Consider the following 56,723-nt stretch of genomic DNA (forward strand, 5'->3'; position numbering starts at 1 on the left):
TGCTACGCTTTCGTGTCCGCCATCCCGGAGGGGACCGGAGAAACCACCTTGCCGAAAGCCCCGAAGAACTCACCGGCGAGCTTTTTGGCGGTGCTGTCGATCAGCCGCGCACCGAGTTGAGCCATCTTGCCACCGACATTCGCCTGCGCCTCGTAGTTCAGTATGGTCGCCTCGTCCTCTTCCACCAGCCAGACCCGCGCGCCCCCCTTCGCGAAGCCGGCAACACCGCCCTGCCCCTCACCTGTGATGCGATAGGCACTGGGAGGCTCCAGCTCGGACAGTGTGACAGCGCCAGCGAAGGTGGCCTTCATCGGCCCGATCTTCAACACGACCTTAGCCGAGAACTCGGTCGGCGAAGCCTGTGTCAATTCCTGACAACCGGGAATGCACTGACGCAGCACGTTGGGGTCGTTCAGCGCGCGCCACACGTGTTCCCGGGATGCCTCGATGCGTTGTGAGCCGGTTAAGTCCATGATTCACCTGATCGTTTCTGGCATGTGCATGCCGGCGGGGGCGTGGCTCCCCCCATTGTTTCATTGCAACCGCCCCGAACCTTATGAGGCGTAAATAATCGGCCTTCGCCGCCGCTGGATCGAGCCCAGCCGGCGCGGGACACAGCAACGCCCGTGCCAAGCGCCGCAGCACGGGTGTTGCGGCGGCATGTTCCCCGTTATCAGCTCCCGGACGCTGCCTGTATGCCCGCATCCGTGGCGCTTGTTGCATAAAATTCACGCACCCCTAAGTGCCAATCATTGTTGAGCAAAAACCCAACATTGATATGGTCACATAGCACACCATACCTGCCGCAGGGAAAGTGCCCCCAAGAAAGCGCGGCAGGACAGCCTTCCCCGAGGCCCCTCGACCTGTGGGGCAACGTCCGCAAACGGCTCCAGAACAGGGAGACTGACATGTCCAAACAGGGTTTTCTCCGGTCCGCGCAGCTCGCCTTGATGGCGAGCAGTCTTGCGACAGGCCTCCTCGCGACAGTGCCCGCCCGGGCGCAGGACGCCGAAACAATCAAGATCGGCGCGCCGCTCGCCCTCACAGGTGGCCTTGCCGATGAAGGCAAGAAGCAGGACATCGTGTGGAAGATGTGGGTCGAGAAGGTCAATGACGCCGGCGGCCTTCAGGTCGGCGACAAGAAAATGAAGGTCGAGCTGATTGAATATGACTATCAGTCAGAAGGTCAGCGCGCCGGACAGCTCGCAGAAAAGCTGATCAATGACGACAAGGTGCAGTTCTTGTTCGCGCCCTTCGGCTCTGGTCATACTAAGATCGTGGCCGGTGTCGGCGAGCGTTACCAGATTCCGACCATCGCCTGCGTCGCTTCCTCCGAATCCGTCTTCGACCAGAGCTTCAAGCACCTGTTCGGCACCTTGTCGCCGAATGGCGGCATGACGACCGCCATGGTGAAGTTCTTCAAGGAGAAGTTCCCGGAAACCAAGACCATGGCGGTTCTGGGCCGCGACGACGTGTTTCCGAAGTCGATGGCGGAAGGCATCGCCAAGGCCGCGGAAGCCGAGGGTCTGACCGTCGCCTACAAGGAACTCTATCCTGTCGGCACCATGGACCACGCCGCTGCGCTCTCCTCCATCAAGGCGACCAACCCGGACTGGATCTACGTCACCGGCTACACCCAGGACCTCATCCTGGCGCGCAAGCAGATGCAGGACCTCGGTGTCACTGCACCGATCGTCACCATGGTCACCGGCCCGTCCTACAAGGAATTCACCGAGGGTCTGGGCAAGCTTGCCGATGGCGTGACCTCATCGAGCTGGTGGCACCATGCCACGAGCTATGAAGGCCAGGGCGTGTGGCCGACGACCGCTGCCTTCTATGAGGCTTTCAAGGCCAAGACCGGCGGCGACCCCGACTATGTCCACGGCTCGTGCGCGGCTGCCGGCGAAGTGATTGCCGACGCGGTCAAGCGGACCGGCTCGCTGGACAAGGCCAAGGTACGCGACGCGATCGCCGCGACGGACATCCAGACCTTCTACGGGCCCATCAAGTTCGGCCCGAACGGCATGAACCTCGTGCGCGAGCTGCCGATCATCCAGGTCCAGGACGAGGACATCAAGGTCCTGGCCCCGGCCAACATCAAGAACGCCGACATGATCGCGATGCCCAAGTGATCGGGCATCGGGCTAATGGGCTTTGTGTGAGCAGACCAATGCAATGACGAACCAGACCGGATGCCGCTACCAGCGGCATCCGGTCCACCCTATCGGAGGACGTCGCCTTGCCGCTCTTTCCCTCACTGCCTGAAGATGCCTTGGTCAAGGACATCTACCCGCTCAACCCGCCGCTGTTCCGCGAATGGTGCAAGGTCGAGGAATCGATCATGCGCGGCCCATCCGTGTTCTCGCCGGGTGAGCGCGAACTGATGGGCGCGTATTGCTCCCAGCTTAATTCCTGCAGCTACTGCCACTCTTCCCACTGGGAGGCTGCCAAGCTTTTCGGAATAGACGAGGCCGTTTTCGACCCCTTGATGAAGGACATCGAAACCGCGCCGATCGATGACAAGCTCAAGCCGGTCTTCCGCTATCTGAACAAGCTGACGCTGACGCCCTACAAAATGGTGCAGTCGGATGCCGATGCGGTCCTGGCCGCGGGCTGGGACGAGCGGGCGCTTCAGGACATCATTCTGGTGTGCTGCTGCTACGCCTTCATGAACCGCCTCGTCGACGGTCACGGATTGCCTTCCGATCCCGAACTATTCGCCGCGCGTGGCCAGCGCCATTTCCGCGAGGGCTATGTCGCCCAGTATGCCGAGGAGACCTCATGACCGCGCCCCTCGCGAAGCCAATCGGCGTGTGACCCGATGGCCATCTATTTCCAGACCATTGCCAATGGCCTGATGCTCGGCGCGCTCTATGCCTGCCTGGCGGTCGGCTTCTCGCTCGTGTGGGGCGTGTTGAACGTGATCAACATGCTCCACGGATCGTTCATCATCCTCGGCGGGTACATCACCTACTTCGCGTGGCACTTCTACGGCATCCATCCGGTCGCGATGCTGCCGGTGGTTGCCGTACTCATGTTCACCCTCGGCTTCGTCCTGCAGCGTGTCGCGATCAACCGCGTCGTCAGCGCGCCCGTTTTGACCACGCTGACACTGACGTTCGGGCTGGACATGATCCTTTACAACGTGATGACCTACTGGTTCACGGCCACCCCGCGACGCATCACGCTGGATCTGGGCGCGGTGAACCTTGGCTCCGTCGTGCTTCCCGTCGACCGGCTGCTCGGCACCGCCCTCGCCCTGCTCCTGACCTTCCTGCTCTATGCGGTCATGCGCGGCTCCAACATCGGCCGCGCCATCGTCGCGGTGCGTATGGACCGTACCGCCGCTGAGCTGATGGGTATTCGCACGGACCGCATCTACGCGATCACCTTCGGCATCGGCGCGCTCATGGCCGGCGTCGCCGGTGTTGTGTTCGCGATGGTATTCCCGATCACCACGAATGTTACCGGAACCTGGCTCGGCAAGGCTTTCGTTGTCTGCGTCGTCGGAGGCCTCGGCTCGGTGCCGGGCGCTCTGGTCGGCGGGCTTGTTCTTGGCCTCGTTGAGAGCTTCGCCGGGTTCTGGTTCGGCCCGCAGCAGGCCATGACCGCCGGCTTCGTACTCATGCTCATCTTGCTGCTCACCCGTCCGACCGGATTGGTCGGCGTGAAGGGCTACGAATGAAACCGCTCACGCTCTACGGCTCCATCCTCGTCGGCCTTGCCGTGCTCGCGACGACACCGCTCTACGCCGACAACTATGTGCTGCGCACGGCGGCGATGGTCGCGATGTACGGGGCGCTCGCCACCTCGTGGAATTTCATCGGCGGCTTTACAGGCTATCCCTCCTTCTCGACGGCCGCGTTCTTTGGCCTTGGCGCCTATGTCGGGGCGCTGTGCCAGCGTCACGGCATCCCGATGGTGGTATCCTGGGGCATCGCAACGGTTGCGGTCGCCGTTTTTGCGGCGCTGCTCGGCGGCATCATCCTGCGCCTGCGTGGACACTACTTCGCCATCGGCTCCATCGCCGTGGTCGAGCTGTGCCGGCTGATCGTCTCTTCATGGTCGAGCCTCACCGGCGGCGGAGACGGCCTCAACGTTCCTCTGATCCACGCATCTCCGGAAGAACTGATGCGGTTCTTTCTGTACGTGATGCTGGGCATTCTCGCCGCCAGCCTTGTGGTCACGATCATTGTTGATCGCTCGCGTCTCGGCTTCGGCCTGCGCTGCATCCATCAGAACGAGGATGCGGCTGCCATGGTCGGAATCAACACCACGGCCTACAAGATCGCCGCTTACACGCTCTCCGCCGTGTTCTGCGCGACCGCCGGCGCGGCTTACGCCTCCTGGACCGGCTATATCGATCCGACCGATTCCTTCCAGATCGTGATGACGGTCAAGGTGACGGTCATGGCCATCCTGGGCGGGGCCGGGACCATCGCCGGGCCGGCGCTGGGAGCGGCGGCTTTCGTGCTGCTCGAGGAGGTGTTCTGGGCGAACTTTATCGACTGGAACCGCGCCATTCTCGGCGTCGTCATCGTGCTGCTGATCTTCTTCCTGCCCGGCGGCCTGCTCAGCCTGCGCACGCGCCTGCGCCGCGCGACGGGAGGTGCCGCATGAACGACCCCATTCTGCGACTGGAAGGCGTATCGAAGACCTTCGGCGGGCTCAATGCACTCACGGACGTGTCGTTCTCGCTCAATGAGGGCGAAGTGGTCGGCCTAATCGGCCCGAACGGCGCCGGCAAGACCACGCTGGTGAACGTGGTCACCGGCAATCTGCGCCGCAGCTCTGGTCGCATCATGTTCGAGGGCGAGGATGTCGGCACGCAGAAGCCTTACCAGGCAGCGCGGTGCGGGCTCGCGCGCACCTTCCAGATCGTCCAGCCTTTCCCCCAGATGACGGTGCTGGAGAATGTGACCGCCGGGTCGCTGTTCGGCGGCGGTGCAGGATCGCTCGGCGACGCCCGCGACAAGGCGCGGGAAAGCCTTGAATTCGTGGGGCTCGCCCCCTTGGCCGATCGGCCGGCAGCCAACCTCGCTCTGGCCGCGCGCAAACGGCTGGAGCTGGCCAAGAGCCTGGCCATGAACCCCAAGGTGCTCATGCTCGACGAGGTGAACGCCGGGCTGAACTCCTCCGAGATTGACGGTGCGCTCGACCTGATCCGCAAGATCGCCGATCGCGGGGTCACGGTTCTCATCATCGAACATCTGATGAAAGTGGTGCTCTCCCTGTCCAAGCGTCTCCTCGTGCTGCATCACGGCCAGCTCATCGCCGACGGACCGAGCGCGGAGATCGTCGCCGACGAGCGTGTCATCGAAGCCTATCTCGGCCAGAAGTTCGCGGCTCGCCTCAAGGAGATGCATCATGGCTGAACCGCTGCTGTCGCTTGAGGGCGTCACCGCCGGCTATGGCCAGATCCAGGTTCTGTGGGGCATGGACCTCGTCGTGTACCCCGGCGAAGTCGTTGCGCTGGTCGGCTCAAACGGCGCGGGTAAGAGTACCTTGCTGCGCACCATTTCGGGCCTGCTGCGGCCGAATTCCGGCTCCATCCGCTTCGACGGGGCGAACATCGGTGGCGAAAGGCCGGATATCGCCCTGAAGGCGGGTATCGCCCATGTGCCGGAAGGCCGCCGCCTGTTCCGAGGCCTCACCGTGCGCGACAATCTCATGCTGGGCGCCTATCTGCGGGCCGACAAGAGCGAGATCGCGCGGGACCTCGAATGGGTCTTCGAGCTGTTCCCGATCCTTCGTGAGCGTCAACGCCAGGATGCGACCACGCTTTCCGGCGGCGAGCAGCAGATGTGCGCAGTCGGGCGCGGAATCATGTCCCGCCCGCGGCTTTTGATGATCGACGAGCTCTCCCTCGGTCTTTCCCCGCGCATGGTGGAGCACCTCGGCGAAGCCTTGATCGCTCTCAACAAGGCAGGACAGACCATCCTCCTCGTGGAGCAAGACGTCATGACCGCCTTCGACCTCTCGCACCGCGCCTACATCATTGAAAACGGGCGTGTCGCGCGCGGAGGCATCTCGGCGGAACTGGCCAAGGATCCGACGGTCAGCGAAGCCTATCTGTCGATTTAAGGCGCGCGATATGAATAAGAATTTGCACAATTGGTACTATCATTAGTATCATCGAAAATCGCTGATGCGTCTTGCCTCGCTCGCTGCCCGGAAAGCTGCCGCATGAACCCGTTCGACATCCCCACCCACATCGCCGACGACAGCATCCACGCGCGAACCGTGGCGCATCTGCGCGAGCGTGGGATCGTCCTTCCGACCTTTGCCCAGCTTGCCGCGCCGGACACGATTCCGGGAGCCACTCGGCAGATGGCCGAAGCAGCGGACAAGGAAGCGCCCGATCCGCGCAACCTGTTCGGCGTGCACTGGTTCAACAATGCGATGACCGTGGCCGGCCGCAGCGTTCCCGCCTTCACCGAGCTGCCGCGCTCCGTCACCGGCATTGCCGCCCGCATCGTGGTGATGCAGGGCCGGCATTTCCCGATGATCCATGCGCACAAGGTGCTGGCGGCCTATGCGTGTCTGGCGCCGCGCCTGGTGACCGGCATGTTCGACCCCACCCACCATCGTGCGGTTTGGCCCTCGACCGGCAACTACTGCCGTGGCGGCGTTGCCATTTCGCGCATCCTCGGCTGCCGCGGCGTCGCGGTGCTGCCGGGCGGCATGAGCGCGGAACGCTTCAACTGGCTGGAGCAGTGGGTCACCGATCCGTCGGACATCGTCCGCACGCCGGGCACAGAGTCCAACGTGAAGGAAATCTATGACGCCTGCGCCGAGATGGCGAAGGACGAGACCAACTTCATTCTCAACCAGTTCTCCGAATTCCCGAACTACCTCGCTCATTACGCCATGACCGGCGCCGCCGCAGGCGCTCTGTTCGAGGCGCTGAGCGTGGGGAAACCGGACTTGCGCCTCGCCGCCTTCGTTGCGGGAACGGGTTCGGCGGGCACGCTGGGTGCAGGCGACCGGCTGAAGGAACAGTATGGCACCCGCATCGTCGCCATGGAGCCGGAGGAGTGCGCCACGCTGCTCTATAACGGCTTCGGTGAGCACAACATCCAGGGCATCGGTGACAAACATGTGCCGCTGATCCACAATGTCACCAATACCGACATCGTGGTGGGCGTGTCGGATGCGGCGACCGACGATCTGGCACTGCTTTTCGGTTCGGAAGTCGGGCGTGCCTATCTCGCCCAGAGACGCGGCATCGACGCCGCCACCATCGAGGGCCTTGCCCAGCTTGGCCTTTCCGGCATCGGCAATGTCCTGGCCGCGATCAAGACCGCCCGCCGTCTCGACCTCGATGAAAATGACGTCATCCTGACGGTCGCGACCGACGGCGCCGCGCTTTACGAGAGCGAGCGCGCCCAGCATCTCGGCCGCAAGGGAAATGTGTACGACCAGGTGGATGCGGGTGAGGCCTTCGGACAGCACCTGCTGGGCGCGGGCGCCGACCATGTGCTCGAACTCGATCACCGTGATCGCCAGCGCGTGTTCAATCTGGGCTATTACACGTGGGTTGAGCAGCAGGGCATCTCGGTCGAGGACTTCGACCGTCGTCGTCATCAGAGTTTCTGGCGCGGCCTGCACGAGAACCTAGCCATATTTGACGAACTTATCGTCCGCATGAACCGCGATGTCGGCATCGCCAAGGCGGCGTGAGGAGACTGGCGTGACCCCCTTAGCCTATTCCGACTTGCGTCAGCGCACCCGCGAGCGCGATCGCAGCCTGCGTGACAAGGTGACGTCGCTTGAAGAGGCGGCGAAGCTTGTCGGCAATGGCGACCACCTCGCCGTTGGAGGCTGCACGGCCTCACGCACGCCCTTCGCCATGATCTGGGCTCTGGTGCGGGCGCAGAAGCGCGACCTCACGGTCTCGCGCTCCATCATGTCCACCGAGGGAGACATATTTTACGCCTCCGGCCTGTCGACGCATCTCATCACCAGCTGGTTCAGCCAGGGCATCGTGTGGGGTGTCTCGAAGGTGATGCGGGCCTATACCGAGAGCAAACGCGCCCGGTTCGAGGAGTGGAGCCACATGGCGATGGGCCTGCGCTACCGCGCGGGCGCGATGGGCGTGCCATTCCTTCCGATGCGTTCGATGCTCGGCTCGGATGTACTCGGCCAGGTGAGCGGTGATGGAGCGGGACCGGCAGATCCGTCATTCGCGGCGGCCAAGACCATGGAGTGCCCGTTCACGGGCGAGACCCTGCTGGCGGTGCCCGCGCTCAATCCGGACGTCGCCATCATTCACGTCCAGCGCTGCGATGCCTATGGCAATGCTCAGCTCGATGGCCTGACCTTCATGGACATCGATATCGCGATGGCCGCCAATCGGGTCATCCTCACCACCGAGCGGGTGGTGTCCAACGAACAGATCCGCCGCCATCCGGACCAGACAAAGATCGGCTTCTTCACCGTCGACGCCGTCGTCGAAGTTCCCTTCGGCTGCGCCCCGCACGAGTGCTACGGACTCTATGAGCCGTTTTACAGCCACATGGACCTGTACGCCGAGATGACAGGGCGCGACGCCGAGGCGGGCGCGAAGGCCTATCTCGAGCGCTTCTATCACGAGCCCAAGGACTGGGCCGACTATCTCAGTCGTATCGGCATGGCGGAACTGCTGGACGCCCAGCGCCGCGGGAGTGGCATCTATGACGATTGAAGCCGCGCGCACCGGCCTCGCCGGCGCCCTCGCATCCCGGAGCTACACCGCCTCGGAGTTGCTCGGGGTGATGAGCGCACGCCTGCTCAAGGATGGGCAGACCGTCTTCGCCGGCGTTGGCATTCCCCTGCTCGCCGCCATTCTTGCACAGAAGACTCACGCACCTGGGCTAACCATCCTTTTTGAGGGCGGAGTCATCGGTCCGTTCGTGGAGGCGGGCAAGCTGCCGCCTTCCACCAATGAGCAGCGCTGCACGCGCCGCGCCAACATGCTGGTGTCGATCACCGAGGTGCTGCTGATGCTGCAGCGCGGCTATGTCGATGTCGGGTTCATGGGCGGCGCGCAGATCGACCGCTATGGCAATCTCAACTCTTCCTTCATTGGCGACCCGGCCAACCCAAAGATACGGCTGCCGGGGACGGGCGGTGGCAACGACATCGCCAGCCTCGCGGATATGATCGTCGCCATGAAGCATGAAAAACGCCGCTTCGTGGAGAAGGTCGACTTCATCACCAGCCCGGGTTTCATCAATGGTGGCAGGACGCGCGCCGAGGCCGGCCTGCCGGCGGGCGGCATGTTCCGCGTGGTGACGGACCTCGGCATTCTTGGGTTTGACGAGGAGAACCGCGAAATGATGGTGCTCGCCCTTCATCCCGGCGTGACCGCGGCGGACATCAAGGCCAATACCGGATTTGAACTGCCAGTGCCGGCGGACGTTCCCACCACCGAGGCACCCGCGATGGAAGAGCTCGCCATCCTGCGCGAGCTTGACCCGGAACAGCTCTACACGGCCTGAAGGCCACCTCTTAACGTGCAGCGGAGACGATCATGAGTGGCCCGGCCTACGGCGTGGCGATGCGCAACTTCACCCGGTTTCCCGAGATGCCGGACGCGGGAGCGCTGATCGATTACGGCGTGCGGATGGAGGAACTGGGATTCGAGTCGCTCTGGGTCTGGGACCATATCCTTCTGGGTACCGACCCGAACTTCCCCATCATCGACTCGCTGGCCCTGCTGACCGCCGTCGCGGCGCGCACGAAGAGCATCAAGATCGGCACCGGCGTACTGGTCCTGCCACTACGCAATCCGGTGACGCTCGCCAAGCAACTCTCCTCAATTGACCTGATTTCCAATGGTCGGCTGATGCTCGGCGCCGCGGTTGGCTGGTACAAGCGCGAGTTCGACGCCGTCGGCATTCCCTTTGAGCGTCGCGGCAAGATCATGGACCGCAACCTCGATATCCTGCGCCAGCTCTGGACGCAGGATTCAGTCACCGGCCAATGGGATGAGCTGAACCTGCGCAATGCGGTCATGTTCCCCAAGCCGGTGCAGAAGCCGCACCCGCCCATTCTCATCGGCGGGTATGTCGACGTGGTGCTCAAGCGCGTCGCCAAGCGCGGTGATGGCTGGCTGACCTATTTCTATACGCCGGAAGGCTACAACGAGGCTTGGGCGAAGATTTCTGCCTTCGCCGAAGAGGAAGGCCGCGATCCCGCCTCGCTCTACAGCCTCAACCAGTTGCCCATCTATGTTGGCCCGCGTGATGTCGGCATGCCGAAGATGACCGAATGGTTGAACGCGGAATGGGACCTCTCGAAGGGCTCGCTCTCTACCTTCGACAGCGCCATCGTCGGCACGCCAGCCGAATGCGCCGAGCAGATTGCCAGGCACGTCGAGACCGGTGTGAAAAAGATCGTCTTCGTGCCGTATCGGTACGAGAAGGAACAGGTCGATCTGCTGGCCCACGAAGTGCTGCCGCTACTGCGCAAGTGAGTGGCCGGCACGACCCGTTGCAGAGAACGCCGGCTGCAAGGCCGGCGTTTTTCGTCTGGGGGCATGCGGCGCCGCAATGAGCGAAGGAGCGCGGCGGTTAGTCGCCGCGGCCAGGCGCCGCTTGGCTGCAGCCAAAGTCTGTCGGGATGTCGCATACCCCTTGTTGGGGACAAAGCCCTGAAGCTGTCTTCCGTCGCCTCCCCCCGCGTTCATCCGCATCACCCGCGCGGAACGCATCACCACAACTGAGACCGGCGGCCGCGCCGGGACCGGCCGTTCAGCCTCGGGCGGCGCGACTGCCGATCTTAGCGAACTTCCCGGCCGCGGCTTCCACGCGGGGTTTCAACGCCTCAGCGGCGTAAGAGCGCTGCTTCTGCCGCGACGGTGCATCGCCATAGGCCGTCGTGCGCTGGCGCGCGAGGCGTCCGGCCGCGCGGATAGCCGCCTCCATCCGGTCTGGCGGGAACTCCTGACCATGAGAGCCCCCAGCGGCACGACTGATCGATTCATCCATCAGCGTGCCGCCGATATCGTTCGCCCCCGACTTCAGGGCGGCGACAAGGCCGCCCTCACCGAGCTTCACCCAGCTGGCCTGAATGTTGGGAATCAACGGGTTGAGTACCAGCCGCCCGACCGCGTGCATCAGCAGCGCCTCACGCCGGCTGGGGCCCTGCCGTGTGCCACCCTTCAAATAGAGCGGCGCCTCCATGTGCAGGAAGGGCAGAGGGACAAATTCGGTGATGCCACCGGTTTCCGCCTGAAGATGGCGCAGCCGCAAAAGATGGCGCGCCCAGTGCCGATAGTGCTCCACATGGCCGAACATGATGGTCGAGGTCGTCTTCAGTCCGACACGATGTGCCGCGGCGACGGTCTCCAGCCATTCGGCTGTGTTGAGCTTGTCCGGGCAGATCACAGCGCGAACCTCGTCGTCGAGGATCTCAGCTGCGGTTCCCGGCAGCGTGCCCAATCCCGCCTCTTTCAGCCGCAGCAGGAACTCCGGGACCGGAATGTCGAGCGTTGACGCCCCATGCCGCACTTCCAGCGCTGAGAACGCGTGAATGTGCATGTCCGGTACCGCCTGCTTCACGGCCCGGACGATGGCGAGGTAGGTTTCCCCCGAGAAATCCGGATGGATGCCGCCCTGCATGCAGACCTCGGTCGCCCCACGCTCCCAGGCTTCGCGCGCACGACGCTGGATCTCGGCGAGGTCGAGCTCATACGGCTTGCCGCGCAGATGTTCGTTCTGCTTGCCCTTTGAGAAGGCGCAGAAGCCGCAGCGGTAGGCGCAGACATTGGTGTAATTGATGTTGCGCGTGACGACATAGGACACGGTCTCGCCCACCATGCGCCGCCGCAACTCGTCCGCCGCCTCACCCACGCGCAAGGCCTCGTCCCCGCGCGCCTCGAACAGCCGCACGATCTCGGGTTCGGACAGTTCGTGCCCGTCGAATGCCCTGTCGAACAAGACGTCGAGATGCCGGCCCTCGCCTGCAATTGCGGGACTCACAGGCCATTCGATGACGGTCTCGTCGAAATCCTCGCCCTCACCGACCCGCCAGCCGCTCTCATGGGCGAACCCGCCGGCATCGGCGCGGTGTAGCGCATGAGGTCTGATGGCTTCGTCGAGCCAGCTTCCTGCCGCGTGGAGAAAGGCAGGATAGACAGCGAGCCTAGGCGCCAACACCTTGCCGGCCCTAGCCGTCGCATTGGCGAGCGCGGCAAGCGCGGGCCAGGGCGCTTCCGGGTTCACGTGGTCGGGGGTCACTGGAGAGACCCCGCCCCAGTCGTTAATGCCTGCGTCGATGAGGGCCTTGAGGCCCTCCGGCTGAAGATTGGGTGGGGCCTGCACCGAGACATCGGTACCGAGGATCAACCGCGCCACGGCCACGGTCCACAGATGATCTTCCAGAGTAGGCTCGGGAGCGCCAGCCATCCGGGTCCCGACCTTGGCACGGAAGTTCTGGATGATGACTTCCTGCACATGCCCGTGGCGCTCATGGCTGTCGCGGATGGCAAGCAGGGCGTCGATCCGTTCCTCGCGGGTCTCGCCAATGCCGATGAGCAGGCCGGTCGTGAAAGGCACGCGAGCCCGACCCGCCGCCTCCAGCGTCGCCAGACGCACCAACGGCTCTTTGTCCGGCGAGCCGAAATGCGGGCCTCCGCGCGCCGACAGCCGCGCCGACGTGGTCTCGATCATCATGCCCTGTGAGGCGGAGACGGAGCGCAGAACACGCAGCTCATCCTCGCTCATCACACCGGCATTGAGGTGAGGTAGCAAGCCCGTCTCTTTGAGAACCAAGCCAGCCATGGCAGCGAGATAGTCGAGCGTCGAAGTATAGCCCAGTGCCGCGAGTTCCTCGCGCACCACCTTGTACCGAAGCTCAGGCTTGTCTCCGAGGGTGAACAACGCCTCGTCACAGCCAACGCGCGCGCCCGCGCGCGCGATCTCCAGCACCTCCTCCGGTGTCAGGAAGGCCCGCTGCCCCTTACGGGGCGGATGGGCAAAGGTGCAGTAGCGGCACACATCGCGGCAGAGCTGGGTGAGCGGGATGAACACCTTGCGCGACACCGTAACGGTGCTACCAAAACCGGTGTCGCGTCGCCGCGCCGCCGCATCCATCAGTGTGGGCAGATCGACCCAGTCCGCCAGCGCCCGTGCCTCGGCCGAGGCAAGTCTCGCCCCGGCAGCCGCCGCCTCCAGCCGTTGCCGCATTGGCTTCAGCCCTTCATCATCTCAGGTATCGTCACCAACTCAACACCCGCCTTGCGCAGCGCCTCGCAGCAAGACTGCGCCACCGCAATCGCGGTGGGCTCGTCGCCATGGATACACAGCGAATCGAATTTGGTCGGCATTTTCTTGCCGTTGACGGAGATGATCTCACCATCCAGCACCATGCGGACCGTACGTTCGGCGGCGAGCTTGGGATCCTTGATGACCGCACGCGGATCGGTGCGGGTGAGCAGATTGCCCTCGTCATCATAAAGCCGATCGATGAACGCTTCGCGCGCCAGCGGCAGGCCAAGGTCGGTCGCCGCCTTCTCCATCTGGGACTGCGACAGGGCGAGATAATAGAGGGAAGGGTCCACGGTCTTGATCGCGCGACCGATGGCCATCGCGTAGTCACGGTCGATGGCGCACATATTGTTCAGCGCGCCGTGTGGCTTCACATGGGTCACCTTGATGCCCGCATAGGCCGCCATGCCGGCGAGCGCGCCGAGCTGATAGGCGACGAGGTATTCGAGATCGTTGGCGTTCATGCGGATCTGCCGGCGCCCGAAGCCCCATACATCGTTAAAACCTGGATGGGCGCCGATCGAGACGCCGCGTTCCTTGGCCTTCAGGCAGACCTCGCGCATGACCGTCGCGTCGCCGCCATGCTGGCCGCAGGCGACGTTCACGCTCTGAACGATGCTCAGGATCGCGTCGTCATTGCCGATGTTGTAGTGCCCATAGCCCTCTCCCATATCGGCATTGATGTTGATGCGCACCGCCACGAGCCCTCTCCTTATTGCTGTACGTTCGCGATATTAACATCTTAAATAATAATGGATTTCAAGATCAAACGTACTAACATTAGTACGATTGCCGCAACGGCCGGTAGCGGCCCGCGCGCGCGCCGACGCAGGCGGAGGAGCCATGACCGGATCGACAGAGCCGACGGACAGGCGCATTGGCGCGCTCGCGCGCTTTCTGCCCGTGGGTGACACGGCATTCGCGGTGGAATTCGGTGACCGTATTGCACCCGAAATCAATGCCCTGGTCCACCGCGCCGCCGCCGTACTGGCCGAGGCCGCGCCCGAAGGCATGGTCGAGACGGTGCCGAGTTTCCGCTCCCTGCTGGTGAACTATGACCCACGCGCAACGTCGGCCGCCACGCTTCAGCGCGTTCTCGGCGACCTCGATCTCGGCGAAACCGTGCAGGGCGAACTTCAACGCATATGGCGGATACCCGTGCTTTATGGTGGTGAAGCGGGGCCGGACCTCGACGCGGTAGCATCGGCCACCGGTCTTTCGAGCGATGAGGTGATCACCCGCCACTCAGGCGAGGTCTACCGGGTTTACGTACAGGGGTTCCTGCCCGGCTTCGCCTATCTGGGAGACATCGTTCCCGAACTCGATCTGCCGCGCCTCACGACGCCCCGCGTCCGGGTACCGCCGGGGTCGGTCGCCATTGCGCAGCGCATGACCGGTATCTATCCGGTAGCCTCGCCGGGCGGCTGGCGGCTTCTCGGCAATACGCCGGTTCGGCTGTTCGATCCTACGCAGTCGCCACCGACATTGTTCGCGCCGGGCGATGGCGTGCGGTTCGTGCCGGTCGATGCGCAGAGCCACGCTGCCATCCAGCGGAAGGTGGCAGAAGGCGCCTATGTGCCTGACCAGGAGGGGGCGGCATGACGGTCCGCCTGCGCTTCACCCAGCCCGGCCCTCAAACCAGCGTGCAGGATCTCGGCCGCACGGGCTTCCAGGCCTATGGCGTGCCGGTCTGCGGTGCGTTGGACCCGGTTGCGCTGCGCCTCGCAAACGCGCTTGTCGGCAATGCTGAAACCCTCGCCGCGCTCGAATGCCGGCTCGCAGGCCCCCATTTCACCGTGGAAGGCGGCACCGCGCGGCTCGCGGTTGCCGGCGCCGACGTGACGATCGATGTGACGTTTGAGGGTGAGACGCGGCGCTTTCCTGCCTGGAGAGCGATCGACGTGCCCGCCGATGCGAGCGTCCGCGTTGGCGCCCTTTCCAGGAGCGGCTGCGCCGTGCTCGCCGTGGCGGGTGGCATCGAAGTGCCCGTCGTCCTCGGCTCACGCGCCACCGATCTCAAGGGCGGCTTCGGCGGATATCAAGGGCGCCCTGTGGGCAGCGGTGACGTCCTGCCGGTCGGCCCGACTTCGCCCCATGGTCGCTGCCTCGAACTACCCTCCCCGCCAGAGCTGTCCGCCTCCGGGCCGTTACGCGTCGTCCTCGGACCTCAGTCGGAAGCGTTCACGGAAGAGGGAATCGCAACGTTCCTCGGTTCGACCTACCGTGTCTCGCGCGATGCGGATCGCATGGGCATGCGGCTCGATGGCCCCCCGCTCGCCTTCCGCGTCAGCGCCGACATCGTGTCCGACGGTATCGCCAACGGGTCGATCCAGGTGCCGGGCTCGGGACTGCCCATCGTTCTGCTCGCCGATCACCAGACCATCGGTGGCTATGCGAAGGTCGCGACCGTCATCTCCTCGGACCTGCCTGCCGCTGGACGCCTTCTGCCAGGGGCGGAACTGCGGTTCACCTCCGTGTCGGTGGAGGAAGCGGAGGTAGCGCGCCGTACTCTGGAGGATGACATCTCTCGGCTGATAGCCTCATTCGTCCCGGTGCGGGAAGCCGCGCATGTCGACGAGGCTGCCCTGCTGACCGAGAATCTGATCTCGGGCGTTGTATCCGCTTGGGAAAGCGAATAACCGCGCCGAGCGCGGGATAGGATTGCGTGATACTGAAGATAGAACGTTCTGACTGATTCCGACGCCATGGCCGAGGCGACAGCCACAACCACGGCACCTGGGAAACCGATATTGCCGATGCTCAAGGATTCCGTGGCCGCACTGGCCAGTCCCGACTACCGCCGCAGCCCGGTGCCCCGCTATCTGCAGATCGCGGGCGTTATCCGGCGCCGTATCGAAGACGGCGTGTGGAAGCCCAATGAGAAGATCTCGACGCTTCAGGAGCTGGAGGCGGAGTTCCGCGTCGCCCGCGTCACGGTTCGGCAGGCGGTGGAAGTGCTCCAGAGCGAGGGTCTGGTTCGGCGTATCCAGGGCAAGGGCACCTTCGTGTCCGGCTCGGTCGAGGAGAAGCGCTGGCTGAAGCTGGATCTGAAGTGGCACTCGCTGGCCGGCACCATTGGTGCCAATGTCCCGCGCTTCCTACCCGTGACGACCACTCCGCCGCCCCCGCCCATCCGCGCCGAGGATGGGACCGCGGCCCCGCATTATCGCTATCTCGAAAGCGTTCAATCCCGCCGCGGCCAGCCCTACTCCTTCGCCAAGGTCTATTTCGACGAACGGCTCTACGCGCTGGCTCCCGCCCGCTTCGATCGGGAGCCAACCATCAGCGTGGTGGCCACGCTCGAAGGGCTCAAGGTGCGGCGCGCGCGGCAGAGCTTCATCGTTGGAACGGTGGAGCCACGGGTCGCCAACCTGCTCGCCACCGGCATCGGCTTCCCGACCGTAGAAGCCCACCTTGCGGTGACGGATGAGAACGACGTCGTCATCTATATTGCCGACATCATCTACCGCGGCGATTGCGTGCAGCTCGACGTCGACCTGCTGCGCTGAAGGCGCAAACCTCAGTCGTCTCAGTCTTTTGCCGTGTGTTCCGCGGACCGCGATTCATCCACTTGAACGTGGACTCCTGCGAACCCCGGGGCGCTGCTGCCGGCCGCGCCTGACGGGCGCACGCAGACGAGACAGCACTTTAGGAGCGTCCATATTTCCTTTTTGAGACATGCGGATAGGCTGAATCGCTAGCGATTTGATTCAGGCCTCTCCGACAGGAACCGGACAATCTGATTCAAGCGGGAAGGCCCTATCAGCCCACTTCATGTGGTGCATAAGCCGAAGGGTCCACCAGTGCCGGGCGACCCGGCAGGTCGAGCGAAGAAACGCGCGGAGTGCCCTGGGCGATCACCCGCCCGCGACGCACCACAAAAAGCCGGGTGGCCTTCAGGCGGATCGCCTCGATCGGATCCGCCGCCTGGAGCACCACGAGATCCGCGTTGCAGCCTGGCGCCAGCCCATAGCCATCAAGTCCCATGATGCGGGCCGGGTTTGTCGTCACCGCCTCGAAGCACCACGTCATTGCCTCGCGTGAGGTCATCTGCCCCACGTGCAACGCCATGTGCGCCACTTCCAGCATGTCCGCCGAACCCAGCGAGTACCAGGGGTCCATCACGCAGTCATGGCCGAAAGCCACATTGACGCCAGCTTCACGCAGCTCCGGCACACGAGTCTGCCCCCGCCGCTTGGGGTAGGTGTCATGCCGCCCCTGAAGGGTGATGTTGATGAGCGGATTGGCAATGGCGTGGACGCCGGCCTCCACCATCAAGGGAATGAGCTTGGAGACATAGTAGTTGTCCATGGAGTGCATGGAGGTGAGATGCGAGCCGGCGACACGTCCGTGAAGGCCAAGCCGCTGGGTCTCGTAGCTCAGGGCCTCGATATGACGGGACATCGGATCGTCGGTCTCGTCGCAATGGATGTCGACGCGCAGGCCGCGCTCGGCCCCGATCTCGCAGAGCGCCTTGAGCGAGGCTGCACCATCCGCCATGGTGCGTTCGAAATGAGGGATGCCGCCGACGACATCGACGCCCATGTCGAGTGCGCGATTCAGGTTTCCGATCGCGTTCGGCGATCGGTAGTAGCCATCCTGCGGGAAGGCGACGAGCTGAAGGTCGATATAGTCCTTCACCTGGTCCTTGACGTCGAGAAGCGCCTCGACGGCGAGCAGCCGCTCGTCGCAGATATCGACGTGCGAACGGATCGCCAGCAGGCCCTGGCTTACGGCGAGATCACAGTAGCGCAGCGCTCTCTCGATCACGGCATCATGTGTCAGCTGGGGCTTGAGTTCGCCCCACAGCGCGATGCCCTCCAGCAGCGTGCCGGACCTGTTCATCCGCGGCAGGCCAAGCGAGAGCGTGGCATCCATATGGAAGTGGACATCGATGAAAGGCGGCGCCACCAGTTGGCCGGCGGCGTCGATCACCCGCCCCGCTTCCGCCTCGATCCCGGGCTCGACCGCGACGATGCGTCCGGCCTCGCAGGCGATGTCGACACCGGAACGGCCATTGGGGAGGCGGGCATTGCGTATCAGGAGATCGAGGCTCATCGCTGACCTTTGAAATAGGGCTTCATGAGAGCGCGCGGATAGTCGGCACGACGAGCCACCAGAACTAGCGCGGCAATTGAGAAAATATACGGCAGCATCAGGAAGATCTGGCTTGGCACCGCTCCCCCGGTAATGGTCTGGAGGCGAAGCTGGTAGGCGTCCAGCGCCCCGAACAGCAGGGCACCGACCAGCGCCTTGCCCGGTCTCCAGGAGGCGAAGACGGTGAGAGCGATACACACCCAGCCGCGACCGTTGATCATGCCGAAATAGAAGGCGTTGAACGCGGAGAGCGTCAGGAAGGCACCCCCGAGCGCCATGAGCGCCGAGCCGGCCATTACCGCCCCGATCCGCAGGCCGGCCACGGACAGCCCCTGCGCTTCCACGGCCTCTGGATTGTCACCCACCGCCCGCAACGCGAGCCCAAGCGGAGTCCGGCCGAGGATGAACGCCAGCCCGCCGACGCAGGCGAAGGCCAGCACGGTGAAGGCGGTCTGCTGCCCGAGAATCGGCCCGATGAAGGGGAGATCGCCTAGAATTGGCAGGTCCAGCGGCGCAAAGGGCTCGATGCGTGGCGGCGTGCCGACATTGGGAAACGCCACGCGGTAGCCGAAATAGGCCGCCGAGGTCGCCAGCAGCGTGATCCCGATCCCGGTGACATGCTGCGAAAGGCCCAGCGGCACCGTCAACAGACCGTGCAGCAGGCCGAACCCCGCTCCCACCAGCGCCGCGACCAGCACGCCGCCCCAAAGTGGCAGGCCGAGATAGACGGCGAGCCAGCCGGACATGGCGCCAGCGACGAAGATGCCTTCGATGCCGAGATTGAGCACGCCCGCCCGCTCGCAGAGCAGCGCGCCGAGCACGCCGAAGATGAGCGGCGTGGCGATGCGGATGGTCGCCGCCCAGAAATTGGCCTGGAGGAGAATGTCCAGCGCGTCGAGCATCAGGCGGCCTCCCTGCGGACCATGACAAGGCGGAAGCGCGTCAGCAATCCCCCGATCAGCACGCTCAGAAGCGAGAAAGATACAACAAGATCAGCAAGATAGTTGGAGACACCGATCGTCCGGCTCATGCTATCCGCGCCGACGAAGACGCCCGCGATGAAGATGGCGGAGGGTATGACGCCCAGTGGCGACAGGTTGGCAAGTGTTGCCACGACGATGCCGGCATAGCCGAAACCGGGTGACAGGTCGGAGGTCAGGTAGCCCTTCAGACCGGCCACTTCGCTGGCGCCCGCAAGGCCCGCCAGCCCGCCGGAAAGCAGGCCGACCAGCACCATCGAACGGCCGACGGGAAGGCCGGCATACCGCGCGGCGCGGGCATTTTCGCCGACCGCCCTTATGCGGAAACCCCAGACGGTACGGGACATCAGCACGTGCAGGAGCAGCGCGGCGGCGATGGCGATGATCAACCCCCAATGCAGTCGCAGGCCGGTGATGAGCTTTGGAAGCGTCGCTTCGTCAAGCACGGGTGCCGATTGCGGCCAGCCGAGGGCCATCTCGTCCTTCATCGGACCTTCGAGCATCATCTGGACGATGAGGAGGACGATGAAGTTCATGAGGAGCGTGACGACGACTTCATCGGCACCGAAACGGGATTTGAAGAACACGGCTACCAGCAGCAGCGCAGCCCCGGCCAGCGCCGCGGCGAGCAGCACCAGTGGGAGGAGCACATAGGAGGGCGCCTCGATCAGTCCGGCACCGAGCGCCACCGTCGCGAGCGCCCCGGCATAGAGCTGCCCCTCGGCGCCGATGTTCCAGAGCTTGGCCCGAAAGGCGACGGCCGCAGCAAGGCCCGTGAAGATGAGTGGCGTGGCGCGGGTCAGCGTTTCCGCCAGCGCGAAACCATCGCCCGCCGCGCCCTTTGCCATCAGCAGGAAGGCGTCGAGGATCGGCGCACCGGACAGCGCCAGCGGCACGGCCGTCAGCAGCAGCGCCGCCAGCCCCGAGCCGATGGACACGGCGACGGTGAGCCATAGCGGCGTGCGCTCGCGCGGAACAAAGCGGATCATCGGCGGCGGGCTCCCTTCCGGGGCGGCGTGAATGCGAGGGGGGTGCTTGGCGAAACGATACCGGCGCATCGACGCGCTCCGGGCACCGGTTGACGGCCGGCCTGCGCCAAAGGTGGGTGAGACCTCCCGAGCGTCACGCCGCGGCCCCTCCGGCTTGACCCGCCATCATCAACCCGACGGTGCGCACATCGAGGCCCTCGGCCTCCATGGCCGCGGACAGGTGGCCGGCATGCACCACCGCAATGCGATCCGACAGCGCGAAAAGTTCGTCGAGGTCTTCCGAGATCAGCAGCACCGCCGCCCCGCGTTCGCGCGCCGCGATGAGGCGGCGGTGAACGTCGGTCGTGGCGCCGATATCGAGACCGCGCGTGGGCTGATGGGCGAGGATGAGCCGCGGCTCGCGTTCCAGCACCCGCGCCAGAACCACCTTCTGCATGTTCCCGCCCGAAAGCGCGCGGATGGCGGCGTCCGGCCCCGGACAGCGCACGTCATAGGCACGGATGGCCTCGGCCGTGCGTGCGCGGATGGCGGCGCGGCGGAGGAAGCCGAAGGACTGGTTTTCAGGCTCGGAGATGGTCTCGATCACGAAATTCTCCGCGACACTGAGGGCGCCGACGGTGCCGTCGCGATGTCGGTCCTCGGGAATGCGCCCCACACCGGAGGCGACCCGCCCGGCGGGATCCGCCCCGGCAGCACGTGAACCGGCCAGCATCATCTCCCCGGACCGAACGCCGACAAGGCCGGCGACAAGGGCGGCAAGAGCCCCCTGCCCGTTTCCGGAAACGCCGGCAATGCCGAGAATCTCGCCGGCCCGCACGTCAAGGTCCGCGCCCTCCAGACGATCGCGCTGGCCGGGCTTGCCCACGCTCACACCGCGCAGGCTGAGCACCGCCTCGCCTGGCCTCGCGGGCGGACGCTCGCGCGAGGGAATGGCGCGGCCCACCATCAGTTCGGCAAGTGTCGAGCGATCCGCTCCGGCAGTCGGGCGGTCGGCCACCTTGGCGCCGCCACGCAGCACCACCACGCGCTCGCACAAGGCCAGCACCTCGTGCAGCTTGTGGCTGATGAAGATGACGGCCAGCCCGCCCTGCGCCAGCTTGCGCACGGTGGCGGCCAGCCCATCGGCCTCCTGCGGGGTGAGAACGGCGGTTGGCTCGTCCAGGATCAGCACCCGCACGTCGCGGTAGAGGGCCTTCAATATCTCGATGCGCTGCTGTTCCCCGACCGAGAGTCGCGCCACCGGCACGTCCAGATCCGCACTGAGCCCGCTTTCCGCGATCAGCCGGTCCACCTTGGCCCGCGCTTCGCGGCGCTTCAGTTTCGCGCTCCAGAGCGACTGGGTGCCCAGCACGATATTCTCGAAACCGGTGAGGTTCTCGGCCAGCGCGAAGTGCTGGTGAACCATGCCGATGCCCGCCGCCAGCGCCGCTTCCGCTGAGCCGCCGGGCAACGGGGTGAGCTGACCATCCGGCCCGGCGATGTTCACCGTTCCCTCATCGGCGATGTAGTGGCCGAAGAGGATGCTCATCAACGTGGTCTTGCCGGCGCCGTTCTCGCCAAGGAGTGCCACGATCTCCCCCGCGCGCACGTCAAGGTCGATACGGTCATTGGCCGTCAGCGGACCGAAGCGCTTGGTGATGCCGTTGAGCGACAGGACGAGGGGACGCGTATCTGGGCGCATGACGAGCCTTTGGTGGAGCTTCCCGAACAGGGAAGACATCGGGCACGAAGCCGGTTGTCGGGCGAACCGTCGCGAAGCGTCCACTCGCCGCTTCCAACCAACGCCAACCCTTGAGGCATTGCCCCGCCACCCAACCCGGCGATTGCCGCACTGGGTGGCGGGAGAGAGGGCCGCAGCCCTGCGAATGCGCTCCCGCAAGCGGGTCGCTCACAGGAGCGATCCGCTCACATCGTCGATTTGGGCTCGGCGTCGTTCACGTTGACCCGGAACAGGCCGTCCTTGATCTCCTTCTCCTTGACGAGAACGACATCGATCACCTCGGGCGGGACCAGCTTGGGATCCAGCGGGGCGAGGCTGGCGCCGCCATGGGCCATGTAGCTGAACGGACCGTAGTCCTCGGCGGTGAAGGTGCCGTCCGTGACCGCCTTGATGGCACGGTCGATGGTGGGCTCCATATGCCAAAGCGCGGAGGCGATCACCGTGCCGGGATAATCGGCGGACGTGTCGATGACGTTGCCGATCGCCTTGATGCCGCGCTCCTTGGCGGCGTCCGACACGCCGAAGCGCTCCGCGTAGAGGACGTCCGCGCCCTTGTCGATCTGCGCGAAGGCGGCCTCCTTGGCCTTTGGCGGGTCGTACCAGCTGTTGATGAAGGTCACGAGGAACTTCACGTCCGGGTTCACCGCCACGGCGCCTTCCATGAAGGCCTGCATCAGCCGGTTCACCTCGGGAATGGCGTAGCCGCCGACCAGGCCGATGACGTTCGACTTGGTCATCTTGCCCGCCACCATGCCGGTGAGGAAGGACGGCTCATGAATGAAATTGTCGAACGCCGAGAAGTTCGGCTTGGTCGGCCCGAAGGACGATCCCATCAGATAGGCGACAGCGGGATAGTCCGCCGCCACCTTGCGCGCCGGGCGTTCCACCGCGAAGACCTCGCCGACCACGAGGTCGGCGCCTTCCTGTGAGTACTGCCGCATGACGCGCTCATAGTCGGTATTGGCGACGTTCTCGGAGAATTTGTAGGTGATGTCGCCACGCGCCTCGGCGGCCTTCAGCGCCTTGTGGATGCGCGATACCCACTGCTGCTCCACCGGCACGGTGAAGATCGCGGCGACCTTGATCGGCTTTTCCTTCGCGGCGAACGCCTCGCCGCCGAAGGTGGTGAGGGCGAGCGCGCCGGCGCCGAGCGCCAACAGCTGCCGCCGATCAAGCTTGCCTGATGAGAAAAGAGGCAGGCCTTCGGACTTGTCGACCATCTTTAGCATCTCCCGAACATGTGGCGGTGGCTTGCGTGGACGCGGACCGCGTGAACCCTATCGCATGCGAGCGTCGTGCCAATTTCGAACTGTTCAGTCCGAAAAGTCACGACCCTTTTTCTCCCGCTCCCAAACCGCGCGAAGATAGCTCTGGATAAAGTCCGGCATCGCCGGGCTGAGGCCTTCCGGACCGTGCACGATGACGGTGCCGTCGATCTCCGGGCGCGGCTGCCGGGCGATGAAGGCGTGGATGCGCGCAGCCAGCGCCACCGCGCTCTCGTGCGCAACGAAGGGACGCAGCAGCGCGATCCGCACCGGGTCGCACACCGCCAGCCACCCTGCCGCGGGGGCGACATCGGACACCGTCAGCCCGGTTTCCTCGGCAAGCTCGCGCAGCATGCTGGCTTCCATATCGACCTGCCCGTCCGCCGTGACATCGGCGGGCTCCGGCGTGCCGGTGGCGAAATAGACGCGGCCGGCATTGAGGGTCCAGGGCGCCTGGCGCACCAGCACGAAGCCGCCATCGCAACCGCGCAGCGCGGCGGCGCCGAAGGCGTTGCGCAGGCCCGGCGCGGTGCTCTCGCCATACAGCACCCAGAGCAGGGTGGCGAAGTCCGTCTCGACGAAGCGGCCGGAAAGGGCGCGGCTCCCGATGGTGGCGTCCGCCAGCATCAGGATGCGACCGTTCCACAGCGAGGGACGGTCGCGCCGCATGCGCGCGAACTGGGCCTCGATCGCCGCCCGGTGACGCCGGGAATATTCCGGAGGCACGGGATCGAAGGCGAGGTCGAGCCGGTCGAGCTCGACGATCTCGCTCATCAGGCGCGGCGCCGACGCGGGCGCTCAGACATGGATGGTGCCTTCGGAGACGATGATCGCACCGCCGCCAATGGTGACCGCGATAAGCTCGCCCTGCTCGACCTCCATGCCGAGCCGCACCAGGCTGGGGCGCCCCATCTCGACTCCCTGAAGGATGTCGAAGGCGTGGAAGCCATCCTCGGGCGCCTCACCGGTCATCAGGACCGCCGCAAGCGAGGCGGCGGCGGAACCGGTCGCGGGGTCCTCGTCGATGCCCATATTCGCCGCGAACATACGCGCGCGCAGATCGCCTTCGCCATCCTCGTCGCGGCAGAACACATAGACCGAATCCGCCTCACCGCCGAAGGTGCCGATGAGGCGCGCCGCGCTCGGGCTGATGCGCGCCAGCGCCGAACGCGAGGCCAGCGGAATGCAGACGAACGGCACTCCCGCCGACGCCACCACGGGCTGGTAGTTGTCGAACCCGATATCGGAGGTGTCGAGGCCCAGCGCCTGGGCGCAGGCTTCCCGGCTCATGGGCTCGGCATCCGTGATCTCGGGGATGCGGGGCACGGTGAACGTGGCCGCCCCCGACCGCTCGCCACGCAGATTGACGTGGCAGGGGATGGCGCCGACGTTCTCTTCCAGAACGAAATCGGTGCTGTTCTCCACCTTGTCCAGCAGGGCAAGCAGCACGGCCGCACCGACCGTGGGGTGGCCGGCGAAGGGCAGCTCGTGATTGACGGTGAAGATGCGCAACCGGGCGCGGCTGTCATCGTCCTCCGCCTTCATGACGAACACCGTCTCGGAGAGATTGAACTCGCGGGCGATGGCCTGCATCTGGTTGCCGTCGAGCCCGTCGGCGTCGAGCACGACGGCGAGCGGGTTGCCCGAAAGGGTCCGGTCCGTGAAAACGTCGAGGGTGACGAAACGGCGTGCCATGGCGCTCACAACTTCTCCGGCGTGAAGACGCGCGAGGGCGTCACGAATTCGTCCTGAGCCGCCACGGTCAGGATCTCCCGCGAGCCGGCCGCAGCGGTGCGGGCAAGCAATCCATAGGCCGACGAGGCGGCCTTGGAGAGCGCCTCGGCGGCGGAATGCGTTGACTTCCAGTGCACGAAGAACAGTGCCGCGATGGCATCGCCCGCGCCGTTGACCGAGATGTCGAGCTTGGGCGTGCGCACGCGGAACGTGCCGTCGGGGCCGGACGCCATCAGGTCGATCGAATCCGCGGGCGTTTCCTCGGTGTGGAGGCTGGTGACCAGGATGACGCGGGGGCCGGTGGCGTGCACCGCCGCGCAGGCGGCCTGGGCGTCCGCGAGCGTTGTGGTGGTGCGCCCGGAGAGAAAGTCGAGCTCGAACTGGTTCGGCGTGATGAGGTCCGCCGCCGGCACCGCCCGCTCGCGCATGAACTCGGGAATGCCGGGACGCACGAACACGCCGCGCCCGACATCGCCGATCACCGGATCGCAGCAATAATGCGCGGCGGCGTTGGCGGCCTTGACCCGGCCCACCGTGTCGAGGATCGCGTCGCCGATCTCGGCCGCCCCCATATAGCCGGACAGCACGCCGTCGCAGCGCGGCAGGACATTACGATCTTCCATGCCGCCGACCAGTTCGCGGATCAGATCGGCGCCGAACACCTCACCACGCCAGGCGCCATAGCCGGTGTGATTGGAGAACTGCACGGTGTGGATGCCCCACACCTCATGGCCGAGCCGCTGCATTGGAAACATGGCGGACGCATTGCCGACATGTCCATAAGCCACCCAGCTCTGTATCGACAGGATATTCATTTGCACGCGCCCCGACCGGTTGGAACGATCCGCGCTTATCGCGCGCGACGCAAGGGCTCAAACGAAAATCGGTGAGCAAATCCATAACGTTGCTGCATGGATGTCGCACCAGCGCCTTCACCCTGCATCGGCATCGGCGTGTTTCATCGCCTCTTGCCCGCCGCTTCACCCCATGCGAGAGGCAGGGACATGAACGAGATGCTCTCCGCCGTCGCCCTCGCCCATGCCATTCACGCCGGGCGCCTCAGCCCCGCCGACGTCGCCGAACGCTGCGCGCAGACCATTCGCGCATGCGAGCCGGACATTCGCGCCTTCGCGACGCTCGACCTCGACACCATGCTGGCTCGCGCGCAGGAGCCCGGCCTCGGCCAAACGCCGCTCGCCGGCCTGCCGGTCGGCATCAAGGACGTGCTCGACACCGCCGGTCTGCCGACCGAGCGGGGCTCTCCGATCTATGCCGGCTATCGACCGGCGGCCGATGCGACGGTGGTGCGCATGGCGCTGCGGGCCGGGGCGGTGATCCCCGGCAAGATGACGACGACCGAATTCGCCTTCATGAAGCCCACACAGACGCGCAATCCGCGCCGCCTCTCGCACACGCCCGGCGGCTCCTCGGCCGGTTCGGCGGCGGCCGTGGCGGCGGGCATGCTGCCGCTGGCGCTGGGCACCCAGACCGCCGGCTCGGTGATCCGCCCGGCCTCGTTCTGCGGCGTCACCGGTTACAAGCCGTCGTTCAAGCTCATTCCGGTGCCCGGCCTCAAGGTCTTCGCCTGGTCGCTGGACACGATCGGCCTGTTCGGCGCCCACGTTGCCGATGTCGCCTTCGGCGCCGCGGCGATGACCGGGCGCGACCTGATCCCGGAGGAGAGCGATGAGCTCCCCCATTTCGCGCTGGTGAAGACCGCTCGCGCGGACCAGGCCTCGGCCGACGCTCACGCCGCGCTGGAGGCGGCCGGGCAGGCTGCCGTGAAGGCCGGGGCGCGGGTGAGCGTGATCGAGCTGCCGCCGGAAGTGGAGGCATTGGACGAGGCGCAGGGTGTGATCCAGTCCTATGAAGCGGCGCTGGCGTTCGCCGATGAGTGGGACCGGCACCGGGACGGGCTTTCCGACCGGCTGGCCAGCTACCTCGCCGACGGAATGACCATCGCGCCCGAGGTCTACGACGCGGCCCGGCGCACCGCCCGGCGCGGACGTTACGCGCTCGCCGACCTGTTCGCCGGACATGACGCGCTCCTGACCTTCTCAGCCCCCGGCGAAGCGCCGGAAGGACACGCCACCACCGGGTCCCCGGTGTTCAACAAGCTCTGGACGTTGAGCGGCGCGCCCTGCGTGAACGTGGCCGGCCTGACCGGCGCAACCGGAATGCCGATCGGGGTGCAGGTGGTCGGGCGTTTCGGGCGGGACAAGGCCATGCTCGGCGCGGCCCGCTTCCTCGAACGGGCGATTACCGATGCCTGAAGATGTTATGTAATCGAATACCAAGATTACATAAAGGAATACCAGTTTTCGTAACCCCCTTGACCGCGCGTCAATACGCGCGGATTGTCAACTTCAGATTGCGCATTTTCCTCTGAGAAAATCCAGTCCTGTGGGGGTATCTGACATGCGTATTAAGTCTCTTCTTCTGGGCGGCGCGGCGAGCGTCGCGCTCGCGTTGCCGGCCTTTGCTGCCGATATGAGCTATCCTGTGAAGGCTCCCGTCGTGGCGGTGGTTCCCGCCTTCACCTGGACCGGCTTCTACCTCGGCGCCAATGTTGGGTATGGCTGGGGTGATGGATCCACGTCCTGGGACAACTATCTCGGCCATTACTATTCCGGCTACGACGGATACAGCTACAATGGCGGGGTCGACCCCGAGGGCTGGTTCGGCGGCTTCCAGCTTGGCTACAATTACCAGTTTGAGAACAATTTCGTCCTCGGCGTCGAAGCCGATTTCGATTTTGGCTCGCTTGAAGACAAGCTGAACTACTATGCCTACCAGGCCACTCCCGGCGGGCCGGCCGAGGCATACGGCACGGTCAACACCAAGATCGAGGCGTTCGGAACCGTGCGCGCCCGGCTCGGCTACGCCTATGACCGGCTGCTGCCTTATGTCACCGGCGGTCTGGCTTGGGGCAATGTGAAGGCCTCCGGAAATCTGAACAGCTATCTCAACGGCGTGTATCAGCCCGGACTGTCCGGCTCTGCCTCGACCAGCGAAACCCTCTGGGGCTGGACCGTCGGCGCGGGCGTGGAATACGCGTTCACCGACAACTGGACGGCGAAGATCGAATATCTCTACGCCGACCTCGGCGACATCAACTGGGATGGCGCCTCCAACACGAACATCGACGCCAAGCTCCAGACCGTGAAGCTCGGCATCAACTACAAGTTCTGAGCCCGCCTTTCACAAGGGGTGTGCTGACACGAAAAGGGCGGGGAACGGGCGATTGGCCTGTTTCCCGCTTTTTTCGTTTCGGTGTCCTTCGTCTCGGTATCCGTCGCAGCACCGGCGTCGCGGCGCCTTCCCGCCTTTGCAGGCTCACTCCACGCCGACCAGATTGGCCACAGCGCTCCAGATCGCGTCCTTGGCGCCGACGGCGGGCGGCGGGGCGATGATGATCGCGGGCTTGGGGTTCTTCTCGCCATCGGGCATCAGCCAGGCAAACCAGATCTCGCCATCGGTGTAATACGCATCGCCACCGCCATTGCGCCCGAACAGGGTCGGGCCGAGGCCGGTGACCTGATAGACGGTGCGCACGGCATCCGCCGCCTTCAGATCATCGATCAGCAGGTCGCGCACCGCGTCGACATCCGGGCCGATGTGATGGGTGACGGCCGCGGTGTAATGGCTGAGGCCGACACCCCGATCATAGGTGGCCGAGCCGAGCCAGACCGGCTCGCGCTCCGCACCAACGTCCAGCACTTTCCAGAACCGCACATGGTCGCGTCGGTCGGCGCTTTTCCCGACCTCCTTCTCGAAGGCGAGGTCCTGCATGCGGCCGTCATAGAACAGCGGGCTGACCGGCGCCTGCGGATCGGCGCGACCGAGCACGACGGACCCGACAATGGCCACGCTGGATTTGAGCGTCACCGGATCGGCGGGACGCCAGCCCGCCGCCACCATGGCGCGGATGACATCCTCCTTTGTCCCCACCAGACCGACGTCGATGGGATCGCCGGGAATGCCCTGCTTCGTCTGTGTCACCATCGGCATGTGCCGGATGCCCGGCTGACGCTCGTGATGGGTCCACAGCCGCGGCAGTATGATGTAGGCAGCAGCGGCCCAGACGAGAAACGCGGCGAGAACCCAGTGCCAGACCCGCCGCGTCTTGGTGTGCCCGCTTGCCACCTGCTTTGCTCCGAAGGCGCTATTCCGCCGCGACGGCTTTGTAGCTCAGCGGGTCGTAGTTGAGAACCGGCGCCAGCCAGCGCTCGGCTTCTTCCACGCTCATCCCCTTGCGCGCGGCATAGTCCTCGACCTGGTCGCGCTCGATGCGCCCGACACCGAAATAGGACGCCTCCGGGTGGGCGAAATAGAGCCCCGACACCGCCGCCCCCGGCCACATGGCGAAGCTCTCCGTCAGCTCCACGCCGATGCGCGGCGTCACGTCCAGCAGTTTGAACAGCGTCGCCTTCTCGGTGTGGTCGGGCTGGGCGGGGTATCCCGGCGCCGGGCGGATGCCGCGATAGTCCTCGTGGATCAGCTCGGCATTGCCCAGCGCCTCGTCCGGCGCATAGGCCCAGAATTCCCGGCGCACGCGCTCATGCATGCGCTCGGCGAAAGCTTCCGCCAGGCGGTCCGCCAGCGCCTTGAGGAGAATGGCCGAATAGTCGTCATGGGCGGCCTTGAAGGCCTCCGAACGCTCGTGCTCGCCAAAGCCCGTCGAGACGCAGAAGCCGCCGAGATAGTCCGGCAGGCCGGTCGACTTCGGGGTGACGAAATCGGACAGCGCCAGATTGGTGCGGCCCTCGCGCTTCGCCATCTGCTGGCGCAGCGTGTGCAGCGTGGCAATTTCCCCGGCGCGGGTATCGTCCCCGTAGAGCACGATGTCGTCGCCGACCGCGTTGGCCGGCCAGAACCCGACCACGGCACGGGCGGTGAGCCACTTTTCGGCAACGATCCTGTCCAGCATCTTGCGGGCATCGTCGTAAAGCGCGCGCGCCGCGGGGCCGACCTTCTCGTCGTCCAGAATCGCCGGGAAATGGCCGGTGAGCTCCCAGGACTGGAAGAACGGCGTCCAGTCGATATACGGCACCAGCTCGCCGAGATCGTAGCTCTCGAACACGCGCGTGCCGAGGAAGGTGGGCACCGGGGCGCGGTAGCTGTCGAAATCGAGCGCCAGGCGGTTGGCGCGCGCATCCTCCAGCCGCACCCGGACCTTGCCACGATCGGACCGGGCGTGGGCATCGGCGAGCTTGGCGTATTCGGCGCGCACATCGGCCACGTAGTCGGCGCGGGTGTTGTCGTTGAGCAGGTTGGAGACCACGCCCACCGCCCGGCTGGCATCGGTGACATAGACCGCCTGCCCGCGCACATATTGCGGGGCGATCTTCACCGCCGTGTGGACGCGCGAGGTCGTCGCGCCGCCGATCAGCAGCGGCACGTTAAAGCCCTCGCGCTCCATCTCGGAGGCGACATGCACCATCTCGTCCAGCGAGGGGGTGATGAGACCCGACAGGCCGATGACGTCGACGTTCTCCGCCTTGGCGATCTCCAGGATCTTCGCGGTCGGCACCATCACGCCGAGGTCGATGACCTCGTAATTGTTGCATTGGAGAACGACGCCGACGATGTTCTTGCCGATGTCGTGCACATCGCCCTTCACTGTCGCCATCAGGATCTTGCCGGCGGAGGAATCCTCCGAGCTGCCGGTGTCGAGCTTCTCCTGCTCCATGAAGGGCATGAGATAGGCGACCGCCTGCTTCATCACGCGCGCGGATTTCACCACCTGCGGCAGGAACATCTTGCCGGCGCCGAACAGGTCACCGACCACGTTCATGCCGGCCATCAGCGGTCCCTCGATGACGTGCAGCGGCCGGGCGACCGACTGGCGCGCCTCCTCCGTGTCGACCTCGACGAACTCGGTGATGCCGTTGATCAGCGCGTGGGCGATGCGCTTTTCCACCGGCCAGGTGCGCCAGGTGAGATCGGCCTCCCGCCGCTCGCGGCCGCCCCCCTTGAAGCGCTCGGCAAGGGCCAGCAGGCGCTCGGTGGCGTCATCGCGGCGGTTCAGCACCACGTCCTCGCACGCCTCGCGCAGCTCGGGCTCGATCTCGCTATAGGGCGCGAGTTGGCCGGCATTGACGATGCCCATATCCATGCCGGCGGCGATGGCGTGATACAGGAACACCGCGTGCATGGCCTCGCGCACCATCTCGTTGCCACGGAACGAGAAGGAGAGATTGGAGACGCCGCCGGAGATGTGGGCGTAAGGCAGCTGCTGGCAGATGGCGCGGGTCGCCTCGATGAAGGCGACGCCGTAACCCGCATGCTCCTCGATGCCGGTCGCCACCGCGAAGATGTTCGGATCGAAGATGATGTCCTCGGGCGGGAAACCGACCTCGTCGACGAGGATGCGGTAGGCCCGCCCGCAGATCTCCACCTTGCGCTCATAGGTGTCGGCCTGGCCCTTTTCGTCAAAGGCCATGACAACCACTGCCGCGCCATAGGCGCGCACCAGACGGGCGTGATGACGGAAGGCGTCCTCGCCCTCCTTCATCGAGATCGAATTGACGATGCCCTTGCCCTGGATGCACTTCAGCCCGGCTTCGATGACGCTCCACTTCGAGCTGTCGACCATCACGGGCACGCGGGCGATATCCGGCTCCGCGGCGAGCAGGTTGAGGAAGGTGACCATCGCCTTCTCGGAATCGAGCAGGCCCTCGTCCATGTTGACGTCGATGACCTGCGCGCCGTTCTCCACCTGGTCGCGCGCCACGGCGAGCGCGGCGGCGTAGTCACCATTGGTGATGAGCTTGCGGAAGCGCGCCGAGCCGGTGACGTTGGTGCGCTCGCCGACATTCACGAAGGGAATGATCGGCGTCAGCTCGAACGGCTCAAGACCGGACAGGCGCAGGCGCGGCTCGATCTCGGGGACCACACGGGGCGCATGCGGAGCCACGGCCTGCGCGATCGCCCGGATATGGTCCGGTGTCGTGCCGCAACAGCCGCCGACAATATTGACCAGCCCCGAGGCCGCGAAGTCACCGACGAGGCGCGCCATCGCCTCCGGGCTCTCATCATAGAGGCCGAACTCATTCGGCAGGCCGGCATTGGGATAGGCGCAAACGAGCGTGTCGGCGATCCGCGACAGCTCGTCGATATGGGCGCGCATCTCCTTGGCGCCGAGCGCGCAATTGAGGCCGATGGAAAACGGCGCGGCGTGGCGCAGCGAGTTCCAGAACGCCTCCGGCGTCTGGCCCGAGAGCGTGCGGCCGGACAGATCGGTGATGGTGCCGGAAATCATCACCGGCACGCGGATGCCGCGCGCCTCGAACAACCGCTCGATGGCGAAAACCGCCGCCTTGGCGTTCAGCGTGTCGAAGATTGTCTCGATCAGCAGCAGATCGGCGCCACCGTCGATCAACGCGGCGGCCTGCTCTCCATAAGCGGTTGCCAGCTCGTCGAAACTCGTGGCGCGGAAGCCGGGATCGTTGACGTCCGGCGAGATCGAGGCGGTGCGGTTCGTGGGCCCGATGGCGCCGGCGACGAAGCGGCGTCGGCCGTCCTTGGCCTCGGCAAGCGTCGCGGCCTCCTTGGCGAGGCGCGCACCCTCGAAATTGATCTCATAGACCAGGCTCTCCATGCCGTAATCGGCCATGGCGATGGTGGTGCCGGAGAAGGTGTTGGTCTCGACCAGATCCGCACCTGCCAGGAAATAGGCGAGGTGAATGTCGCGCACCGCGTCCGGTTTGGTGAGGTTGAGCAGGTCGTTATTGCCCTTGAGGTCCCGACCCCAGTCGGCGAAGCGCTCGCCGCGATACCCTGCCTCATCCAGCTTGAGCTGCTGGATCATCGTGCCCATCGCGCCGTCGAGCACGAGGATGCGCTGCGAGGCGGCATGCCGGAGGGCGTTGAGGGTCTCGGTCGGCTGGACGGTCATGGGGGCACTCATCTTGTCAGGCGCGAGGATCGCTGCATTACGGCAGATGGACACGAAGCAATTGTGATCAGTGGCCCTTTTCGAGCCGTTGGCAGCGTTTCCCGAGGGCTTGGGGAACCACTCGGCCCCGGCCGCCACGAAGCGGCCGAGGTCGGATTAGCCGTGCATCAACCGCATCGGCGTGTCGATCCTGCGATCGAGGCGCCTGGCGTTCGCTTCGATGCCATCTCTCACCGCCGCGCGGATCGCCCGCACCGGCGCCAGGATGAAGGTGTCCGGCTCGCTCATCGCGGAAATCTCCAAGGGATCCTACTATATAGGCACGCGAGTAGTTTTACCTACGCCGCCGCCTGTCCGCTCCCCTGCCCGGCTCCCGCGTCCCTCGGCGGGCGCAGGCCCAGCAGGTGGCAGATGGCGTAGACAAGGTCGGCGCGGTTGAGCGTGTAGAAATGGAACTCGGTGACGCCGCGATCAAGCAGGTCGAACACCTGTTCGGCCGCCACGGCCGCGGCGATGAGCTTGCGGGTCTCGGGATCGTTGTCCAGCCCCTCGAAGCGCCCCGCCAGCCAGGACGGCATGTAGGTGCCGGTCTTGGTGGCGAAGTTCACCGCCTGCTTGAAGTTCGTCACCGGCAGGATGCCGGGCACGACCGGCACATCGATGCCGCGCGCGCGGACCTTGTCGAGATAGCTGAAATACAGGTCGTTATCGAAGAAGCACTGGGTGATGGCCCGCGTGGCGCCCGCATCGACCTTTGCCGCGAGAATGTCGAGATCGGTCTCAAAGGATGGGCTTTCGGGGTGCTTTTCCGGATAAGCCGATACGGAGACTTCGAAATTCGCGATACGCCGCACGCCGGCGACGAGATCCGCCGAGGTGGTGTAGCCCTCCGGATGCGGCTCATAGGCCTGCCCGACACCGCCGGGCGGATCCCCCCGCAGGGCCACGACATGGCGCACGCCCGCTTCCCAGTAGCCGCGCACGACCTCGTCGACCTCGTCCTTCGAGGCGGAGACGCAGGTGAGATGGGCGGCCGGGGCCAGACGCGTCTCACTGACGATGCGCTCCACCGTGGCGTGGGTGCGCTCGCGGGTGGAGCCGCCCGCGCCATAGGTCACGGAGACGAATTTCGGTGCCAGCGGCGCGAGGCGGGTGATGGAATTCCACAGCGTGGACTCCATCTCCGGCGACTTCGGCGGAAAGAACTCGAACGAAACCGAAATCGGCCGACCGCCGGCGCGGCGGCTGCGGCGCTCGATATCCGACGACATCAGGCGACCTCCCTATTGTGTTGGTTGGTGGCCAGCGCGGCGCGTGCATCGCGGGCGAGCCAAAGAGAAACGGTAAGTTTTCCATCAGCTTGCGGGGCAAGCGAGCGGTGCGACTGGAGAACAAGACCCGCCTGCGCGAGCCAGTTCTCCATGATTTCCGGCGCGAAGCCGAGACGGCGATGGGCGTGCTGGTCGCGCAGGAATTCAAGCTCGTGGGGATCGAAATCCACCACCAGCAGGCACCCGCCCGGCCGCAGCACCCGCGCCGCCTCCTTCAGCGCCCGCGGGGCGTCCTCAAGAAAGTGCAGCACCTGATGAACGACGACGACGTCGAAGGAATCGCGCGGCAGGGCGAGGTTGTAGATATCCCCCTGGCGCACCGTGGCGTTGCGCACGCCGGCGCGCTCCAGATTGGCGCGGGCGACGCTCAGCATGTCCGCCGACAGATCGATGCCGACCCCGCGCTCAATGACCGGCGCGAACAGCTCCAGAACCCGGCCCGTGCCGGTTCCCAGATCCAGAAGCGACGATATTTCAACGCCTTGAAGAGATTCTTGAATCGCGCGCTCGACCTCCTCCTCGGGGGCGTGCAGGCGGCGAATCGCGTCCCACTCATGGGCATGAGCGCGGAAATAGGCCTGTGCGTGGGCGGCGCGGGCGGTGCGCACCGCCTCCAGCCGCTCATGATCGCGCAGCAGGATGTCGTCATCCGGCGCCATCAACCCCAGCAGGGCCTCGGCGAGCGGGGCGCCCGGCGCATCGACCGCGCGGCGGTAGAACACCCAGCTCGCCTCACGGAACCGCTCGACCAGCCCGGCCTCGGCCAAGAGCTTGAGATGACGCGAGATTCGGGGCTGCGACTGGCCCAGGATTTCGGTAAGCTCGGACACGGTCAGCTCGCCTTCGCCCAGCAGGGCGAGCAGGCGCAGGCGCGTGTCCTCGCCGGCCGCCTTGAGGCCGTCGAGCAGGCGCGCGAAACTGAGTGAGGTGGGCGACATCCGGCTTCCCGTTTAGATATAAAGATATCTTTATGTCTATTTTCGCCGCCACGCAAGGCGTGTTGTCCCCCGTGGTCGATGAGGCGCGTGGGGCGGACGATGAGGACGACGAGGACGAGAATGGACGATCAGAGCGACACGACCAAGGAGCCGGACCCCGATTCGGACTCCGACGGCGGCGCGGTGGCGCCTTCCGACTTCGGCATTCGCCCCGGCGAACGCGTCCATCCCCTGCCGGCCGTCACCGATGCCGGACTGCATTTCATCGGCCGGCTGCGCACCCCGTGGACCGAGCGCGCGGGCTGCCCGAAGAACGGGCGCGAGAGCGAGGCGGTGTGCACGGTGGAACTCGACCCCGCCTTTGTGCCCGCGCTCGACGGACTGGAGGGGACCACGCATCTGTGGCTGCTGTACTGGATGGACCGCGCCCCGCGCGAGCTTCTGGTTCAGGTGCCCCGCCAGTACGGCAAGGGGCGCGGCACTTTCGCCCTGCGCAGCCCGGCACGGCCCAACCCCATCGCCATGAGCGCGGTGCGGCTGCTCGGCATCGAAGGGAACCTTCTGACGGTCATCGGACTTGATTGCCTCGATGGCACGCCGCTTCTCGATATCAAACCCTACTTCGCCTCGACGGACTGCCATCCGGAGGCAGTGGTGGGATGGCACCGCGAACGTCGTGAATATTTCGTTAAGTGAACTGTGGCATACATGCATCGGGTATGCACTGGGTGCATATCGCACCCGTTGGATACCCGATCCGGTCGTAGTCTGGTCTTGAACCTGCCTTGATCCTGCGTCATCTCCTCATGGAAACGCTCAACGCTAACAGTTCCTGCTGCAAGTAAGGCATGATGATGGTCGTTCGCCCTGGTCTCGTCTCCGCTGTCGCGCTTACCGTGCTTTCGTCGGTCAGCGTCGCCAGCGCCCAATATTACCCGACGGAGCAGGCGCAGCCGGGCTATGACGCCTCCGGCGCCGCCGCTCCGCCTGAAAACGTGCAGGTGCCGGCCGCCATCGATCCCTATGGCGCCGCGGCCACCGGCCAGCCCGCGCAGCAGGGCTATGCCGAGCCGTCCTATGGCCAGTCGCCCACGACGGTCGCCAACGCACCTGTCGCCAACGCGCCTTATTCCAATCCGGCGAGCCAGCCGGCCGGCTATCCGCCCGGCGCCTATTCCGGCCAGCCGCCGGCGGGGATGCTCTCGCCTTATGGCTCGACGCTTTCCGTGCGCACCGATGCGCCGGCGCAGGCCACCTACGTGCCGCCCGCCACCACCGGCAGCGTGCCGCGCGCGGACCTGAACAACAGCTACGGCACCAACGGGTCCAGCGTCGCGATGCTGCCTCCCGAGGACCAGCCCGAGGAAGGCCCGGCGAAGGAGCTGCCCGCTTACCTGAAGCGGCAGGTGGTGGACTACGTGACCACCCAGCCCCCCGGCACCATCGTCATCGATACGCCGAACACGTTCCTTTACTACGTGCTGCCCGGCGGCAAGGCCGAGCGCTACGGCATCGGCGTCGGCCGCGAGGGCTTCACCTGGTCGGGCACCGAGAAGGTCAGCCGCAAGGCGGAATGGGCCGACTGGCGCCCGCCGGCGGAAATGATCGAGCGCCAGCCCTACCTGCCGCGCTTCATGGCCGGCGGACCGGGCAACCCGCTCGGCGCGCGCACCATGTATCTGGGCTCCACGGTCTACCGCATCCACGGCACCAACCAGCCATCGACCATCGGCCAGTTCATGTCCTCGGGCTGCATCCGCATGCTCAATGAGGATGTGGAAGACCTGTATGATCGCGTGAAGGTCGGCACCAAGGTCGTCGTCATGCCGGGCAATCCGCCGGAGAAGCCCGCCGAAGAGGCCGAGGCGACCCCCGCGAGCACCACGGTGAGCGCGGCCCCGGGCTTCGCCGTCCAGTGAGCCTTCAGCGCGTCCACGGCCTCTGAGGCGGGACGCGCAGCGCGACATCCGTGCCGGCGGCGATCTCGCCGGCACGCTCCACCCAGGCGACCAGTCCGCGCCGCCCCGCGGCCGCTTTGACGAATGCCGTGTCAAAGTCAGTGCCGCCAGAGACCGCCCTCGCCACCGCCGCACCGGCCTGACGACAGGGCGCATTCTCCCCTTCCACGACCAGTGCCGCCCCGCCCGGAAAATGCAGCCGCGTTCCCGGTGGCAGCTGCGTGAGACGTGGCACGCCCTCGATCACAAGATTGGCGCCGATCCATTCCGGACGGAGCACGGCAATCTGAAGCCGCCGCGCGATCTCGGCCAGCTCATCGGGCGCGACCAGCGAGAGCTGGCGGCAATTGCGGATCTGCACGCCCCGCGGGTACCACGGCACGCGCGAATCGGCCGGCCGCGCGTAACCGGCGTGGCGATCGCCGCTCACCCCTTCCAGCGTAACCGCCAGGGCGGGCACCTCACGGGTCATGAAGCTCTCGCCATCGGCAATGAGCGTGCGCGCCAGACGGGCGGAAAAGCGCTGCGCGGGCACGGGTACCGGCGCGCCGAACAGGTCGAGTGTGGCGGACATGGGCGGCTTTCCTCAAATGATCCTTTACCCTTAGGGCAAATCCGAGTGCGCGCGCATGATGGCGGCGCTAAGATACCGCGTCTCCATCAGCCCCACCCGGAACCCCCTGAGTGGGTAGAGCGTTGTGCTCTACCGGCGTGGCGCCAGTCAGATCGAGGTCGACACCGATGTCCACTCCCAGTGATTCCCTGTCCCAGACCCCGGGCGGCGCCTTTGCCGGCCACCTGAAGGAAGTGCGTGCCAAATGGGGGTGGTTCGTCGCCCTCGGCATCATCATGATGCTCGCCGGATTCATCGCGCTCGGCAGCGCCTACACGCTCGCCTTCGGAACGCTGTTCTCGGTTTATTATATCGGCGCGATGATGGTGGTGGGCGGCATCGCCCAGATTTTCCACGCCTTCGCGGTGAAGGGCTGGGGCGGCTTCTTCTTCTGGCTGCTCGACGGCATTCTCTATCTCGCCGCCGGCGTGATCGCTTTCCTCCACCCGATGATGGCCGCGGCCATACTGACGCTGCTGCTCGGCATCTCGCTGATCGTGGGCGGCATCTTCCGCCTCATCGCCTCGTTCCAGATGCGCCCGGCCACCGGCTGGGGCTGGCTGCTGTTCTCGGCCATCATCGCGATCATTCTCGGCATCGAGATCACCGTGCAATGGCCGATCAATTCCATGTGGATTCTCGGCCTTTTCCTCGGCGTGGATCTTCTTTTCAACGGATTCACCGTGCTGATGCTGGGGTTGGGCCTGAAGAAATGAGCGAGATTCCGTGAGGCAGGGCATCGGCAGACTTTCGATCCCTCTTGAGAAGCCGGCCGAAGCCTCCCCGGGAGCGCTGAGGCCGGCAGGCTCGACAGGCGATGCCCCCTCGCCCGCCGGGGCGAGCGGACGGGACCTGCGCCTCGATCTGTTCCGCGGCCTGGCGCTGTGGTTCATCTTCCTCAACCACATCCCCAACAATGTGGTGAACTGGATCACCAACCGGAATTTCGGCTTCTCCGACGCCACCGAGATCTTCGTCTTCATCTCCGGCTACACCGCCGCCATGGTCTATGGCCGCGAACTGGACCGTTCCGGGGTCATGGTGACCTCGGCGCGGATCCTGCGGCGGGCGTGGCAGCTCTACGTCGCCTTCATCTTCCTGTTCGTGATCTACCTTGCCGAGATTTCCTACGTCGTGGGCAGCGTGTCCAACCCGCTCTACGCCGAGGAGATGGGCGCGCTGCAGTTCCTGGCCGAGCCCAATGTCGCGCTGGTCGAGGCGCTGCTGCTGAAGTTCCGCCCCGCGAACATGGACGTGCTGCCGCTCTACATCGTGCTGCTGGGCTCCTTCCCCCCGATCCTGTGGGCGCTGAAGCGCAAGGCGGACCTGACGCTCTTCGCCTCGTTCCTGCTCTGGCTGGCGACGACGCACTGGGGCTTCAACCTGCCGGCCTATCCCGACGACCGGATGTGGTTCTTCAACCCCTTCGCCTGGCAGTTCCTGTTCACCTTCGGCGGCTGGTGCGGGCTGGGCGGCAGCGACCGGCTGGGCTTCCTGGTGCAGTCGCGCGCTGTCGTGGCGGCGGCGGTCGCCTATCTGCTGGTGTCGCTGCTGGTGGTGGTGAGCTGGTGGTGGCACCCGCTCGAAGGGCTGGTGCCGGAGGCGGTGGGGGCGATCATCTACCCGATCAGCAAGACCGACCTGTCGCCGCTGCGCCTGCTGCATTTCCTGGCGCTGGCGGTGGTGGTGGTGCGGCTGATCCCGGTGGACCTGCCGGCGCTGCGCTCGGCCTGGCTGCGGCCGATGATCATGTGCGGGCAGCATTCGCTGGAGGTGTTCTGCTTCGGCGTGTTCCTGTCCTTCGCTGCCCATTTCGTGCTCAATGAGCTCACCGGGACACTGCCGATGCAATTCGCGCTGAGCGGGCTCGGGATCGTCCTAATGATATCTCTCTCCGCGCTGCTGTCGTGGTATGGTCGGGTCGAGCGCGAGATTGCCGCGCGTAAATATCGCTGATCGACGCGGTTCGCTGTGAAACGCTGGATACTGGGTGCTGTTCTCGCCTCGACCTGGGCCCTGACGGGCGGCTCGCTCGCGCAGGCCGCCAAGGAGCCGGTGTGCGCCGCGCCCTCGGCGCTGACCCAGGCGCGCTACGCGCTGCCGCGCCTCGCCAAATCGCTCCGTACCAAGACGCCGACCACCATCCTCGTGCTCAACAGCGCGAAGGGAAGCAAGCCGGGTTCGGGCAAGGACGCGATCGCGCGCAGCTTTCCCAGCTTCATCGAGGAAACGCTGCGCGAGCGCTATCCCGATGGCGGGATCGTGCTCACCACGCGCAGCCAGCCGCGCGCCACCGCGCAGGCGATACTCGCCGTCCTGCCCAAGCTGCTGGCCCAGACCCGCCCCGCGCTGATGATCTGGCAGACCGGCACCTATGACGCCATTCTCGGCGCGGACACCTCCGCCTTCTCCGATGCGGTGGACGCTGGCGTCGATCTCGCCCATGCGGCGGGAACCGACGTGCTGGTGGTCAGCCCGCAATATTCCCCGCGCACCGCCTTCGCCTTCGACGTCGCGCCCTACACAAGCGCCCTGCACTGGGCGGCGCGCGCGGCCCAGGTGCCGTTCTTCGACCGCTACGACATGATGCGCTTCTGGGACCAGGAAGGCATCTTCGACTTCGACGCCACGCCCCCCTCACCTTCGCTGTTCGAGGATGTCCATCGCTGCATCGGCCGGCTCATGGTCGGCATGATCGTGGATGGCGTCGAAATGCGAACGCTCGGTTCACGCTGAGGCTCCCCGGACACTCCATGCGCCCTCCTCGACGCTTCGCAATGAACACCGTGGGGCTCTGCGCCCTGCTCGCCCTTCTGCTGCTCGCGAGCCCGCCCGCGCGCGCCGCCGACGACATGCCCATCGCCTGCCCGCAGACCAAGGCGACGCAGTCGAAGCTGATCCGTCCGCTCGCCCGCACCGCCGCCCGGCTGCGCGCGGGCCAGCCGGTGGTGATCGTCGCCATCGGCTCGTCCTCCACCGCTGGCGCGGGCGCCTCCAAGGCGGAAGCGAACTACCCGAACCGGCTGCAGGCCCTGCTGCGCGCGCGCTTTCCCCACGCCGACATCACCGTGGTCAATCGCGGCGTCAACGGGCAGGACGCGCCGGAGATGCTGAAGCGCTTCGACACCGACGTCGCGGCGCTGAAGCCGACGCTGGTGCTGTGGCAGGCGGGGGTGAACGCGCTGTTCCGCGAGAACGGGCTGGCGCGGGCGGGAGACCTGCTCCATGAGGCGATCGCGCGGGTGCGCGCCATCGACGCCGACATCGTGCTGATTGACCCGCAATACGCCCCGCGCGTGCTGGGCGATGCCGACAGCGGACCGATGGTGAAGCTGATGGACGACATCGCCCGCGAGGACGGGGTGGACGTCTATCACCGCTTCGCGCTCATGCGGGACTGGCACGAGAGCGCGGGGCTGCCGTTCGAATCGTTCCTGTGGAAGGACAAGTTCCACATGAACGACTGGAGCTACGACTGCTTCTCGCGCGATCTGGGCCGCGCGGTGACGGCCAATATCGATTCCCAGCAGCGCTCCGCGGATGTGTCGCCCGGCGTTTCGATGCCGGTCACGCTATCCCAGCCCGCCGCGCCGGACCGGCTGCTCGGGGCCATGGTCCAGCCCTGAGATTCAACGCCGGGGGCGTCCGACGCGCCTCACCCGGCCTTACGCGATCACCAGCGCCAGCGCGAAGCCGTCATAGCCCTTCTCGCCCACGGTCTGCAGGGCGGTGGCGTCGACGCGGGGCTCGCGGGCGAGCCATTCATAGGTCGCGCGCACGCCCTTCACCCGCGGGTCGGCGTTCGCCCCATCGATGACCGCGCCCTCGCGCACCACATTGTCGGCGACGATGACCGTGCCGACGCGTGACAGGCGCAGCGCCGCTTCCAGATAGGCCACATTGCTGGGCTTGTCGGCGTCGATGAAGACGAAGTCGAACGGGTCGGCGCCTTCCGCCTCCAGCGCCGCGAGGCTGTCGCGCGCGGGACCGACGCGCAGGTCGACGCGGTCGGAGAAGCCCGCCGCCGCGATGTTCGCCCGCGCCACTTCGGCGTGGTGCGGCTCGTATTCCAGCGTGACGAGGCGGCCATCCGCCGGCAGCGCCTTCGCCAGCCAGAGCGTGGAATAGCCGCCGAGCGTGCCGACCTCCAGAATGTGCCGCGCGCCCATCATGCGGGCGAGCAGCATCAAAAGCTTGCCCTGATTGGGCGCGACATGGACTGCCGGCAGGCCGGCGGCCTCGCTGGCCGCCAGCGCGCCATCGAGCGCGGGATCGGGCGGCACCAGATGTCCGCCGACATAGGCGTCGACCGCCTCCCACAGGGCGGGACCGAACGATGTCATGCTTCTTCCTCGGCTATTCGTCGCCCTTGCCGGAAAACGCCCCGCCAAAGCGCTTGATGACGGCTTCGCGCGCGGCGATGACGCGGCGCTGATAGTCTTCCGCCATCGGCTCGGTCAGCACGCTCTCCAGCCCCGCCAGCAGGGCCCAGAGCGCGGGAACCTCGGATTCGTCCTCGACGAATTCGACCAGGGTCTCGCCGTCGGCGTCATCGACGTGGCGAGAGAGGAACTCAAACAGAACGACCGCCACCGACCGGTCGATCACGAGGGTGATTTCGTCGTTTGCCACCGCAGCCATGTGCGTTCCCCGTCAACGTGCCATTTCTCCATCCTATCGAACCATGTCGGTTTGAACACAAGCGTGCTGATGATCTTCCCCACCGCGCCCACGGGGGGTTGCTTTCGCGCGGGCGGCGTGTTGTCGCTCACCAGCAAGCAAGGGAGACGTGACATGCCGGCTGCGGATGAACTGAAGACCGTGCGGGATTTCGTGCGCTATGCGGTCAGCCGCTTCAACGCCGCCGATCTCGCCTTCGGCCATGGAACCTCCACCGCGCTCGACGAAGCCGCCTTCATCGTGCTGGATTGCCTGCACCTGCCGGTGGACGACCTGACCCCCTGGCTCGACGCGCGGCTGACCAGCGAGGAGCGCACGCGGCTCGCCGACATCATCGAGCGCCGCTGCGACAGCCGGGAGCCGGCGGCCTATCTGCTGGGGCGCACCTATATTCACGGCATCATGTTCAAGAGCGACCGGCGCGCCATCGTGCCGCGTTCCTTCATCGGCGAACTGATGGCGGGCGATCTGTTCAGCGGCGCCGGCTTCTCGCTGATCGAGGATCCTGATTCGGTGGGCCGGGCGCTCGACCTGTGCACCGGCTCGGGGTGCCTCGCCATTCTGGCCGCCATGGTGTTTCCCGGCGCGCAGGTGGATGCCGTCGACATCTCGCCCGAGGCGCTGTCGCTGGCGGCGGAGAATGTGGCCCTGCACGACATGGGCGAGCGGGTGAGCCTGATCGAGGGCGACCTGTTCGACAAGCTGACCGGGCGGCTCTACGACCTCATCATCACCAACCCGCCCTATGTCGATGCCGCCACCATGGCCGACCTGCCGGCCGAATACCGCCACGAGCCGACGCTGGCCTTCGCCGGCGGCCCGGACGGGCTCGACATCGTGCGCCGCATCCTCGCCGAGGCGCCTTCGCACCTGACCGCGCGCGGCGGCATCGTCTGCGAGATCGGGACCGGCAAGGAAATCCTGGAGGCCGAATATCCCCATCTGCCCTTCCTCTGGCTCGACACCGAGGAGAGCGAGGGCGAGGTGTTCTGGCTCTCGGCGCGCGATCTGGGCGTGGGCAAGGATCTGCGGATCATCAGCCGCATGCCGCGCTGAGCTGCGCCGATGGACGGGGATAAACCGGTCCCCGTCGAAATGACGCCACGGACGGCTGATGACCTCGCCCGGCCCGCAACCTGCGCGAGATTCCCGATGCGTCACGTTTCTGCTGCCCGTATCACCGCCCTTTCGGCATTGGCCCTGATGGCCTGCTCCCCGCTCTCCACCTCGGCCGGGGCGGGCACGCTGTGCACGGCCCTGGCCGACGCTTCGACCGGCAAGGTGCTGATGCAGGAGGGGCCGGATTGCGCCGGGCGGGTGACGCCGGCCTCGACCTTCAAGATCGCCATCGCGCTGATGGGCTATGATTCCGGCATCCTCACCGATGCGCACCATCCCAGCTGGCCGTTCAAGCCCGGCTATGCCGACTGGCGTGAACAGTGGAAGCAGAACACCGACCCGACCTACTGGCTGAAGGAATCGGTGGTCTGGTACTCGCAGGAGATCACCACCAAGCTCGGCATGGAGCGCTTCCGCCGCTATGTGACCGGCTTCGGCTACGGCAATGAGGACGTGTCCGGCGAGAAGGGCGAGAATAACGGGCTGACCCATGCCTGGCTCAGCTCCTCGCTCGCGATCTCGCCGCTGGAACAGGTCGGCTTCCTTTCGCGCATGCTGCGCGGCGAGCTGCCCGTATCAAAGGAAGCGGTGGCGATGACCGGCGCGATCAGCCGTTTCCCCGACACGCCGAATGGCTGGCAGGTGCACGGCAAGACCGGCATGGGCTTCGCGCGCGACAAGGCCGGCAAGCCGGTGCGCGGCAAGCCCTATGGCTGGTTCGTCGGCTGGGCGACAAAGGACGGGCGCAGCGTGACCTTCGCCCGGCTGGAGCGCGACCCGGCGCGGCAGGAAACCCCAACCAGCTTCCGCGCCCGCGACGCCATGCTGGCGGCGCTGCCGGGCCTGCTCGACACGGTGGAATGAGGCGCGCGGCGCGGCATTTCACCCGCGCTTCATGTGCTCCAGCACCTGCGCATCCGGCCAGCAGTCGAGCTTGAGGCCGTTGGCCTTCTGGTAGGCGCCGAGGGCCGAGCGGGTCTTCATGCCGGCCTTGCCGTCCACCTTGTCGGTGTAGAGCCCCTTGGCCGCCAGCTTCTTCTGCATGAATTCGAGGTCGCGGGTCTTCACCAGCGTGATGTCCTGCCAGTCATGGGCGAAGGGGCGGTCATCCTCGATGCGGTCGGCAAGATGGCCGACATAGAGCACGTAGAGGTCGGCGAAGTTGTAGCTCTTCAGCACGAAATAGTTCGCCGGGGTGAGGAAGGCCGGACCATAAGGCCCCGCCGGCATGATGATCGAGGCCTTGTCGCGCAGCGCCGAGGACGGGATGGTGCGCCCGTCCGCCACCTTCACCCCGCGCTTCAGCCACTCGCCGATCGGAGCGGCCGCATCGGGCTCGGCCAGCGTGCAGTCGAAGCCCGCCGGCAGGGTGACCTCATAGGCCCAGCGCTTGCCGGGCTGCCAGCCCTCCTCGCGCAGCAGGCTCGCGGTCGCGGCGAGCGCTTCGGGAACCGAGGTCCAGATGTTGGCGGTGCCGTCGCCATTGAGATCGACGCCGTATTTCAGGTAGCCGGTGGGCATGAACTGGGTGAGGCCCATGGCGCCGGCCCAGGAGCTTTTCATGTCGGCGCGGCGGACATGGCCCTGGTCGAGGATCTTCAGCGCGGCGAGGAACTCGGCGAAGAATACATCCTTGCGGCGGCCGACATAGGCCTGCGTCGCCACCACGCGCAGCGCGTCATAGTTGAGCTTGGCCGCGCCATAGGAGGTCTCGCGCGCCCAGATGGCGAGCAGCACCGGGCCGGGGACGCCGAAGCGCTTCTCCAGCGCCGCCAGATCGCCGCGATACTGCGCCGCCAGCTTGCGCCCGCGCGCCGCATAGGTGCCGATCGCCTTGTCGGAGAGATAGGCGGCGGGGGTCTGCACGAATTCAGCCTGCCGGCCCGGCGGCTTCGGCTTGCCCGGAATGGCGAGGTCGGGCAGCGAATAGTCCGGCTCCAGCCCCCTGGTCTCGCGCTCATAGGTGGCGTGGGAAATGCCCATGGCCTGCGCGGCCGGCCATTGCGCGGCGAGCCAGCGGTCGAAGCCGGCATCGGCAAGCGCCGGCGCACCGGAGGCGAGGAGAAGGCCGAAGCCCAGCACAAGGCGCCGCATGTTCATGTCACCGCAATAGCGCAAATGGCGGGTACTGTGAACCGCGGGCGGAGCGGATGACGCGGTGCCCTGCGTGCGCCGAGCCAATTGAACCCGGACGCGAACCCTGTCGCGAAATGTCATTGAAGGCGGACACGTTCGTTCATTGCGATCGCGAAGGCGTCGCATCTGGGTTGCCGCGTGTAAATGGTACTGATTTACTGCGAGAGAATTCGGTTCGATTGAAGTGACGTCTACGGCAGGGGGAGCCTCATCTGTCATGTTCAAGCGTCGGGATTTTCTGATCGCCAGCGCTGCCGGTGCGCTACTTCATCCGACAGCGGCGGCCCTGGCCCAGTCCGGCGCGGCAGGCGACACGCCGGCACCGGCCAGCGGGACGCAGGCAGGTGCCGGGGCGTGGGATGACGGGCTCGCCCACCCCATTCCCTATACGCCCCCGCTCGGCACCGGCAAGGAACGGGGCCTCGTGCTCGGGGGCGGCGGGGCCTATCTCGCCTCATGGATGGTCGGCTATTTCAAGTCGCTGCATAAGGCGGGCGTCGATCTCGCCACCGCCGACATCGTGGTGGGAACCTCGGCCGGCTCGTTCCTCGGCGCCGCGCTCACGGGCGGGCATATGTGGCGGTTCGGCAGCGAGCTGAGCTTCTTCGGCGAGTTCCCCTCGCTCTTCGCCAAACTCATCCCCACCATGGCACCCAATGAAAGCCAGCTGCGGGCGCGGCACCTCGCCACCACCGCCGTGGAGGCCGACCCGGCCACGATCCAGGGTATCGGGCGCGCGGCGATGGCGGCACGCAATGCCGCCGGACCGGACAGCTACCCCACCGCGGTGGAGCGGCTGATCGGCGAGACGGCATGGCCCTCGCCCGCGCTCTACACCACGGCGAATGACTGCTACACCGGCGAGCGTCTCATCGTCTCCCCGCTGTCGGGGATCGAGGTGAACCATGCCTGCGCGGCGAGTTCCTCGCTGCCGGGCTCGATGGGGCCGACATGGCTCGGCAACCGCCTGTGCATGGATGGCGGCATCTGCCAGACCAGCACCCATTGCGACGTGGTGGCCGGCGTGAAGAAGGCACTGGTGATCTCGCTGACCGATGGCAGCGCGGGCGCCGCGAAGGTCGGGCTGCGCACCTCCAGCCTTCCCAACACGCTCCAGCAGGAGGTGGCCGACCTCAAGGCTGGGGGAACCGACGTGGTGCTGAAGGTGGTCGGGCTGCTGCCCGGCGTCACCCATGTCGACAGCATCATGGACCCGAAGTGGATCGCGCCCTGCATCGCCAATGGCGAGGAACGCGGGCACGCCGATGCCGCCGAGATGAAGGCGTTCTGGAACTGAGCGAGGGGCGGGAACAGGCCCCTAGCGCACCGCCACGATGAACAGACGCGGGAAGCGCAGCAGAACCTTGCCGTCCACGCGCGGGGGATAGGCCTGCGCGATGCGGGCGGTGTAGTCGGCGAGGAAGGCCGCGCGCTCGGATTCGTCCAGCGGTGCGAGATAGGGCCGCAGCGCCGTCGAGGCGAACCAGTCGGCGATGGCCGGCGCCCCGGCGAGGGGATGATTGTAGTCGCAGTGCCAGATGTCGACGTGACGGGCATGGGGCCTGAGCAGGTCGTAATAGGCACCAACCGAAGGCAGCACGTCGCGCGCCGCGCCGGCGAGCTTTTCCGCCCACGGGCCAGCGACGGCGGTCTCGGCCATGAGCCGGTGCGAGGGCTCCTCGACATTGTCGGGCATCTGCACCGCCAGAACCCCGCCCTCCGGCAGCGCCCCGAGCAGGCGGGCCAGCACGGCCGGATGGTCCGGCACCCACTGGAACACGGCATTGCCGAAGATGAGATCGGTCCCGGCCGGCGGCTGCCAGGTCGCCACATCCGCCACCTCGAAGCGGGCGGTAGGCAGGCGCTCGCCCGCCTGCTTCACCATGGCGGGCGAGGAATCGATGCCGATGACTTCCGCGTCCGGCCAGCGCCGCGCGAGCAGCTCGGTGGAGTTTCCCGGCCCGCAGCCGACATCGACCACCCGGCGCGCCCGCGCCAGCGGAATTTGCGCCAGCAGATCACGCGGCGGCCGGGTGCGCTCATCCTCGAAGGTCAGGTAGAGGGCGGGGTTCCAGTCTTCGGTGGCGGTGCGCATGCGGAAGATGTCCTCGTGGCGCAGATGGCGAGGATGGCGCCAAAAGCGGGAGGCGCCGCGAGCGGTCGGCGAGCGGAGATCAGACAGCGGGGGCCTGAAACAGAATCGGCGCAGAGAAGCTCCGCGCCGATCTGAATATCACGATGCGAGGCACCTGATCGCGCCTGCGCTCAGCGCGCGCCTGGCCTCAGCGGATGAGCTTCTTGTGCTTCATGCGATGGGGGATGATGCTTTCCACGCCGAGGCGACGCTTCTTGTCTTCCTCGTAGTCGTGGAAGTTGCCCTCGAACCACTCGACATGGCTGTCGTCCTCATAGGCGAGGATGTGGGTCGCGATGCGGTCGAGGAAGAAGCGGTCATGCGAGATGATGACCGCACAGCCGGCGAAGTCTTCCAGTGCTTCTTCCAGCGCGCGCAGGGTCTCGACGTCGAGGTCGTTGGTCGGTTCGTCGAGCAGCAGCACGTTGGCGCCCTGCTGGAGGATGCGCGCGAGGTGGACGCGGTTGCGTTCACCGCCCGAAAGCATGCCGACCTTCTTCTGCTGGTCGCCGCCCTTGAAGTTGAAGGCGCCGCAATAGGCGCGCGAGTTGATTTCGCGCTTGCCCAGATACAGCACCTCGTGGCCGCCGGAGATTTCCTCCCAGACGGTCTTCTTGTCGTCCAGCGCGTCGCGGTTCTGGTCGACATAGCCGAGCTGCACGCTGTCACCGATGGTGATGGTGCCGGCATCGGGCTTCTCCAGCCCGGTGATCATGCGGAACAGCGTGGTCTTGCCGGCGCCGTTGGGGCCGATGACGCCGACAATGCCGCCCGGCGGCAGCTTGAAGGACAGGTTGTCGATCAGCAGCCGGTCGCCGAACGACTTGGTGAGGCCGTTGAACTCGATGACATTGTTGCCGAGGCGCTCGGACACCGGGATGACGATCTGCGCGGTGGTCGGAGCCTTCTCGGACGCCTTCTTCACCAGCTCGTCATAGCGCTGGATACGGGCCTTGTTCTTGGCCTGGCGGGCCTTGGGGGACGCGGCCATCCATTCCTGCTCGGATGCGAGCGCGCGCTGGCGGGCCTCGTCCTCGCGGTTCTCCTGCTGCATCCGCTTGGTCTTCTGGGTGAGCCAGGAGGAGTAGTTGCCCTCATAGGGGATGCCGCGGCCGCGATCGAGTTCGAGGATCCAGCCCGTCACATTGTCGAGGAAGTAGCGGTCATGGGTGACGATCAGGATCGCGCCCGGATAGGTGCGCAGATGGCCTTCCAGCCAGTTGGTGGTCTCGGCGTCGAGATGGTTGGTCGGTTCGTCGAGCAGCAGCAGCTCGGGCTGCGAGAGCAGCAGCTGGCACAGCGCGACCCGGCGGCGCTCACCGCCCGACAGCCGGGACACGTCCGAACCCTCTTCCGGGCAGCCCAGCGCGTCCATCGCCTGGTCGATCTTGCTGTCGAGGTCCCACAGGCCCTGACCTTCGATCTCGTCCTGGAGCGCGGTCATCTCGTCCGCGGTCTCGTCCGAGTAGTTCATGGCGAGTTCGTTGTAGCGGTCGAGGATCGCCTTCTGCCTGGCGACGCCGAGCATCACGTTCTCACGCACCGACAGGGCGGGATCGAGCTGGGGCTCCTGCGGCAGGTAGCCGACCCGCGCGCCTTCCGCGACCCAGGCCTCGCCGGAGAAATCGGTATCGAGGCCGGCCATGATCTTCAGCAGCGTCGATTTGCCCGAGCCGTTGGGGCCGAGAATACCGATCTTGGCCGAGGGGTAGAAAGACAGGTGCACGTTGTCGAGCACCTTCTTGCCGCCGGGATAGGCCTTGGTCATCCCGTGCATGTGGTAGACGTACTGATAGGAAGCCATTTCCAAATCCTAAGCGTTCGAGCGATGCCGAGGACGAGCCGCCGATCGGGCCGCCAGAGGGTGGCCGCAACGCCGGGCCGTCACGTCGAGGCCGTGATACCGATGAGAGGTCGCGCGCTATGTAAACCGCAGGCCGGGCAGCGGCAAGACCGGAGCGCAACAACAAGGCCGCCGCGTGGCCGGCCGAGCCGGGCGCGCGCCCCCCTGGCCCCTGCCAGCCCCACGGAAAGGCGCCGGCGCGCGGCGGAGGCCACACCAGGAAACCGTCGATGGTAACGGAACGGTTCGCCCAGCCCCGCATTATCAATGACTGACACGAAAATCTTACCCCGATACCTCACAACTTCGGCAGAACCCTTTAAGTCTTTAAATGGCGAGAGCTAGGACGGCACCAGGACACGGCATGCAACCTCTCCCCCGGGCCGATTGGGCCCTCTTTCTCGATATTGACGGCACATTGATCGAACACGCCGATCATCCCGAAGGCATCCGCGTTCCCGCGCATCTTCCCGAGCTTCTCACCGGCCTTCAGACCTCGCTTGACGGGGCGGTGGCGCTGGTCTCCGGCCGCAGCATCGACTGGATGGACCATCGCCTGGCCCCGGCGCGTCTGGCCGCCGCCGGCCAGCATGGTGGCGAGATCCGCCTCGCGCCGGACGCGCCCTCCGTGCCGATTCCCGTTCCCGCATGGCGCAAGCCGCTGGAACAGACGCTGGTCCGCGAACTGGCCCTCTGGCCGGGTGTCTATGTCGAGCGCAAGCCGCTCTCGCTCGCGGTGCATTTCCGGGCCGTGCCCGAGCATGGCGACGCGATCATGGCCAGGGTCGAGGAACTCGGCACGCGGATGGACCCGTCGGTCGAATTCCTCAGGGGACGCTGCGTGCTGGAGGTGCGCCAGCGCGGCTTCAACAAGGGCACGGCGGTCGACACGCTGATGGCCAGCACGCTGTTCTCCGGGCGCACCCCGATCTTTCTCGGTGACGACATCACCGACGAGGATGGCTTCCGCGCCGCCCGTGCCGCGGGCGGGCTCGCCGTCGCCGTCGGGCCTCGCCCGACCTCGCAGGCCGATTTCCGCCTCGCCACGCCCGAAGACGTGCGCGCATGGCTCGGCCGTTTTCCTCAAGCTCTGGAGCGTATGCCCTCGTGAGTCAGAACCTCAACCTCGCCGCCATCGGCAACGGGACCATCGCAGCGCTGATCGACAAGAACGGACGCATCAACTGGTGCTGCTGGCCGCGGATCGACGGCGACCCGATCTTCTCCGCCCTGCTCGGCGGCGAGGAGCCCGAGGCGGGCTTCTTCGACGTGCTGCTCGACGGGCAGGTCGCGGCCACGCGCACCTACCGCCACAACACGGCGATCATCGAGACGGTTCTGGAAAACGCCGACGGGGCCAAGCTGCGCATTGTCGACTACGCGCCGCGCTTCAAGCTCTATGACCGCATGTACCGCCCGGCCATGCTGGTGCGGCGGCTGGAGCCGATCTCCGGCACCTGTCGCGTCACCATTCGCCTGCGCCCGCATTTCAACTGGGGCGAGCAGCGGCCGAAGCCGGTGCGCGGCTCCAACCACATGCGCTTCTCGGGCGAGGACTTCACCCTGCGCGCCACCACCGACCTTCCGATCGTCTATGTGATGGAAGAGCGCCCCTTCGTGCTCAGCCAGGCCGCGACCTTCGTGCTGGGGCCGGACGAGCCCTTCGCCTCCAGCGTCGCCGACACCACGCACAGCTTCGAGAGCCGCACCCAGGACTATTGGTCGGAGTGGGTGCGCTATCTCTCGGTGCCTTTCGAATGGCAGGACGCGGTGATCCGCGCCGCAATCTCGCTGAAGCTCTGCGCCTTCGAGGAAACCGGCGGCATCGTTGCCGCGCTCACCACCTCGATCCCGGAAGCACCGAACACGGTACGCAACTGGGATTACCGCCATTCCTGGCTGCGCGATTCATACTTCACCGTCCGCGCGCTCAACCAGCTTGGCGCGACGCGGACGATGGAGGACTATATCCGCTACCTCACCACCATCATCGCCTCCGAACCCTCCGGGCGGCTGTCGCCGGTCTATTCGATCGTGCCCGGCACGCATCTGGAAGAGCGCTTCGCCCCCGCCCTGCCCGGCTTCCGCGGCATGGGTCCGGTGCGGGTCGGCAACCAGGCCGCCGAGCAGGTGCAGAATGACGGCTACGGCCATGTCGTGCTGGCGGCGGCGCAGATGTTCTTCGACGAGCGGCTGCCCAAGCGCGGCGACAAGGCGCTGTTCAACCTGCTGGAGGGCGTGGGCGCCCGCGCGGCGGAGTTCGCCTTCGAGCCGGATGCCGGCCTGTGGGAACTGCGCGGCAGGCGGCGGGTGCATACCTTCTCCGCCGTGATGGGCTGGGCCGCCTGCGACCGGCTGGCGCGCATCGCGCGGGTGCTCGACCTGCCGGACCGGGTGACCTTCTGGGCCGATCACGCGAACGATATTCGCCAGCGTGTGCTTGCCTTCGCCTGGAGCGAGGAGAAGGGCAGCTTCGTGGACGCCGATGTCGACGGCCAGCTCGACGCCTCGCTGCTGCTGCTGGCCGAACTGGGGTTCGTGCGGCCGGACGATCCGCGCTACATCGCGACGGTGGAGTGCATCGGCCGCGACCTCAAGCGCAACGGCTACCTGATGCGCTATGCCAATGAGGACGATTTCGGCCTGCCGGAAAGCTCCTTCACCATCTGCTCGTTCTGGTACGCCTGCGCGCTCGACCTGATCGGCCGGCGCGAGGAGGCGCGCGAGATGTTCACGAGCCTGCTCGCCCGCCGCAACGAGGCCGGTCTTCTTTCGGAAGATATCGACAACCAGACGCTGGATCTGTGGGGCAACATTCCCCAGACCTATTCCATGGTCGGACTGATCGACACGGCGATGAGGCTTTCGAAGACCTGGGAGGAAGCGTTCTGGCGCGGCTCGTAATCGTCTCAAACCGGGTGACCTCACCAAAGGAGCGCGCCGCGAAAGCCGGCGGGCTCGCCGTCGCGCTGCGCGAGGCACTGGGCAAGCGCGGCGGGCTTTGGTTCGGCTGGAGCGGGGAAACCGAGGTCGGCGCCTCCGCCGAGCCCAAGGTGTTCCGCTCAGGCCGCATCACTTACGGCCTGCTGACCCTCGACCCCGAGGACCAGCGCGCGCACTATGCCGGCTACGCCAACGGCACGCTCTGGCCGCTCTGCCATTACCGGCTGGGGCTGGTGTCGTTCCGCCGTGCCGACTGGGAAGGCTATCGGCGCGTCAACGAGCATTTCGCCCGCGCGCTGCTGCCCATGCTGAAGCCGGACGACATCATCTGGGTCCACGACTATCACCTGATCCCGCTCGCCAGCGAGCTGCGCAAGCTCGGGTTTGAGGGGCGGATCGGCTATTTCCACCACATCCCCTGGCCGACGCCGGCGGTGTACCTGTCCCTGCCCTCCCATGCCGCGCTGGTGCAGGACCTGTCGCAATACGACCTCGTCGGGTTGCAGACCGAGAGCGACGTGCGCGCGCTGCTCACCTACATCTCGTCCGAGGTGCGCGGCTGGCTGGCGCCGGGCGGTTTCGTCACGCTGGGCCCGCGCCGGTTCCGCGTCGCCGCCTACCCCATAGGCATCGACGCCGAGGCATTCGTGGAGGATGCGCGCGCAGCCGTCGGCAGCGAGGAGATGAAGCGCCTGCATGCCAGCCTCGCGGGTCGCGCGCTGGCGGTGGGCGTCGACCGGCTGGACTATTCCAAGGGGCTGCCGAACAAATTCGCCGCCTTTGGCGAGCTGCTGAAAAGCTGGCCGGAACACCGCTCCACGGTGACGATGATGCAGATCGCGCCGGTGAGCCGGGGCGAGGTGGCGGAGTATCGCTCGCTGCGCCGGGAGCTGGAGGAACTCGCCGGCAGCATCAACGGCGAGTACGCCGAATTCGACTGGGTGCCGCTGCGCTACCTGAACCGCCCGTTCCAGCGCGCGACTCTGGCCGCGATCTACCGCACCGCCCGGATCGGGCTGGTGACGCCGCTGCGCGACGGCATGAACCTGGTGGCAAAAGAGTATGTGGCGGCGCAGGACCCCAAGGATCCCGGGGTTCTCGTGCTCTCGCGCTTCGCCGGCGCCGTCGACGAGATGAGCGGCGCGCTGATCATAAACCCCTACGATGTGGAGGGCATGGCCGAGGCCCTGCACACCGCGCTGCTGATGCCGCTGGAGGAGCGGCGGGAGCGCTGGCGCGCCAATATGGACAAGGTGGAGAGCAACACCATCCACCATTGGTGCGAACACTTCATCAGCGAACTGGCAACCGCCAATGAAACCGCTCCGGACCCGCTGCCGCCGCAGTACCAGGCAAGCCGGGCCTGAGAAAAAACGCATCCGGGGGAAGACGAGAATGTGGCAGGTGCCGGAAAGTCCAGCCAATGAGGCGGCGCGTCTGGAGGCGCTCGCGGCGTTCGACATTATGGATACCCCACGCGAAAAGGGGTTCGATCGGCTCGCCTGGCTGGCGAAACGCATCTATGCCGCCGATGTCGCGTTCGTGAGCTTCATGAGCGCGGAACACCAATGGATAAAGTCGGTCACATCCTCCGCAGTGGGCACCTCGATCGGGCGGCAGAAGTCCATCTGCCAGGTCATGGTCGCGACCGGCGAACCGTTGGTCGTGGGCGACCTGCGAACCGACGAGCGCTTCGAGGGGCATCCGACGATACCGCAGATGACGCTGCGCTTTTATGCCGGCGTGCCGCTGCGCGTGGAGCCGGATCTTGTCATCGGCACGCTGTGCATCATGCGCCACCAGGAGGGGATCGAACCCGGCTTCGACATCGAGCCGCTGGAGGCGCTCGCGGCGATCGCGGTCGACGAGCTGGAGCTTCGCCGTCTCAACCGCGAGCTGAACCAGCTGAGCCGGGTCGACGGGCTGACCGGCCTCTCCAACCGGCGCGCCTTCGACGAAGAGCTGGTCCGCGCCGAACTGCGCTGCAGGCGCACCGGCGAGGCGCTATCGGTGATGGTCGTCGACATCGACCACTTCAAGGCGCTGAACGACGGCGCCGGCCACGGCGCCGGCGACAAGGCGCTGCGCGACATCGGCGTGGCGCTGGGCAAGGCCAGCTTCCGGCGCGACGACACCATGGCGCGCTATGGCGGCGACGAGTTCGCCGCCATTCTCGTCGGCAGCGACGCGGCCGGGGCCCGCCTCGTGGCCGACCGCCTCTGCCTCTGCGTGGGCACGGCGGCGATCGAGCACCCGATCAACGGCCAAGTGACCCTCAGCGTCGGGATCGCCACGCATTACGCGCACGATCTCGACACCAATCTGCTGATCGAGCAGGCCGATTCCGCGCTCTATGCCGCCAAGCGCGGCGGCCGCGACCGCGTGGTCAGCTACGGCCCGCCGGAGGCGTGAAGGCGACGGGGGCCCCGCGCCGGGCCCCACGCACCTAGCGCCCCGAATCGGACAGCCAGCGCACCGCCATGGCGAAGCTCTTGGAACCGCCCGGCGGGATCAGGCTCAGCCCCGGCTTGTCCATGAACTCAACCGGGCCGTTCTCGGGCGTGGCGTAGCCCGACCATGGCTCGATGCACAGGAACGGCGCGCCCGGCTTCGACCAGACGCCCAGTTCCGCCATGCCGGGAAAGGCGATCTCAAGCCCCGGCTCGCCCGGCACGCCATAGCGCACATGGTGCGAGCGCACGTCGAGGAAGATCAGCGCGTCGCGCTCGAACATCGCATCGTCCAGCGCCATCACCGCATCGACCGCCGGATTGGGCTCGGTGGCGGCGGAGAGCAGCCCCCCGACCGGGCGGTGGATCGGCTCGGCTTCGGCCTTCTCGAAAATGAGGTGATGCTCGGCCCGGATGCCGCCATAGGGCAGCGGCCAGAGAAAGGCGGGATGGAAGCCGAAGCTCGCCGGAAGCGGCTCGGTGCCGGGATTCGAGACCTCGGCCTTGATGGTGAGCGTCGCCTCATCGAGCGTGTAGGTGACGCTAAGGGCGAACTCGAACGGGTATTGCCGGCGCGTCTCCTCGTCCGAGACCAGCACGAAGCGCGCCGAGGCGGACGTCGCCTCGACCGGCTCGAAGGTGCGCCGGCGGGCAAAGCCGTGTTGCGCCATCGGATAGGCCACGCCCTCATGGACGAGCTGATCGCCCGGCAGGCGCCCGACGATGGGAAACAGCAGCGGCGCGTGCCCGGTCCAGAACGCGGGATCGCCGTTCCACAGCAGGTCGCGGCCCTGCTCGTCGGCGAGCTTGACCAGTTCCGCCCCAAGCGGCGCGATCCGCGCGCTGAGTTTGCTCGATTTCAGTTCGACTGACCCGTCACTCATACTCATCCCCGTCTCGACATCGTCGACTTTCAGGTCTACCTGCAGGTCGCGGGTGCGAGCATCCGCACGAACCCATTCATCCTGCCGATTCACGCCCTGCGCGGTTCCATCATGGCCCAGACTCTCGGCCCTGTCGCCGCGCTCCTGCTCGGTGTTTTCTTCCTCGTCACCGGAAGCGGCCTGCAGAACACGCTGCTGCCGCTGAGGGGGGCGTTCGAAGGCTTCAGCGCCATCAACCTCGGCATATTGGGGTCGAGCTACTATCTGGGCTTCGTGCTTGGCTGCCTGCTGGTGCCGCATCTGGTGCGGCGCTCGGGCCATATCCGCGCCTTCGCCGCCCTGACCTCGGGCGCGGTGGCGACGATGCTGGCGCACCCGCTGCTGGTCGACCCCTATGTCTGGTTCGGCCTGCGCGCCATCACCGGCTTCTGCTTCGCCGGCCTGTATCTGGTGATCGAAAGCTGGCTGAACGACCGCGCCACCAACCAGACGCGCGGCTTCGTGATGGGCTCCTACGTCATGGTCGACTACGCGGCCCTGACCGCCGGCCAGATGATGATCACGCTGTTTCCGATCAGCGGCTTCCAGCTTTTCGCCATCGCCACCATCCTGTTCGCGCTGGCGACGCTGCCGGTGGTGATGACCACGAGCACCCAGCCCGCGCCGATCGAGACCGCGCGGATCCGGATCTTCCGCCTGTTCCGCGCCGCCCCCGTCGCGCTGGTGGGGTGTTTCATCATCGGGCTGACCAACGGC

At 66.1% G+C, this 56,723-nt stretch carries 52 protein-coding genes (1 of these 52 running past the window's edge); 29 read left to right on the forward strand and 23 right to left on the reverse strand.

The genetic code is table 11. The annotated features are described in order from the left end of the window. Window positions 1-2 precede the first annotated feature (2 nt). A complete protein-coding gene (locus G3A50_RS01635; protein WP_163073512.1) occupies window positions 3-473 on the reverse strand; it encodes an SRPBCC family protein in 471 nt (156 codons plus the stop codon). Between the two features lie 435 nt (window positions 474-908). On the opposite strand from G3A50_RS01635, the gene G3A50_RS01640 reads away from it, so the two are divergent. The 10 genes from G3A50_RS01640 to G3A50_RS01685 all read left to right on the forward strand — a co-directional run bounded on the left by G3A50_RS01640 (window position 909) and on the right by G3A50_RS01685 (window position 10,459). After that, a complete protein-coding gene (locus G3A50_RS01640; RefSeq protein WP_163073514.1) occupies window positions 909-2,132 on the forward strand; it encodes an amino acid ABC transporter substrate-binding protein in 1,224 nt (407 codons plus the stop codon). A 107-nt stretch (window positions 2,133-2,239) separates the two neighbouring features. Beyond that, complete coding sequence (locus G3A50_RS01645) at window positions 2,240-2,785, forward strand: carboxymuconolactone decarboxylase family protein (protein WP_163073515.1); 546 nt, start codon at window positions 2,240-2,242, stop codon at window positions 2,783-2,785. 36 nt (window positions 2,786-2,821) lie between these two features. Next, entirely contained in the window at window positions 2,822-3,685 is an 864-nt protein-coding gene (locus G3A50_RS01650; protein WP_163073517.1) for a branched-chain amino acid ABC transporter permease, read from the forward strand. Continuing rightward, the gene (locus G3A50_RS01655) at window positions 3,682-4,620 is read left to right on the forward strand and encodes a branched-chain amino acid ABC transporter permease (RefSeq protein ID WP_163073519.1); all 939 of its coding nucleotides are present in this window, start codon (window positions 3,682-3,684) and stop codon (window positions 4,618-4,620) included. Before G3A50_RS01650 ends, G3A50_RS01655 begins: the two co-directional genes overlap by 4 nt. After that, window positions 4,617-5,375, forward strand: a complete 759-nt coding sequence (locus G3A50_RS01660) for an ABC transporter ATP-binding protein (protein WP_163073521.1) — start codon at window positions 4,617-4,619, stop codon at window positions 5,373-5,375. Before G3A50_RS01655 ends, G3A50_RS01660 begins: the two co-directional genes overlap by 4 nt. Continuing rightward, a complete protein-coding gene (locus G3A50_RS01665) occupies window positions 5,368-6,084 on the forward strand; it encodes an ABC transporter ATP-binding protein (RefSeq protein WP_163073522.1) in 717 nt (238 codons plus the stop codon). Before G3A50_RS01660 ends, G3A50_RS01665 begins: the two co-directional genes overlap by 8 nt. Window positions 6,085-6,186: 102 nt before the next feature. Further along, a complete protein-coding gene (locus tag G3A50_RS01670) occupies window positions 6,187-7,683 on the forward strand; it encodes a pyridoxal-phosphate dependent enzyme (protein WP_163073524.1) in 1,497 nt (498 codons plus the stop codon). After that, window positions 7,658-8,686: a CoA transferase subunit A gene (locus tag G3A50_RS01675; protein WP_210255200.1), complete on the forward strand. Its 1,029-nt coding sequence runs from the start codon at window positions 7,658-7,660 to the stop codon at window positions 8,684-8,686. The genes G3A50_RS01670 and G3A50_RS01675 overlap by 26 nt, the downstream gene beginning before the upstream one ends. Continuing rightward, window positions 8,676-9,482, forward strand: a complete 807-nt coding sequence (locus G3A50_RS01680) for a CoA-transferase subunit beta (RefSeq protein WP_163073528.1) — start codon at window positions 8,676-8,678, stop codon at window positions 9,480-9,482. Before G3A50_RS01675 ends, G3A50_RS01680 begins: the two co-directional genes overlap by 11 nt. 32 nt (window positions 9,483-9,514) lie before the next feature. Beyond that, window positions 9,515-10,459: an LLM class flavin-dependent oxidoreductase gene (locus G3A50_RS01685; RefSeq protein ID WP_163073530.1), complete on the forward strand. Its 945-nt coding sequence runs from the start codon at window positions 9,515-9,517 to the stop codon at window positions 10,457-10,459. 277 nt (window positions 10,460-10,736) lie between these two features. Here G3A50_RS01685 and cofH read toward each other — a convergent pair whose 3' ends face one another. Then, window positions 10,737-13,172, reverse strand: coding sequence for a 5-amino-6-(D-ribitylamino)uracil--L-tyrosine 4-hydroxyphenyl transferase CofH (gene cofH, locus G3A50_RS01690; RefSeq protein ID WP_163073531.1), 2,436 nt, complete (start codon window positions 13,170-13,172; stop codon window positions 10,737-10,739). 5 nt (window positions 13,173-13,177) lie between these two features. After that, on the reverse strand, window positions 13,178-13,954 hold the full coding sequence (locus G3A50_RS01695) for a LamB/YcsF family protein (RefSeq protein ID WP_281355832.1): 777 nt from the start codon (window positions 13,952-13,954) through the stop codon (window positions 13,178-13,180). A 142-nt stretch (window positions 13,955-14,096) separates the two neighbouring features. Between G3A50_RS01695 and pxpB the strand changes: the two genes are divergently transcribed. The 3 genes from pxpB to G3A50_RS01710 all read left to right on the forward strand — a co-directional run bounded on the left by pxpB (window position 14,097) and on the right by G3A50_RS01710 (window position 16,762). Continuing rightward, complete coding sequence (pxpB, locus tag G3A50_RS01700; protein ID WP_163073533.1) at window positions 14,097-14,855, forward strand: 5-oxoprolinase subunit PxpB; 759 nt, start codon at window positions 14,097-14,099, stop codon at window positions 14,853-14,855. After that, window positions 14,852-15,892 (forward strand): 5-oxoprolinase subunit C family protein, encoded by a 1,041-nt coding sequence (locus G3A50_RS01705; protein ID WP_163073534.1) that lies wholly within the window; start codon window positions 14,852-14,854, stop codon window positions 15,890-15,892. The genes pxpB and G3A50_RS01705 overlap by 4 nt, the downstream gene beginning before the upstream one ends. Before the next feature lie 117 nt (window positions 15,893-16,009). Further along, window positions 16,010-16,762, forward strand: a complete 753-nt coding sequence (locus G3A50_RS01710) for a GntR family transcriptional regulator (RefSeq protein ID WP_163073535.1) — start codon at window positions 16,010-16,012, stop codon at window positions 16,760-16,762. Between the two features lie 253 nt (window positions 16,763-17,015). Here the strand turns inward: G3A50_RS01710 and G3A50_RS01715 are convergent, their stop codons facing one another. The 8 genes from G3A50_RS01715 to pdxY all read right to left on the reverse strand — a co-directional run bounded on the left by G3A50_RS01715 (window position 17,016) and on the right by pdxY (window position 25,853). Continuing rightward, on the reverse strand, window positions 17,016-18,311 hold the full coding sequence (locus G3A50_RS01715) for an amidohydrolase family protein (RefSeq protein ID WP_163073537.1): 1,296 nt from the start codon (window positions 18,309-18,311) through the stop codon (window positions 17,016-17,018). Beyond that, complete coding sequence (locus tag G3A50_RS01720; protein ID WP_163073539.1) at window positions 18,308-19,252, reverse strand: ABC transporter permease; 945 nt, start codon at window positions 19,250-19,252, stop codon at window positions 18,308-18,310. The genes G3A50_RS01715 and G3A50_RS01720 overlap by 4 nt, the downstream gene beginning before the upstream one ends. Then, entirely contained in the window at window positions 19,252-20,319 is a 1,068-nt protein-coding gene (locus tag G3A50_RS01725) for an ABC transporter permease (protein WP_163073541.1), read from the reverse strand. The genes G3A50_RS01720 and G3A50_RS01725 overlap by 1 nt, the downstream gene beginning before the upstream one ends. 133 nt (window positions 20,320-20,452) lie before the next feature. Then, entirely contained in the window at window positions 20,453-22,000 is a 1,548-nt protein-coding gene (locus G3A50_RS01730) for an ABC transporter ATP-binding protein (RefSeq protein ID WP_163073542.1), read from the reverse strand. Window positions 22,001-22,224: 224 nt separating this feature from the next. Beyond that, window positions 22,225-23,259 (reverse strand): BMP family protein, encoded by a 1,035-nt coding sequence (locus G3A50_RS01735; protein ID WP_163073544.1) that lies wholly within the window; start codon window positions 23,257-23,259, stop codon window positions 22,225-22,227. Between the two features lie 93 nt (window positions 23,260-23,352). Beyond that, window positions 23,353-24,078 (reverse strand): NUDIX hydrolase, encoded by a 726-nt coding sequence (locus G3A50_RS01740; RefSeq protein ID WP_163073545.1) that lies wholly within the window; start codon window positions 24,076-24,078, stop codon window positions 23,353-23,355. A 24-nt stretch (window positions 24,079-24,102) separates the two neighbouring features. After that, window positions 24,103-24,999, reverse strand: coding sequence for a PhzF family phenazine biosynthesis protein (locus G3A50_RS01745; protein WP_163073546.1), 897 nt, complete (start codon window positions 24,997-24,999; stop codon window positions 24,103-24,105). Between the two features lie 5 nt (window positions 25,000-25,004). Next, complete coding sequence (gene pdxY, locus G3A50_RS01750) at window positions 25,005-25,853, reverse strand: pyridoxal kinase PdxY (protein WP_163073547.1); 849 nt, start codon at window positions 25,851-25,853, stop codon at window positions 25,005-25,007. Between the two features lie 198 nt (window positions 25,854-26,051). Here pdxY and G3A50_RS01755 point away from each other — a divergent pair, with 198 nt between their 5' ends. Together G3A50_RS01755 and G3A50_RS01760 are read left to right on the forward strand one after the other, a co-directional pair. Then, entirely contained in the window at window positions 26,052-27,311 is a 1,260-nt protein-coding gene (locus tag G3A50_RS01755) for an amidase (protein WP_210255268.1), read from the forward strand. Window positions 27,312-27,456: 145 nt separating this feature from the next. Next, window positions 27,457-28,230 carry an outer membrane protein gene (locus tag G3A50_RS01760; protein ID WP_163073551.1) on the forward strand — a complete coding sequence of 258 codons (774 nt, stop codon included), beginning with the start codon at window positions 27,457-27,459 and terminating at the stop codon, window positions 28,228-28,230. A gap of 144 nt (window positions 28,231-28,374) precedes the next feature. Here G3A50_RS01760 and G3A50_RS01765 read toward each other — a convergent pair whose 3' ends face one another. The 5 genes from G3A50_RS01765 to G3A50_RS01780 form a co-directional block, all read right to left on the reverse strand. Continuing rightward, window positions 28,375-29,184 (reverse strand): LssY C-terminal domain-containing protein, encoded by an 810-nt coding sequence (locus tag G3A50_RS01765; protein WP_163073552.1) that lies wholly within the window; start codon window positions 29,182-29,184, stop codon window positions 28,375-28,377. A gap of 19 nt (window positions 29,185-29,203) precedes the next feature. Further along, a complete protein-coding gene (metH, locus tag G3A50_RS01770) occupies window positions 29,204-32,950 on the reverse strand; it encodes a methionine synthase (protein ID WP_163073554.1) in 3,747 nt (1,248 codons plus the stop codon). Window positions 32,951-33,094: 144 nt separating this feature from the next. Further along, window positions 33,095-33,226: a hypothetical protein gene (locus G3A50_RS22770; RefSeq protein WP_281355833.1), complete on the reverse strand. Its 132-nt coding sequence runs from the start codon at window positions 33,224-33,226 to the stop codon at window positions 33,095-33,097. A 50-nt stretch (window positions 33,227-33,276) separates the two neighbouring features. Continuing rightward, entirely contained in the window at window positions 33,277-34,209 is a 933-nt protein-coding gene (metF, locus tag G3A50_RS01775; protein WP_163073556.1) for a methylenetetrahydrofolate reductase [NAD(P)H], read from the reverse strand. Further along, complete coding sequence (locus G3A50_RS01780; protein WP_163073558.1) at window positions 34,209-35,207, reverse strand: ArsR/SmtB family transcription factor; 999 nt, start codon at window positions 35,205-35,207, stop codon at window positions 34,209-34,211. Before G3A50_RS01780 ends, metF begins: the two co-directional genes overlap by 1 nt. 120 nt (window positions 35,208-35,327) lie before the next feature. Between G3A50_RS01780 and tsaA the strand changes: the two genes are divergently transcribed. Both tsaA and G3A50_RS01790 read left to right on the forward strand, forming a co-directional pair. Beyond that, window positions 35,328-35,903 carry a tRNA (N6-threonylcarbamoyladenosine(37)-N6)-methyltransferase TrmO gene (gene tsaA / locus G3A50_RS01785; protein WP_163073560.1) on the forward strand — a complete coding sequence of 192 codons (576 nt, stop codon included), beginning with the start codon at window positions 35,328-35,330 and terminating at the stop codon, window positions 35,901-35,903. Between the two features lie 152 nt (window positions 35,904-36,055). Beyond that, window positions 36,056-37,126, forward strand: a complete 1,071-nt coding sequence (locus tag G3A50_RS01790; protein ID WP_425483435.1) for a L,D-transpeptidase — start codon at window positions 36,056-36,058, stop codon at window positions 37,124-37,126. 4 nt (window positions 37,127-37,130) lie between these two features. Here G3A50_RS01790 and G3A50_RS01795 read toward each other — a convergent pair whose 3' ends face one another. Next, a complete protein-coding gene (locus G3A50_RS01795) occupies window positions 37,131-37,739 on the reverse strand; it encodes an MOSC domain-containing protein (protein ID WP_163073562.1) in 609 nt (202 codons plus the stop codon). A 167-nt stretch (window positions 37,740-37,906) separates the two neighbouring features. Here G3A50_RS01795 and G3A50_RS01800 point away from each other — a divergent pair, with 167 nt between their 5' ends. From G3A50_RS01800 to G3A50_RS01815, 4 genes are read left to right on the forward strand one after another with little or no spacing between them, the layout of a single operon-like run. After that, on the forward strand, window positions 37,907-38,494 hold the full coding sequence (locus G3A50_RS01800; RefSeq protein WP_163073564.1) for an HdeD family acid-resistance protein: 588 nt from the start codon (window positions 37,907-37,909) through the stop codon (window positions 38,492-38,494). A 10-nt stretch (window positions 38,495-38,504) separates the two neighbouring features. After that, window positions 38,505-39,734 carry an OpgC family protein gene (locus G3A50_RS01805; protein WP_246252023.1) on the forward strand — a complete coding sequence of 410 codons (1,230 nt, stop codon included), beginning with the start codon at window positions 38,505-38,507 and terminating at the stop codon, window positions 39,732-39,734. Between the two features lie 15 nt (window positions 39,735-39,749). Beyond that, window positions 39,750-40,514 carry an SGNH/GDSL hydrolase family protein gene (locus tag G3A50_RS01810; protein ID WP_246252026.1) on the forward strand — a complete coding sequence of 255 codons (765 nt, stop codon included), beginning with the start codon at window positions 39,750-39,752 and terminating at the stop codon, window positions 40,512-40,514. A gap of 17 nt (window positions 40,515-40,531) precedes the next feature. Beyond that, window positions 40,532-41,404 (forward strand): SGNH/GDSL hydrolase family protein, encoded by an 873-nt coding sequence (locus G3A50_RS01815; protein WP_246252029.1) that lies wholly within the window; start codon window positions 40,532-40,534, stop codon window positions 41,402-41,404. Between the two features lie 39 nt (window positions 41,405-41,443). On the opposite strand, the gene G3A50_RS01820 is transcribed toward G3A50_RS01815, so the two are convergent. Both G3A50_RS01820 and G3A50_RS01825 read right to left on the reverse strand, forming a co-directional pair. Beyond that, on the reverse strand, window positions 41,444-42,121 hold the full coding sequence (locus tag G3A50_RS01820) for an O-methyltransferase (protein WP_163073565.1): 678 nt from the start codon (window positions 42,119-42,121) through the stop codon (window positions 41,444-41,446). 13 nt (window positions 42,122-42,134) lie between these two features. Then, on the reverse strand, window positions 42,135-42,419 hold the full coding sequence (locus G3A50_RS01825) for a hypothetical protein (RefSeq protein ID WP_163073567.1): 285 nt from the start codon (window positions 42,417-42,419) through the stop codon (window positions 42,135-42,137). A 153-nt stretch (window positions 42,420-42,572) separates the two neighbouring features. On the opposite strand from G3A50_RS01825, the gene prmB reads away from it, so the two are divergent. Both prmB and blaOXA read left to right on the forward strand, forming a co-directional pair. Continuing rightward, window positions 42,573-43,514: a 50S ribosomal protein L3 N(5)-glutamine methyltransferase gene (gene prmB, locus G3A50_RS01830; RefSeq protein WP_163073569.1), complete on the forward strand. Its 942-nt coding sequence runs from the start codon at window positions 42,573-42,575 to the stop codon at window positions 43,512-43,514. Window positions 43,515-43,661: 147 nt separating this feature from the next. Beyond that, complete coding sequence (gene blaOXA, locus G3A50_RS01835) at window positions 43,662-44,441, forward strand: class D beta-lactamase (protein ID WP_425483490.1); 780 nt, start codon at window positions 43,662-43,664, stop codon at window positions 44,439-44,441. An 18-nt stretch (window positions 44,442-44,459) separates the two neighbouring features. On the opposite strand, the gene G3A50_RS01840 is transcribed toward blaOXA, so the two are convergent. Then, a complete protein-coding gene (locus G3A50_RS01840; RefSeq protein ID WP_425483436.1) occupies window positions 44,460-45,671 on the reverse strand; it encodes a lytic murein transglycosylase in 1,212 nt (403 codons plus the stop codon). Window positions 45,672-45,930: 259 nt separating this feature from the next. On the opposite strand from G3A50_RS01840, the gene G3A50_RS01845 reads away from it, so the two are divergent. Continuing rightward, window positions 45,931-47,010 (forward strand): patatin-like phospholipase family protein, encoded by a 1,080-nt coding sequence (locus G3A50_RS01845; RefSeq protein WP_163073575.1) that lies wholly within the window; start codon window positions 45,931-45,933, stop codon window positions 47,008-47,010. A 21-nt stretch (window positions 47,011-47,031) separates the two neighbouring features. On the opposite strand, the gene tam is transcribed toward G3A50_RS01845, so the two are convergent. After that, the gene (gene tam, locus G3A50_RS01850; RefSeq protein WP_163073577.1) at window positions 47,032-47,808 is read right to left on the reverse strand and encodes a trans-aconitate 2-methyltransferase; all 777 of its coding nucleotides are present in this window, start codon (window positions 47,806-47,808) and stop codon (window positions 47,032-47,034) included. A gap of 187 nt (window positions 47,809-47,995) precedes the next feature. After that, a complete protein-coding gene (ettA, locus tag G3A50_RS01855) occupies window positions 47,996-49,651 on the reverse strand; it encodes an energy-dependent translational throttle protein EttA (RefSeq protein WP_163073579.1) in 1,656 nt (551 codons plus the stop codon). Between the two features lie 403 nt (window positions 49,652-50,054). Between ettA and otsB the strand changes: the two genes are divergently transcribed. From otsB to G3A50_RS01875, 4 genes are read left to right on the forward strand one after another with little or no spacing between them, the layout of a single operon-like run. Then, window positions 50,055-50,801: a trehalose-phosphatase gene (otsB, locus tag G3A50_RS01860; protein ID WP_246252031.1), complete on the forward strand. Its 747-nt coding sequence runs from the start codon at window positions 50,055-50,057 to the stop codon at window positions 50,799-50,801. Further along, window positions 50,798-52,594: a glycoside hydrolase family 15 protein gene (locus G3A50_RS01865; protein WP_163073583.1), complete on the forward strand. Its 1,797-nt coding sequence runs from the start codon at window positions 50,798-50,800 to the stop codon at window positions 52,592-52,594. Before otsB ends, G3A50_RS01865 begins: the two co-directional genes overlap by 4 nt. Beyond that, entirely contained in the window at window positions 52,579-54,000 is a 1,422-nt protein-coding gene (gene otsA, locus G3A50_RS01870) for an alpha,alpha-trehalose-phosphate synthase (UDP-forming) (RefSeq protein WP_163077202.1), read from the forward strand. The genes G3A50_RS01865 and otsA overlap by 16 nt, the downstream gene beginning before the upstream one ends. A gap of 28 nt (window positions 54,001-54,028) precedes the next feature. Beyond that, entirely contained in the window at window positions 54,029-55,045 is a 1,017-nt protein-coding gene (locus G3A50_RS01875) for a sensor domain-containing diguanylate cyclase (protein ID WP_163073585.1), read from the forward strand. 34 nt (window positions 55,046-55,079) lie between these two features. Here the strand turns inward: G3A50_RS01875 and G3A50_RS01880 are convergent, their stop codons facing one another. After that, window positions 55,080-56,060, reverse strand: a complete 981-nt coding sequence (locus G3A50_RS01880; protein ID WP_343037832.1) for an aldose 1-epimerase family protein — start codon at window positions 56,058-56,060, stop codon at window positions 55,080-55,082. A gap of 18 nt (window positions 56,061-56,078) precedes the next feature. Between G3A50_RS01880 and G3A50_RS01885 the strand changes: the two genes are divergently transcribed. Next, on the forward strand, window positions 56,079-56,723 hold the beginning of the coding sequence (locus G3A50_RS01885) for an MFS transporter (protein WP_163073587.1). It continues 681 nt past the right edge of the window; the window shows 645 of its 1,326 coding nt (coding positions 1-645); the start codon lies at window positions 56,079-56,081; its stop codon lies off the right edge, out of view.

The organism is Ancylobacter pratisalsi (assembly GCF_010669125.1).
Lineage (GTDB): Bacteria > Pseudomonadota > Alphaproteobacteria > Rhizobiales > Xanthobacteraceae > Ancylobacter > Ancylobacter pratisalsi.

What these genes read in the sequence shown, in the direction of transcription:
- G3A50_RS01635 (WP_163073512.1), bottom strand. Translation starts at nt 473, where the DNA reads ATGGACTTAACCGGCTCACAACGCATCGAGGCATCCCGGGAACACGTG.
- otsB (WP_246252031.1), top strand. Translation starts at nt 50,055, where the DNA reads ATGCAACCTCTCCCCCGGGCCGATTGGGCCCTCTTTCTCGATATTGAC.
- tsaA (WP_163073560.1), top strand. Translation starts at nt 35,328, where the DNA reads ATGGACGATCAGAGCGACACGACCAAGGAGCCGGACCCCGATTCGGAC.
- G3A50_RS01680 (WP_163073528.1), top strand. Translation starts at nt 8,676, where the DNA reads ATGACGATTGAAGCCGCGCGCACCGGCCTCGCCGGCGCCCTCGCATCC.
- G3A50_RS01650 (WP_163073517.1), top strand. Translation starts at nt 2,822, where the DNA reads ATGGCCATCTATTTCCAGACCATTGCCAATGGCCTGATGCTCGGCGCG.
- G3A50_RS01820 (WP_163073565.1), bottom strand. Translation starts at nt 42,121, where the DNA reads ATGACATCGTTCGGTCCCGCCCTGTGGGAGGCGGTCGACGCCTATGTC.
- G3A50_RS01710 (WP_163073535.1), top strand. Translation starts at nt 16,010, where the DNA reads ATGCTCAAGGATTCCGTGGCCGCACTGGCCAGTCCCGACTACCGCCGC.
- G3A50_RS01875 (WP_163073585.1), top strand. Translation starts at nt 54,029, where the DNA reads ATGTGGCAGGTGCCGGAAAGTCCAGCCAATGAGGCGGCGCGTCTGGAG.
- G3A50_RS01845 (WP_163073575.1), top strand. Translation starts at nt 45,931, where the DNA reads ATGTTCAAGCGTCGGGATTTTCTGATCGCCAGCGCTGCCGGTGCGCTA.
- pdxY (WP_163073547.1), bottom strand. Translation starts at nt 25,853, where the DNA reads ATGAATATCCTGTCGATACAGAGCTGGGTGGCTTATGGACATGTCGGC.
- G3A50_RS01725 (WP_163073541.1), bottom strand. Translation starts at nt 20,319, where the DNA reads ATGATCCGCTTTGTTCCGCGCGAGCGCACGCCGCTATGGCTCACCGTC.
- G3A50_RS01740 (WP_163073545.1), bottom strand. Translation starts at nt 24,078, where the DNA reads ATGAGCGAGATCGTCGAGCTCGACCGGCTCGACCTCGCCTTCGATCCC.
- G3A50_RS01670 (WP_163073524.1), top strand. Translation starts at nt 6,187, where the DNA reads ATGAACCCGTTCGACATCCCCACCCACATCGCCGACGACAGCATCCAC.
- G3A50_RS01780 (WP_163073558.1), bottom strand. Translation starts at nt 35,207, where the DNA reads ATGTCGCCCACCTCACTCAGTTTCGCGCGCCTGCTCGACGGCCTCAAG.
- G3A50_RS22770 (WP_281355833.1), bottom strand. Translation starts at nt 33,226, where the DNA reads ATGAGCGAGCCGGACACCTTCATCCTGGCGCCGGTGCGGGCGATCCGC.
- G3A50_RS01655 (WP_163073519.1), top strand. Translation starts at nt 3,682, where the DNA reads ATGAAACCGCTCACGCTCTACGGCTCCATCCTCGTCGGCCTTGCCGTG.
- cofH (WP_163073531.1), bottom strand. Translation starts at nt 13,172, where the DNA reads ATGCGGCAACGGCTGGAGGCGGCGGCTGCCGGGGCGAGACTTGCCTCG.
- G3A50_RS01730 (WP_163073542.1), bottom strand. Translation starts at nt 22,000, where the DNA reads ATGCGCCCAGATACGCGTCCCCTCGTCCTGTCGCTCAACGGCATCACC.
- G3A50_RS01720 (WP_163073539.1), bottom strand. Translation starts at nt 19,252, where the DNA reads ATGCTCGACGCGCTGGACATTCTCCTCCAGGCCAATTTCTGGGCGGCG.
- ettA (WP_163073579.1), bottom strand. Translation starts at nt 49,651, where the DNA reads ATGGCTTCCTATCAGTACGTCTACCACATGCACGGGATGACCAAGGCC.
- G3A50_RS01825 (WP_163073567.1), bottom strand. Translation starts at nt 42,419, where the DNA reads ATGGCTGCGGTGGCAAACGACGAAATCACCCTCGTGATCGACCGGTCG.
- G3A50_RS01790 (WP_425483435.1), top strand. Translation starts at nt 36,056, where the DNA reads ATGATGATGGTCGTTCGCCCTGGTCTCGTCTCCGCTGTCGCGCTTACC.
- metH (WP_163073554.1), bottom strand. Translation starts at nt 32,950, where the DNA reads ATGAGTGCCCCCATGACCGTCCAGCCGACCGAGACCCTCAACGCCCTC.
- tam (WP_163073577.1), bottom strand. Translation starts at nt 47,808, where the DNA reads ATGCGCACCGCCACCGAAGACTGGAACCCCGCCCTCTACCTGACCTTC.
- G3A50_RS01705 (WP_163073534.1), top strand. Translation starts at nt 14,852, where the DNA reads ATGACGGTCCGCCTGCGCTTCACCCAGCCCGGCCCTCAAACCAGCGTG.
- pxpB (WP_163073533.1), top strand. Translation starts at nt 14,097, where the DNA reads ATGACCGGATCGACAGAGCCGACGGACAGGCGCATTGGCGCGCTCGCG.
- G3A50_RS01735 (WP_163073544.1), bottom strand. Translation starts at nt 23,259, where the DNA reads ATGGTCGACAAGTCCGAAGGCCTGCCTCTTTTCTCATCAGGCAAGCTT.
- G3A50_RS01840 (WP_425483436.1), bottom strand. Translation starts at nt 45,671, where the DNA reads ATGCGGCGCCTTGTGCTGGGCTTCGGCCTTCTCCTCGCCTCCGGTGCG.
- G3A50_RS01715 (WP_163073537.1), bottom strand. Translation starts at nt 18,311, where the DNA reads ATGAGCCTCGATCTCCTGATACGCAATGCCCGCCTCCCCAATGGCCGT.
- G3A50_RS01745 (WP_163073546.1), bottom strand. Translation starts at nt 24,999, where the DNA reads ATGGCACGCCGTTTCGTCACCCTCGACGTTTTCACGGACCGGACCCTT.
- prmB (WP_163073569.1), top strand. Translation starts at nt 42,573, where the DNA reads ATGCCGGCTGCGGATGAACTGAAGACCGTGCGGGATTTCGTGCGCTAT.
- G3A50_RS01665 (WP_163073522.1), top strand. Translation starts at nt 5,368, where the DNA reads ATGGCTGAACCGCTGCTGTCGCTTGAGGGCGTCACCGCCGGCTATGGC.
- G3A50_RS01755 (WP_210255268.1), top strand. Translation starts at nt 26,052, where the DNA reads ATGCTCTCCGCCGTCGCCCTCGCCCATGCCATTCACGCCGGGCGCCTC.
- G3A50_RS01675 (WP_210255200.1), top strand. Translation starts at nt 7,658, where the DNA reads ATGTCGGCATCGCCAAGGCGGCGTGAGGAGACTGGCGTGACCCCCTTA.
- metF (WP_163073556.1), bottom strand. Translation starts at nt 34,209, where the DNA reads ATGTCGTCGGATATCGAGCGCCGCAGCCGCCGCGCCGGCGGTCGGCCG.
- G3A50_RS01800 (WP_163073564.1), top strand. Translation starts at nt 37,907, where the DNA reads ATGTCCACTCCCAGTGATTCCCTGTCCCAGACCCCGGGCGGCGCCTTT.
- G3A50_RS01760 (WP_163073551.1), top strand. Translation starts at nt 27,457, where the DNA reads ATGCGTATTAAGTCTCTTCTTCTGGGCGGCGCGGCGAGCGTCGCGCTC.
- blaOXA (WP_425483490.1), top strand. Translation starts at nt 43,662, where the DNA reads ATGGCCTGCTCCCCGCTCTCCACCTCGGCCGGGGCGGGCACGCTGTGC.
- G3A50_RS01660 (WP_163073521.1), top strand. Translation starts at nt 4,617, where the DNA reads ATGAACGACCCCATTCTGCGACTGGAAGGCGTATCGAAGACCTTCGGC.
- G3A50_RS01685 (WP_163073530.1), top strand. Translation starts at nt 9,515, where the DNA reads ATGAGTGGCCCGGCCTACGGCGTGGCGATGCGCAACTTCACCCGGTTT.
- G3A50_RS01815 (WP_246252029.1), top strand. Translation starts at nt 40,532, where the DNA reads ATGCGCCCTCCTCGACGCTTCGCAATGAACACCGTGGGGCTCTGCGCC.
- G3A50_RS01640 (WP_163073514.1), top strand. Translation starts at nt 909, where the DNA reads ATGTCCAAACAGGGTTTTCTCCGGTCCGCGCAGCTCGCCTTGATGGCG.
- G3A50_RS01795 (WP_163073562.1), bottom strand. Translation starts at nt 37,739, where the DNA reads ATGTCCGCCACACTCGACCTGTTCGGCGCGCCGGTACCCGTGCCCGCG.